Genomic DNA, 56,717 nt, shown 5'->3' with positions numbered 1-56,717 from the left:
CTGCGAGTACGCTTCGTCAGAGCAACGTGATGCCGTGCTGCCTGAATGGCTGCATTACTACAACTGGCACCGACCCCACATGGGGATCGGCAGCCAACCGCCTATTTCCAGAATCCCGCTGAACAACGTGGTGGGTTTACATAACTAACAGTCGACTCTACCCAGTCGATCCCATCGGGTCGATTCAATTCAGTTGATTCAATTCAGTTGATTCAATTCAGTTGATTCAATTCAGTTGATCGGGCGGCGTCGTTGGAATGTGGCATGGGTCGATTCTCCACACAATCCTCCACACCTTTTTTCGATCTTCCACAGGTTTATTAAGCGGCCTGTCATCGGCGCGGACCAGCATAGCCACGTCGCCGCAGAGTGGGCTGGGAGGCCCTCGGCGGCAGCAGGCGTGTAGTGACCGTTCCTCCCTTGGTGTTTCCCTTCGCAGTAAACCCTTCAGGAGAAGATCATGAACAAGTACAAGACCCTGGCCGCGCTGGTTGCTACCGCGCTGCTGGCCACCGCCGGTGCCGCTTCGGCGCAGACCGCCGTCACCGGTGGCGGTGCCTCGCTGCCGGCCGACCTCTACAAGGGTTCGGCTGACAGCATCCTGCCGGCCAACTTCAGCTACGCCGTAACCGGCTCGGGTACCGGCAAGAAGGCCTTCCTGGAAAACAACTCGGCGCTGTTCTCCACCACCGGCACCGTGCACTTCGCCGGTAGCGATTCGGTGCTGAGCAGCACCGAACTGAACACCTACAACAGCACTTACAACGTGTCCGGCGATGCCAACCGCTACGGCGCCCTGGTGCAGGTTCCGTCGGTGGCCACCTCGGTCACGATTCCGTTCAACAAGGCCGGTTCGGCCGTTGACCTGTCGGTGACCCAGATCTGCGGCATCTTCTCCGGCAAGATCACCAGCTGGAGCCAGCTGGCGGGCCTGGGCCGTACCGGTGACATCCAGGTCGTCTACCGTGGCGAAAGCAGCGGCACCAGCGAACTGCTGACCCGCTTCCTGACCAGCGCCTGCCAGCCGGCTGACGTGTCGGGCAGCAACCTGAAGTTGACCAACGGCGTGCCGGCGTTCTCGGTGCAGTCGACCTTCGCCAACCTGTTCACCACCGTGCCGTCGAACTTCATCGCCGCACCGGCCACCGGTGGCACCGCGCTGTACAACGCCGTCTATGCCGTTGACGGCCGCGTTGGCTATGTCGGCCCGGACGTCATCCCGAGCCTGACCGACGCCACCAAGGTCGCCAAGGTCAAGGGCTTCTCGCCGGATGAAGTGAGCGTGCAGGCCACGCTGGAAACCGCTGCGCCGCCGACCGGTGCCGCTGCCGAGAACCCGGCGAACTGGGTGCCGGTGTTCGGCAACCCGAGCGCGGGCTATCCGATCGCTGGCTACACCAACTTCGTGTTCGGCCAGTGCTACAAGAACGCCACCGTGGGCGCCAACGTGCGCGGCTTCCTGACCCGCCATTACGGCAGCACCGTGGTCAACGGTGTCGAGCAGGGCCCGAACGACGTCGCCATCCGCGCGCACAAGTTCATCCCGCTGACCAAGGCCTGGCGCGATGCGGTCCGTGCTCGCTTCGCCACCGCCACCAATGCCGGTGCGGTGAACAATCCGAGCACCTGCTCGGGCATCGGCCGTCCGCTGTAACTGCAATTGCTTTGGTAGTTGCAGGAAGTGCACAAGGGCGCCGGCAGCAATGCCGGCGCCTTCTGCGTATGTCCGCTGCATGACCGTGATGCGCCTGTCGTCTTCACGCCGCCGCCACCGTCTATGAGGTGCAGGGCGTGCCTCGCGCAGGCCCATCCGTACACACGCCGCCGCCGACGCGGCCCATCAGGTTGACGAGGTCCCCGATGTCGCACCCGCATTCGCCCACCGCCCGTTTCCCTGCTGCCCTGTGGCGCAGCCACCCGATGGCCTGGGCCGTCGCCGTGGCCCTGGGCAGCGTGGTGGCTCCGGCCACTCAGGCCCAACAGGCGTTCAGCCCCGGCTGGTTCGCCGAGCGCGGTGCGGCGCAGGGCGCGGCGGCACAGAGCGGGCGCATGCCCAATGGCGTGCCGATCCAGTTCCAGCTACCCGCGCAGCAGCAGGATGCGGCACGGCAGAAGCTGCAGCAGTCGATCGACAACCTTGGTACGGCCGCGCAGGCCATCGCCCTGCAGCAGCGCCTGCAGGAACAGGCACGGCAGGCGCGCCGCGAGGCGGGCTTCGTGATCGCCGATGGGCTGGGCAAGGATGGCCTGAAGGTCGACGAGAATCCGCTGACCCGCGGCTGGATCAACGCCCGCGAGGCGATCCAGTCGCAGGCCGCCGACGGGCGGGTGCTGGTCAACATCGAGCAGACCGCCGACCAGGCGATCCTGAACTGGGAAACCTTCAACATTGGTGGCAACACCACACTGAATTTCCTGCAGAACCCCGACTGGGCCGTGTTGAACCGGGTCAATGATCCCGCCGCAAGGCCCAGCCAGATCCTTGGCCAGCTGAAGGCCAATGGCACGGTGTTCGTGGCCAACCGCAACGGTGTGGTGTTCGGCAACAACAGCCAGGTCAATGTCCGCAACCTGGTGGCGGCGGCCGCGCGCATCAGCGACGCGCAGTTCCGTGAGCAGGGTCTGTACAGTGCCGAGGCGAACACCTCGGCGCTGACCGACGCCGTAGGCAAAGTCATGGTCGAACGCGGTGCACGCATCACCACGCACGAACCGACCACGGCAACGCGGGGCGGTGGCTATGTGCTGCTGGCTGGGCACAGCGTGGAGAACGCGGGCCAGATCGAGACGCGCAAAGGTCAGACCCAGCTTGCCGCCGGCGACAGTTTCGTGATCCGCCGTGGCGTGGGCACGGCGCAGAACACTGCATCGACCACCCGTGGCAACGAGATCGCACCGCGCTTCGTCGCTGACAGCACGGCCGGCAGCGTTCGCAACAGCGGTCTGATCCAGGCACGCGAGGGCGACATCACCCTGGCCGGCCGCACGGTCGAACAGGCCGGCGTTGCGGTTGCGACCACCACGCTGAATCAGCGCGGCACCGTACACCTGCTGAATTCGGCGTCCGATGCGGCGGGCAGTGTGACCCTGGCCTCCGGCTCGACCACTGCAGTACTGCTGGAAGACGATGGCAAGAGCACGGCGCTGGACAGCCAGCGCGATGCCCTCATCAGGGAATCGGCCGAGCAGGACAAGCTTCGCGGTGGCAGCAACAGTGGCACCTTCGACAATCTCTCGCGCCTGCAGGACCGCCGCGAGCAATCGCGCATCGAAGTCGTCTCCGGCGGCGATGTGAACTTCCAGGCCGGCGCGCTGGCGGTAGCCACCGGCGGCCAGGTAGTCGCCGACGCCAGCCGACGCAGCTATCTGGATGATGGCGCGCGCGTGGACGTCTCCGGTGCGGTGGGCGTGCAGGTGGCGATGGAAAGCAACAACGTCAAGGTGAAGGTGCAGGGCAACGAGCTGCGCGATTCACCGGACAACCGTGACAGCGGCAAGCTGATCAGTAGCGAGGTGTGGATCGACCGCCGCCAGTTGATCGAAGTCGCCGCCGGTACCGGTGGCTATGACGGCACGCGCTGGTATGCCGGCGGCGGCCTGCTGGAAGTGGGTGGCTACCTGGACAATCAGGGGCATTCGATCAGCGAATGGGCGGCGCAGGGCGGCACCGTCCAGCTGGCAGGCAAGGAAGTGGTGAGCCACGCCGGTTCGCGCATCAATCTGGCCGGCGGCAGCCTGGATGTGCAGTCCGGCGTGGTGCAGCAGAGCTGGCTGCGTGGCCGCGATGGCCAGTTGTACCGGCTTGACGATGCACCGGCCGAGATGCTGTACGACGGTCTGTACCAAGGCTATGAAGTGAAGCAGGAACGGTGGGGAGTGACCGAATCGTTCCGCAATCCGCTGGTGGCACCCACCCAGCGTTTCGACAATGGCTATACCGTGGGACGCGATGCTGGCCGTCTGCTGATCTCGGCGCCCACGGCTGTCCTGCAGGGCCAGGTGGATACGGTGGCCTTTCAGGGCCTGCAGCAGACGCGCCGCCCCGACCAGGGGCAGGACGGATACGCGCAGGCACAGACGGCGGCGGCCCGCAACGCCCAGCTCTGGCTGGGGCGTTTCGACAACAACGGCCGAAGTGCAGTGTTCGATTCGCAGATCCGCATCGGAGCGCTCCAGGCCGACACCCGGTCATGGACGTTGCAGGCACCGATCGGGGAAACACAGCGCAATACCGTGTGGTTGGACAGTGAGGTCCTGAGCGCTCAGCGTTGGGGGCAGGTGGACCTCGCTTCTGCGGGCCGTATCGACCTGGATGGCACGCTCAGGTTGCAGGAGGGCGGTCGGCTTGGGCTCACTGCAAGCCGCGTCGGCTTCGGCGGAACGGTGCAGATTGCCGGCGGGCAGGTGGAGGCCGGCAACCTGCTTCCGGCGCTCGGCGGGCCCTCGGCCCTGCTGAGGTCCGGACGCGGCGCGGTGGATGTTGCGGCGGGCGCGCGGATCGATCTTGGCGGTGGCTGGAGCAACGCGCTTGCAGCGCCGGAGGGCGGTCCGGCACAGGCGTGGATCGACGGCGGGCAGGTGCGCTTCAACAGCAGCCACGACATCGCTGTGGGCGAGGGAGCGACGATTCTGGTCGATGCCGGCGGCGCGATCGATGCCAGTGGCAAAGGGCGCGTAGGCAAGGGCGGCAGTGTCAGCCTGCTCGCGGCCAGCACCGAGGTTGCCACCGACGGCAGCGGGCGGATCCGTATCGGCGATGGCGCACGCTTCAGCGCGCTCGGCAATGGCAGCGGCAACTTCACGCTGGCAACAGGCGGTGCGGTGTCTATCGGCGCGCCTGGCACGGATGCATCGGCGGCGTCGTTGCAACTGCAGCCAGCACTGTTCAGGAGTGGCTTCGCCGGCTATGACATCGCCGGGCACAACGGTTTGACGGTTGAAGAAGGTACCCGGCTGCAGGTGGAACGACCGGCGCTGCGCCTGGCCGAGGGCGCACAGCAGGCACTGGCCCGCGAGCAGGGCGTGCAGACCTGGACGCCATCGTTGTATGAGGCGGATCCGGCCAGCGGGCGTGTATCGCAGCGCGGCGGCGCGAGCCTGGCACTGCGCGCAGGGCATCTGCTGTCCACGGCCGATCTGCGCGTTGGCAAGGGCGCAAGGATCGAGGCCGATGCCGGCCAGTCGATCGAACTGTTCAGCGCCGGCAACCTGGACGTGGCTGGCAGTCTGAAGGCGGCCGGCGGCCGCATCCGCCTGGACGAGGCATTCGACCCGACCGGTGTGCGTGGCGATCAACGCCGCGAACGTCGCTGGACGATTGCCGAGGGTGCCCTGCTGGACGTGAGCGGCGATAGCGTTTCCCTGCCCGACGCGCGCGGGACATTGCGCGGACAGGTGCGCAAGGGCGGAACGATCGAGATCGGGGGGGCGTTGGACTGGGAAGACCAGGACCACGCACGCCACTTGCCGCCCGATACCTTCGTGGTGGTGGAGCGCGGTGCGCGGCTGGACGCGTCCGGTGCTTCGGCGCTGCTGGACATTGATGGCAGCGGGCGCACCCGGGTGGACAGCGACGGCGGCAGTATCGTGCTGCGCGCCGGCAATGCGCTGTACCTGCAGGGCGACGTGGACGCAGCAGCGGGCGGCGACGGCGCGCGCGGCGGCACCCTGGGGGTTGCCTTCGGTGGTGGCACCTACGGCAGAACGGCAGACGGCAAGGAGGTGCTGGCACCGCGGGTGATCTCGTTGACCCAGCACGCCGCGCAGACGGCGGACCTGCCTGCACGCCTTGAGTACGGCCATGCGGCACTGTCGATGGGGCAGATCGAGGCCGGTGGTTTCGACCATCTGGCCCTGTTCGGCGACATCCGCGCCCTGGGAGATGTCAATCTGCGCATGGACCAGAGCCTGCGCATCCAGGGCTTGAATGAGCGTTACCTCGGCCTCGTCCCGGGCAACAGCGAGGGCGGCCGCCTGCAACTGGCCGCGCCATATGTCCGCCTTGCGCAGGGGCGCTGGTGGCAGCCGGCCGGGGAAGGCACGTTGCGCCCACTGGAGGCAGCGTTCGACAGCGGCCGGCAGCATCGCCTGGACGTGAGCGCCGATCTGATCGATCTGCGAGACGTCACCTGGCTGGCGGGATTTGACCAGGTCGCGCTGCGCAGCCGCGGTGACATCCGCATGCTGGCCCCGGTCGCCAGCAGTTCACTCGTCTCCACGCTGGCAAGCCCGGGTTCGATCGATATCAGCGCCGCACGTATGTATCCGGCGGCCCGGGCCAAGGGACGCATCGTGGCGGGCGTCCCCGACATCGGTCCTTCAGGCCTGTCCTGGCAGAACCCCGACGCCGTACTGCGCATCCATGGCATTGCAGGCGGCGCGCAACCGGCACCGGACTCTGCGTTCGGTAGCCTGGAGCTGGTGGCGGCGACGGTGGTGCAGGGCGGCAATGTGCAGGCGCCGTGGGGCCATGTACAGCTGGGTGGCAGGGAATTCAACGCCGATGCGGCCAGCCGCGTCGACCTGCTTGCAGGCAGCGTGACGTCGGTGAGCGGTGCCGGCCTGCAGTTGCCGTTTGGCGGCACCGTGGATGGTGTGGGCTGGCGCCGCAACGGTGCCGACTTCGATGTGCTGGGCCCCGGCTCGACCAACATCCCGATCGGTATCGACATCGTCGCCAACGCTTTCAATGGCGTGGCGGGCAGCGTGCTGGACGTCTCCGGTGGAGGCGAGCTGTCCGGTGCCGCATTCGTGGCGGGGCGCGGCGGCTCGGTGGACATCCTGAGGCACGCGCTGGCGGATGCGAACCCGCGCTACCGCTTCAGCGGCAGTGACAATGCGGTCTACGCGATCATGCCGGGACGCTCGGGCACGCAGGCGCCGCAGGCGGTCGCTGACGGCAGCGCCGATCCGCGCATCGGCCAGCAGATTGTCATTCCTGCCGGGGTTCCCGGCCTCCCGGCCGGAACCTACACGCTGCTGCCGGCAAGCTACGCACTGCAGAAGGGCGCATTCCGCGTCGAAGTCGGCGCCGAAAGCGCCGTCGGCAGCCGCCAGGCAGTGGCGACCGGCACGGGTTCCTGGCGCGTCAGTGGACACCAGGCGCAGAGCCTGGGCGGTGGAGTCTCATCGCTGCTCACCGATCTGGTGCTGACGCCGGCGGATGTGGTGCGCCGCCATGCCAGCTACAACGAGACCTCCTACAGCACTTTCGTACAGGGCGTGGCTGAGCGGCGTGGTGAAGCGCTGCGCTGGCGGCCAACCGACGCCGGCAACCTCAACCTGGTGTTGGGCGATGGCGCCGGACGTTCGAGCGTGCCAGCCGCGATCTTCCAGGGCGTGTCACGCTTCAACGCCGGCAGCAATGACGGACGCGGGGGCACGCTTTCAGTCAATCTGCTCGCCTCCAATGAGGCAACGCTGGAGATTGCCACCCAGGGCGGTAGTGCCGGCAGCGGCAGCGGCGCCACCCTCTTCGATTCGGCGCTCAATGCGTTCCGCCCGGAAACGATGCTGATCGGCGGCGTGCTGCGACGTGACGCGACGACTTATTCGTTGGAGGGCAGCGCGCAGCACATCGTGGTGCGCAACGGCGTCAACCTGACGGCGCAGGAAGTGCTGCTGTCGGCTGCGTTCGGGGGCAAGGGCATCCTGGTCGAGCAGGGCGCTTCGATCGATACCTTGGCCGGGGCCGATCCCTCGCGCGTGGCGCAGCCCACGGCGCCCTACCTGGTGTCGGGCGGCCTGCTTGCCGTGTCCAACCAGCGCTTGACGGCGCTCAGTGCGCAGGGCGGCAGTGCCGGCGGTCCGGTGGCGATCGACATCGGCGGATGCGTGGTGGACTGCAATGGCCAGACCCGGTTGCTGTCGGCAGGCAGCATCAACGTGGTCACCGACGGCGCGCTGAACATTGGCGACGCGGTGAGCTACGGCACGCGCCAGCTCGGCCTGGGCATGTCGGCGCTCAATCTCGGCAGCGCCGAAGCCATTGCGGTGGCAGCGGCAGCCGGCGGCCTGCCTGCGGGCATGACCATGAACCAGGAGGTCCTGCAGCGATTGCTGCGTGGAAACACCGCCACCGGCGCGCCGGCGCTGGAGGCGCTGAGCCTGACCGCGCGCGATGCCATCAATGTGTTCGGCAGCGTGGACCTGGATACGCGTGACAGTGCGACCGGCCGCAGCAGTCTACGCAGTCTGGTGCTGGGTGCCCCTGCCATTCATGGTTACGGCACTGCGACCGACCGCGCCCGCATCTTCGCCGATGCGCTGATCTGGGACGGTACGCTGGCCGGCACCACGTTGCCCGGCGGTGAGCAGACCCAGCCGGCCGGCGAGGCGATGGTGGGTCGGCTTGGCCAAGGGCAGCTGGAAATCAATACGCGGGTACTTGAACTGGGGCGTGCGCCCTTCACCCGGCCCAGTTCGTCGGTGGCCGCGGATCGCCAGGTGCTTGGCTTCGCCGGCGTTACCCTGGCAGCGTCGGATCGCATGTTGTTCTCCGGCAAGGGCAGCCTGGATGTCTTCCAGCGGCAGGGCGACTACGTGGCAGGCAGCGGCTGGCAGTTCAGTGGCGGCGCGCTGGATATCGTCACCCCGCTGCTTACGGGTAACGCAGGTGCGCAGCTGGCAATCCGCAATGGCGGAACGGTGCAGCTGCGTGGCGCCGCGGCGACCGCGGGCAGCGATGCGTTGGGTGCGGAGTTGTCCATCACGGCCGAACGCGTTGTGATCGACAGCCGGGTGGCGCTGGCGTCCGGCCGGTTCGAAGCCAATGCCCGCCAGGGCGTGGCGCTTGGCAGCAATGCAATGCTGGACATGGCGGGGCGGAAGGTAAGCCTGTTCGACGTGGACAAGTACAGTTGGGGCGGCGACGTGGCGCTGTCGAGCCGTGACGGTGACATCGTTGCCGACGCGGCGTCGCGCATCGATCTTTCCGCCCGCAACAACCGCGGCGGCCGCTTGACGGTCGCTGCGCTGGGCCCGCAGGGCGGCCGTGTAGATCTGGCAGGTACGTTGCTTGGCGGAGCCAGCGGCCGCTACGACGCCGGTGGCACTGAAGTGCCCTACGACGGCGGCGAGCTGGTAGTGCGTGCACGCCAGTTGCAGGACTTCTCCGGCCTGAACACCCGGCTTACCGCCGGTGGCATTACCGGTGGCCGGACGTTCCAGTTGAGCGAAGGCGACCTGGTGATCGGCGATGAAGTGAAGGCGCGCAACGTTGATATCAGCGTCGATGGTGGCAGCCTGCTCGTCAATGGCCGCATTGATGCCAGTGGCGAACAGGTCGGCAGCATCCGCCTGTCCGCCCGCGATGTGTTGCGTATCGACGGAGCATTGGACGCGCATGGCAGCGCCTTGCGCGTCGATAGTTACGGCAAGATCATCGACAGCCCGAACCGGGCGATGATCGAACTGACCTCGGCCAGTGGCAGCCTGCAGCTGGGCGCGATCTCATCGATGGACCTGCGCGCCGGCACCTCCGTGGCCACGGGTAGCAGCCCGGGCCAGAACGATGGCCGCGCACGCGGCAGCGTCAAGCTCAACGTGCCACGCGTGGGCAGCAACGACGCCGCGATCGACGTGGCCAGCGGCATCCGTATCGCCGGTGCCGCCGACGTCCAGGTCAACGCCTTCCGCAGCTATGATTCGGCGCCATTGGCCAGCGCTCCGGACGTGCATGGCCATCGTCCGCAGGTGATCAACCAACACTGGCTGGACACGGTTGTGGACCCGGACAACAGCCAGTGGATGAACGCCGCGCTGACCAATACGGTACTGCAGCGGCGTACTGCCGCACTGGGCAGCTATCGCCTGCGCCCCGGCGTGCAGATCGTGGCGCGGACCAGCAGTGACAACCCGCGTGGCGATCTGGTCGTGGCCGGCGATATCGATCTGTCCGGCTACCGCTACGGACCGCAGTCGAACCGGACCGATCCAGCGCGCCGTGGCTTTGGTGAATCGGCAGCGCTGGTGCTGCGCGCCGAAGGCGATATCAACGTCTACGGCAGCATCAACGATGGATTCGCGCCGCCGCCTGCCAATCCCGATGAGGACGGCTGGGTGCTGCTGGAAGGGCGCAGTGCCGGTACGCCCAACACGGCGTTCGGTGGCGACCTGATCGTGCCCGGCGAAGGTGTACAGCTGCAGCGCGGCACCGAATTCCGTGCTGGCGCGACGCTGAACTATGCACTGCCCTTCGAGGCCGTGACCCTGCCGGCCGGAACCGTGCTGCCCGCGGAAATGCGGTTGTCGGGACCGCTGCTGCTGCCGGCCGGCACCGTGCTGGGCGCAGCAGTGACGACGGCGGGTGGCGAGGTGGTAGCGGCTGGAACCGTGCTGGCCCAGGCATTGACGTTGCAGGCGGGTGCGCGCCTGGGCGCCGGCTTCCGGCTGCGCGCGCCGGCGCCGGTGGCCGCACAGGTGTGGCCGGCCGGCGTCGCGCTGCCGATGGCGATGAAGCTGTCAGGCGCGCTGGACCTGCATGCCGGCGCGATCATCCCGTCGATGACCAAGGTGGAGCTGGCCGGCGATGCGCCGGTGAAACTGCGGCCTGCTGACGCCAGCGGGCGCCAGGGACGCAACTGGGCGCTGGCGGCGATGCTGCCCGAAGGGACCACCTCGTGGGATCTGACTGCAGTGGCCGGTGCCGATACGACCGCTGCCGATCCGCGTACCCGCAGCTGGGGAAGTGACGGCAGCATCGTGCTGGCCGACAGCCACTACAGCACCATCGGGACGGTGACCACGACGACGGAATGGAAGGGTGATCGAATCGTCAATTTGGAAGGTTCTCTGTACTGGTGGGGCGATGTGAGTCTGGCCGGAAAGTCACCTGCCGAGGTGGCCGAGATCATCGGGACCACCGAGGCGGAGATCTGTGGTGCAGGCGCCTTCTGCGGCCCCGCCCCGCGCCTGGTGGACAAGGAAGGCTCGCTGGCATGGTGGGGCGATGAATCCTGGGTCGGCCGCCCGGCTACGGAACTGGGCGCCGAGATGGGCATGTCGGAGGAAGAGATCTGCGCGGCAATGGGCTACTGCTATGGCGGTGGCACGCTGACCGAGGTGACCACCTACGGCAAGCGCCTGGGCGCTCCCGCCTGGAGCGTGCTGCGAACCGGCAAGGGAGACCTGACGCTGCTGGCCGCGCAGGACGTGCGCATGAAGTCCGGCTTCGGTGTGTACACTGCAGGTGCGCCGACGGCGCTGGGTGATGGCCGCGATGCGCAGTTCAACACGGCGCGTGCGGCTGCGCCCTGGCACACCTCGCTGTTGGGCAGGAACCAGGTGTCGGGCAACTATGATGCGGCGCTGGCCAGTTACCGTGCGTGGTATCCCGACCATGGCGGCGATGTCAGGGTTGAAGCTGGGCGCGACATCATCGGCGACGCCTGGACCGCCCGGTCCGAATCGGGTACGGCGCAGCGCGACCAGGCCGGGCATTCAAGCGCAGCCGTGGGTGGTTGGTTGTGGCGGCAGGGTTCGGGCACCACCGAAGGCGTGCAGGCGACACCGACGAGCTGGTGGATCAATTTCGGCACGTACAGCACCGTGGGCGCCGAAGCGGACGCAGCTCCCCGCATGGTCGGCTTCACCGGCTTAGGCACGCTGGGAGGCGGCAATCTTTCGCTGGAAGCGGGCCGCCACGCGGGCGTGCTCGACCCGATGGGCAATGCCCTGGGTCTGTTGACCGCGCCGCATTCCAGCGCGATTGTTGCTGCGGTCGGGTCGACCGGGCGCGTCAGCAACGGTGAGCTGCATCTGACCGGTGGCGGCGACCTGACGCTGCGAAGCGGCGGAGCGCTCAACCCCGGCCTGCGCGCCAGCGCGCAGCAGCCCGAAGGGTTCCTGCAGGATCTGGATCTCAATGGCGCGGTGACCAACCTGCGCGGCAGCACCCTGCTGCAGGCGGCGCGCATCGGTGGCCTCAGCGCGATACAGAGCAGCTACGGAATGCTGGGCCTGAAGGATCCGTTCGTGGCCGACGCGCCGGTGGCGATGGCGGGGCCCCTGCTCATTCTGGGTGATTCCACTGCCCGGCTGCAGGCCCGTGGTGACATTGTTCTCGGTGGCGCCGCAGATGCAGGGCGTGTGCCGACGGCCAACTACAACGACGTGGTTCTGGGCGATGGCCAGCATGCAGCTGGCACGACGTGGTTCTCGCTCTGGACCCGAGGCACGGCACTGGACCTGTTCTCGGTAGGCGGAAATCTCGCACCCAGCCTGGCCGGAAGTCTGCATGCAACCGGTAGCAACATGTTCGCTGAAGGCGTCGCGCTGCGCGAGCAATCCGTTCCCGCCAGCATCAATTACTGGCTGTATCCGTCCAGGTTCAGTGCGGTGGCTGCGAGTGGTGACATCATCAGCGCCACGCTTCGAGGCCTCGGACCGGGGGCGACCACGGGTGATGTGATCCTGCTCGCGCCTTCGGCCAGCGGCCGGCTCGATGTTCTGGCCGGGGGCTCGATCCATGCCGCGACCAATGCCACCGGCATTGCACGTTCCGGTAGCGACGCCCGCCTGCCTGGCCCGCTTGATCCTGCATTCATGGCCCAGCAGGGCGTCAGCCGGACCCGGGTCAGCCACAATCTCTCGGAGGATGGGGTGCAGGGTGCGGACCCGGCGGCGATGCTGCCACTGTTCGCGTTCGGCCCCAGTACCCCGACTACCGGTGCGCTGACGTCCTGGCCCACATCACCCAGCCGCTTCTATGCCGTTGCCGGTGACATCATCGGCTTGGGCAGTGGCGACCGCCGGCAGTTGGAGAAGAACGCCGGTACCGCGAAGCGGACATTGTTCGACTGGTACGAAGCGGGCTCGGCAGTACAGCTGCGCGCCGGTCGCGATGTCATCAATGCACACGTCACCGCGCTCAACACCAGCGGTACCGATATCAGCGGGATCGAAGCCGGCCGGGACATCATCCGCAGCAACCTGACGGTGGCCGGCCCCGGCAACGTCGAAGTGAGTGCGGGCCGGCAGCTGCGCCAGGAAGAGGCAGGCAGCATCGTCAGTCTTGGCGGTATCGTGCAGGGTGACACCCGCCCGGGTGCAAGCATTGCGGTGACCGCAGGCAACCAGCACATTGATTTCGATGCACTGCGCACGCGCTACCTGGATCCGGCCAACCTCGCCGATTCCTCGCAGTCGCTGGCATCGCAGCCCGGCAAGGCGGTGAAGATCTATGACAAGGAGTTGAAACAGTGGCTGCAGCAGCGCTTCGGCCTGGCCGCCGACGGCGCCGAGGCACTGGCGGCGTTCGACCGGTTGCCGAAGGAGCAGCAGCGGATATTCCTGCGCCAGGTCTACTACGCCGAGCTGCGCGAAGGTGGCCGCGAGTACAACGATCGGAATGGGCCACGCGTTGGTTCTTACCTGCGCGGCCGCGAGGCGATCGCCACGCTGATGCCGGACAAGGATGCAGCGGGTGCGACGATCCAGCGCACCGGCGATATCCTGATGTATGGCGGCTCCGGCGTGCGTACCGAAGCCGGTGGCAACATCGAGCTGATGGCACCGGGCGGACAGATCGTGGTGGGTGTGCAGGGCGTGGTGCCACCGGCCACTGCCGGGCTGGTGACCCAGGGGCAGGGTGACATCCGGCTGTTCAGCCAAGACAGCGTGCTGCTGGGTCTGTCGCGGGTGATGACCACGTTCGGTGGTGACATCCTGGCGTGGTCGGAGCAGGGCGACATCAACGCCGGTCGTGGTTCGCGGACGACGTTGTTGTACACGCCACCGCGCCGCGTCTATGACGGCTGGGGCAATGTGATCCTGTCGCCGCAGGCCCCGGCCAGTGGTGCAGGCATCGCAACGTTGAACCCCATTGCCGAAGTACGACCGGGCGACGTCGACCTGATCGCGCCGCTGGGCACCATCGACGCGGGCGAAGCGGGTATCCGTGTCTCGGGCAACATCAACCTGGCGGCGTTGCAGGTACTCAATGCAGCCAACATCCAGGTGCAGGGTGAGAGCAAGGGCCTGCCGGTGCTGGCCACGGTGAACGTGAATGCGCTGGCTTCGGCCAGTGCGGCAGCGAACAGCGCCAGCCAGGCCGCACAGGATGTGATGCGCAAGAGCCAGGATGATGCACGGCGCAACCAGCCGTCGGTGATCAGCGTGCAGATCCTCGGCTTCGGCAATGGCACCAGCAGCATCAACCCGCCGGCGCGTGGCAACACTGCCAACAGCGGTTATGACGCCAACAGTGCCTTCCAGTTCCCGCAGGCAAGTCGCGACGAGGGCACGCAGCGCCGCTAGGCATCGCACGATCCCGGCGAGTGCCGACCTTGATCGGCAGTAAATCCACGCCGTGTGTGGATGCCGCTGGACTGCAGGAACAGACAGCATCGGGCCAGCTGCCACGGAACGGTGGCGGCCCCAGCCAGGACGGCACGGAGGGCAGGGAGCGGCCATCAGCGGTGAGGATCACCGACACGGCGCCGCCGGGTGCAGGAGAGCGCCCGGCGGCAGGAACGACGCGCGAATGTGTCACGGTGGATTCCGACCTTGGTCAGTAGATCCACGGCATGCGTCGATGGCTTGGGCAGCTTCAGTGCCGACCAACGGTCCGCACCCACCAGAGAAGGCGTGGCAGCAGGCGCCGCTCGGCAGTAGATCCACGCCATGCGTGGATGGCTGGGCCAGCTTCAGTGCCGACCAAGGTCGGGACCCACCAGAGCGGGCTTGGCAGTAGATCCACGCCATGCGTGGATGCTTTGCCTGGGAGCAATCCTAAAGCTCCAGCACCCGCCGGTAACTCAATGGCCCACGCCCATCGCGCAGGCCCAACCGCAGTTCCAGCCCGGTGGCTGGCAGCACCTCGCCTTCGCTCGGCAGCATTGCCCACCCAGCGCCTGGTTGCCACGCGCGTACCTCGAATCGCTGCACATCCTGCGCCACCGCGATTCCCTTTGACGGATCCGGTGCGGGCAAGGGGTAGCGATCCGTAGCCGCACCACTGGCCCGCCAAAGCGTACTTCCCTGCCGCCACCAGCGCACCCGCTGCCAGCGCAGCCCATCGCTGCCCACGCTGCGGGTGATCTCCAGCGCGAAGCTGCCATCCGGGTGCCGTTCGCTCACCAGCGACGGCGGCAGCAATCGCTGCGGACGGTCCGCCGGGCGCACCGCGCCATTCATCAGCGCATCGTCTGCGCGCATTTCGATATCACGCTGGAACTGCTGCAGCACGCGCAGCGCTGTCGTGGTCTCGGCATCGGCCTGGCGCAGACGCTGGTCGCTGCTGGCCACGCTGTCGAGCGTCCGCCAGCAGATCAGCGCCAGTACGCCCATGATGGTGATCGCAATCATCACCTCGATGAGAGTGAAACCGCGTACTGCGCGCTTCATTGCGCCGCCGTCCACGGCAACTGCATTCGCGCCAGCGACTGCCGGGGTGCATCTTCGGCAACCACGCTGAGTTCCAGCTGTGGCTGTCCGTCACTCCCGGTGCCGACATGCTGCAGCACCAGGAAACTGCTGCGCCCCTGCACGCAGCGCTGCCGTGCATCCTGCGGAGGCTGCCCGGCCAGGCGCAGCTCCTGCCAGCGGTCCTGCGCACACATCAGTGCCAGCCGGCGGTCGCGCAGGCGCGACTGATCATCGGTCGCCACCGCCACTGAACGCATCACCGCCGCCAACGCAATCGAAACGATCGCCAGTGCAATCAGTACCTCGACCAGGGTGAACCCGCGCATGTTCTGCTTCACTGCACGACCTGCAACTGTCCGCTGCCATCATCGCGAAGACGCAGTTTGCGGCCATCCAACGACAGTCCAAGCTCCCAGGCGATACCGATCCACTCCGGGCTCAGCTCAATGGGGTTGGCGGGCTGCACCGCGATGCCCGTCGCCTGCCACCTCTGCGGGCGCAGCAGATCATCGCGTTCAACGGTCACCCAGCGGCTGCCTTCGCGGCGGCTGAAACGATAGCCGTTGGCGTCGGCCTGCCAGCGCAGGGGGCGGCCATCGATGCGCGCCTCGTCGCGCGCCACCTGCAGGCGCTGCGCCAGCCGTTCAGCTTCCTGTCGCAGCTGCCGGCCCGGGTCGAGCAGGCTGCCCAGGCCCAGGCCGATGCCCGCCGTGCAGATGCCGATGATCACCAGCACCACCATCAGTTCCAGCAGGGTGAAACCACGCGGCACGTGCTGCATCGACGTTGCCTCCTGTCCGGGTCGATACCCGCCAGCGTAGGCCGGGATGATGAAACAAAAGCGTCAGCCACAGCTGCTAGCGTGGGCGGACACGAACGTGGCGATGGTGCGGAACATGGATGGCAGGCGCTGGGATCGCAATCGCATGTTGACCCTGCTGGCGGCGACCCTGCTGCTGGCGGTGGTGGCCTATTGGGGCGTGACCCTGTCTGCGGTGGCGCCGACGGCGGCGGCCAGCGAAACGCACGCAGAGGCCCCTGCACGCCCCCTGTTCGATGCAGTGGCCAGCCTGCCGCTGGTGCGGTTGCTGTCCCCCGGTGCGGTGCAGACCGAGGTGGTCGTGCTGGGCGTGATGGCCGGCGACCACGCGCCGCTGGCGCTGCTTTCGGTGGATGGACGCCCGGCGGAAGCGTATGCGCCCGGCCAACGACTCGGACCCTGCACGGTGCTGGCCAGCATCAGTGCCAGCGCGGTCGAATTGAACCAGGCCGGGCAATCGCGCAGCCTGCCGGTGCCTGAGCTGCCGCCGGTGCCGAGCGATGGCTTCGTGCCCGCGGCACCGTAGTGCCGAGCCTACGCTCGGCTGCGTCTGGAAGAACAGTCGAGCCTGGCTCGACTCTACAGAATCCTGCCGAGCGATAGCTGGACCCTTCAAATCCTGCCAGGCGTGGGCTCGGCCCTCCGGCCGCGCAGGCTCATCGCGCCGGACGCTGCGGTACCACCGAACGACCAAAGGCATCGCCCATGCGCTGTCGCGTGCCTTCGAGGTTGTACTGCATCAGCTGGTTGCCCGGCTGCCGCATCAGCCGTTCGGCCTCGGGCAATGCCGGTGACTTCGCCGCTTTCGATGCCGGCGCCAACTTGCGCTGCAGGCAGTCCCAGGCCGGAATGCGCTCGCCATTGACCTGTACTTCGATGCAGGGCGCGGGGTCTTCCTGCTTCTTCGCCTCGTCGGCGCGCACTGGGGCCAACACCAGCAGCAACGCAAGGGTGAGGGCAGCGCCCAGCTCCACCATCAGTGATTCACGCATCTCGAATCTTCCGCAGCAATCGACGTTCTGCAATGAAGACGTGTGGCGAAGGCAGGGTCCGCCTGCGTGCATTGCGGTGCCGTCAAAAGATGACAGTGCTGTCACAAAACTGTTGGCGGTTTTGACGCGACGTACACGTCCTGTTGGTAGACCCACGCGCCGCTCCCTGGCCACTCCCTTCGATACGACGCGATGCCTTCGATGACTCCTGTTCCGTGCCGAGCCGTCCACCTTCCCTTGCGCCTGCATCCGCTGGTGCTGGCTCTGGCCGCGATGCCGCTGCCGTTGTTCGCGCAGGAGGCAGCGCCAGCGCCCAGCGTGAACATCAATGAATACATCGTGCGCGGCAACACCGTGCTCGATCCGCGCCAGATCGAACGTGCGGTGGAGCCGTTCCTCGGCCCGGGCAAGACCCTGGCTGATGTCGAGAAGGCGCGCGATGCCGTCAATGCGCTGTACCAACAGGCAGGCTACCAGTCAGTCTACGTCGAGCTGCCCGAGCAGCAGGTCAGTGGCGGCGTGGTGCTGCTGAAGGTGCAGCAGACGCCGATTGGGCAGCTGCGGGTCGTGGGAACGAAGCACGAATCGCCCGAGCGCATCCGCGAACGCGTGCCGGCGCTCGCCGAGGGCAAGGTGCCTGATTTCGATCAGGCGCAGAAGGAGCTGACCGCGCTCAATGAAGGCGGACGTCGCCAGGTGATGCCGCTGGTGCGCGAGGGCCAGGTGCCGGGCACGATGGATGTGGACCTGCAGGTCGAAGAGAAGTCGCCGTGGCGTGCCAGCGCGTCACTCAACAACGACCACAGCGCCGACACCGAGAAGCTGCGCCTGAGTGCGTCGCTGGCCTACGACAACCTGTGGAAGCGGGGGCACAGCGCCAACATCGGCGTGTACCTGGCGCCGGAAGATACAAAGCAGGCCAAGGTGTTCTCTGCCTCGTACACGATGCCGTTCGAAGGCACGCCATGGAGCCTGGAAGCCTCCGGCTACAAGTCCGACAGCCGCGTGCTGAACGCGGGCGGGCAGGTCGGTACCGGCACTGGCACCAATGTGATCGGCAACGGTCATTCGATCGGTGTCAAGCTCAACTATCGACTGGCCGGCAGCAGCCAATGGTGGCGCCAGCTGAGCCTCGGCGTGGATTTCAAGGATACCGAGGAAGACACGCAGATGGGCAAGGAGAGCCTGAAGACGCCGCTGAAGTACGCGCCGATCACCCTGGGGTTTGTCGGTGTGCGCCAGGGCGAGCAGGATCAGTTGAGCATCAATACCCAGCTGGTGGCCGGTACCCGTCGGCTGTTCGGCTATGGCAGCGATGCCATCGGATTCGGGCAGAAGCGCTACTGGGCAGACCCCAGTTTCGTCGCGTTCAAGGCGGACGTCGCCAACACCCACACGTTCGGCAGCGACTGGCAATGGTATGCACGCGGCTCGTTGCAGGTGACCGATGCGCCGCTGGTGTCGGCCGAGCAGTTCGCCGCCGGTGGCATGTACACCGTGCGCGGCTATCTGTCGGCCGAGGCGATCGGCGATTACGGCGGCCTGGCCAGCCTGGAATGGCGCACCCCGGCATGGTCGCTGGGGAGCGGCAGCGACCTGCGGGTCTACAGCTTTGCGGACGCGGCGTACCTGCGCCTGCGCCAGCCGCTGCCCGAGCAGCGTGACAAGTACAACCTGGCCTCGGTCGGCCTGGGCGCGCAGCTGCGCCTGGGCGAACACCTGCAACTGCGCCTGGACTACGCCTGGCCCTATGCCGACGGCCCGGTCACGCGCAAGGACGATCCGCGCCTGCATTTCAACATCAGCACCAGTTACTGACCCTTCCCTTGAACATGCGTTCTCCGGAGACCCTTCGCATGGACCGTTTGCTTTCCCGAGTGTTGTTGCTGCTGGCCGCGCTGGTTGCGCTGCCGGCCGCTGCGGCCGATGCCAATTGGTGGCAGGCCGAATGGAAGTACCGCAAGCCGATCACTGTCGACGCCGGCCCGCAGGGCGCGGGCCTGGCCGGTGACCCGGGCCGCACGCCGCTGCTGCTGCGCCTGCATACCGGCAACTTTGGCTTCGACGGTACCCAGGATGCGGGCAACGACCTGCGCTTCGTCTCGGGTGATGGCCGCACCGTGCTGGCCCACCAGATCGAACAGTTCGATCCCAAGCTGGGTCTGGCCCTGGTCTGGGTGGACGTGCCGGCGGTCAGCGCTGCGGCACCGCAGACGATCTGGATGTACTACGGCAACGAGAAGGCCCCGGCCAGCGGCAATGGCCAGCAGGTGTTCGACCCGGACTACACGCTGGTCTACCACTTCGCCGAGGCCAATGCGCCGGCACGCGACACCACCGCTTATGGCAACAATGCCGGTGCCGTGGTGCCGCCATCGGAAGGCTCGGTGATCGGCCGCGGTGTGCAGTTGGGCGCAGGCCCGCTGCCGCTGCCGGCCAGCGCATCGCTTGCGCAGGAGGCGGGCGCGCCGCTCACTGTTTCGGCCTGGATCAAGCCGGGCAGCAACAACGCTGCACAGGCGATCTATGCCCGTCGTGACGGTGCGTCCGAACTGGTGCTGGGCATCGAGAACCGGGTGCCGTTCGTGCAGCTCAATGGCCAGCGCAGCACGCCGGCGCAGCCGATTCCGGAAGGGCAGTGGGCGCATGTGGCGCTGACTGCGGAGAAGGGCGCTCTGCAGCTGTACCTCAAGGGCCGCGTGGTCGCCCAGCTGAGCGGCGAGCTGCCGGCGCTGACCACCGCGCCGGTGGTGGGCGCCGATGCGCCGGGCGCGGTGCAGCCGCTGGCCAGCTTCGAAGGCGCGCTGGATGAGTTGCGTATTTCGCGCGTGGCACGACCGGCCGCGCTGCTGCTGGCCGATGCCACCGCGCAGGGCGCCGACTCGCGCCTGATCAGCTACGGCGCCGACGAGCAGTCCGCCGGGCAGAGCCACTTCGCCTTCATTCTCAAGGCGATGCCGTTCGACGCCTGGGTGGTGGTCGCCATCCTGGGCCTGATGATGCTGCTGTCGTGGGCGATCATGATCGCCAAGGGGCGGCACTTCGGCCGTACCAGCAAGGCCAATGCAGTGTTCACCGAGAGCTTCGGCAAGCTGTCCGGTGTGCCGCTGCGCACCCTGTCCGACATGGACCGCCAGGGCAAGGCACCCACCGCGATGCACGACGGTTCGCTGTGGCGCATCTACCAGGTGGCCATCGATGAAATGCAGCAGCGTCACCAGCGCGACGGCAACAGTGGTTATCTCAGTGGTGCCACCATTGCGGCGATCCGCGCCTCGATGGATGCGGTGATGGTGCGTGAGCAGGAAGCGATGGCGCGGCGGATGAACTGGCTGTCGACCACCATCGAAGGCGCGCCGTACGTGGGCCTGTTCGGTACCGTGATCGGCATCATGCTGGTGTTCGTGGTGGCGGCGATGGCTGGCGCGGTGGACATCAATTCGGTGGCGCCGGGCATGGCCGCGGCGCTGCTGTGTACCGCTGCCGGCCTCGGCGTCGCGATCCCGGCGCTTTTCGGCTACAACTACCTGGGCGCGCGTGCCGAAGCGATCGGCGCGGACATGGCGGTGTTCATCGACGAGTTCGCCGCACGCCTGGCCGAAGAGCAGGACGGGCGCGGCCCGGCCGCGGTCCAGGGCTGAGGGGCACGCCATGGGCCAGAAGGCGAAGTTCGGCATCAAGAAGCGCGAGAAGGGCATCAACGTGACGCCCTTCGTCGACGTGCTGCTGGTGGTGCTGGTGATCTTCATCCTGACCAGCAACGCCTCCATCCCCGGCATCGAGGTCAACCTGCCGAAGGCCAGCAACAGCGTCGCACTGGAGAAGCCGAAGACCAAGGCGATCACCATCGACCCCAGTGGACAGGTGTTCCTGGATGCCTACCCGGTGACGATGGCTGAACTGGAAGACCGGTTGCGTACCGAGCGCGCGACCACGCCGGATTTCCCGGTGATCGTGCGCGGTGATGCGCAGGTGCAGTACGCCCGCGTGGTCGAGGTGCTGGACCTGCTGCGGCGGCTGGAGCTGGCCCAGGTCGGCCTGGTCACCGGCAAGGCGCAGGGCTGAGGCATGACGGCCCATCAACCCCCTCGGCCGGAGCCCGGCATGCGCGGCCGCCAGTTGCTGGTGACCGTCGCGCTGGTGCTGGCCGCGTTGCTGGTGCTCGGCATCGCCGTGTGGTGGATGCTGTTCAGGGACACTGCCAGTACCCGTCGGCCGGTGGTGCAGCCGCCGATGCTGGCGCTGCCGCCGCCCCCTCCGCCGCCGCCGCCACCACCGGAAAAGCCGCCGGAACCCGAAACGCCGCCGGAAGAGGCCATTCCCGAGCCGGAGCCGCTGGATCAGCCGACGCCGGCCGAAGAGCCGACCCCGACCCCGGACAATGCCGACCCGGTAACGATGAATGCCGATGCGCAGGCCGGCGGTGACAACTTCGGTATCCAGTCCGGCAGTGGCGGCGGTTCCTCCGGCGTTGGCCGTGGTGGCGCCGGCAACGCTACCTACGGCCGCTACCTCGGCTACCTGATGCAGCAGGCGATCTCGCGCGATGACAAGGTCAAGCGCCTGGCGTTCCAGCTGCAGGTGAATGTGTGGCTGGCCAACGACGGCCGCCTGGAAAAGGTCGAGCTGGTGCGCGGCAGTGGCAACGAGGAGGCCGACGCGGCCGTGCTCGATGCGCTGCGACGCATCGGCAAGGTCGACCAGGCACCACCGCCGTCGCTCGATTTCCCCGCCCGCGTGCTGATCCAGGGCCGCCGGCCCGGGGCCTGATTCCCGACCTCCGTGATTTCCCTTCTTTCGATGAGAACCGTGATGAACGACCACGACCGCGCACGAACCGACTCCCGCCGCCCGCGGCCGGCCCGACGGGCGCTGCTGTGCTGCGCCGTGCTGCTCAGCCTGGCCGCCCCGGCCGGTGCGATGGCCGCCGAAACCACCATGGTCAAGCTGATCAAGGGCCTGATCGCCAGCGGTGCGCTGAAGCCCGAAGACGGCCAGGCATTGCTGGTGCAGGCCGAGGCCGAAGCAGCGGCCGCCCAGCGCGGTACAGCCGCCGCGCCCTCGGCCGCCAGTGGTGGCGTGGCCCTGGAGGCCGGTGACGTGCGCGTGCCCTACGTCCCGCAGAGCGTGCGCGACGGCATTCGTGACGAAGTGCGCCAGGATGTGATGGCGCAGGCCAGGTCGGAAGGCTGGGCGGCACCGAACGAAGTGGCCGAATGGACCAAGCGCATCAAGGTCACTGGTGACATGCGCGTGCGCAGCGAGTCGCGCTTCTTCTCCGAACGCAACAGCGACATCGTGAGCAACTGGTCGTCGATCAACTCCGGCAACGGCTTCGACACCAACACCAACACCAACCTGCAGTTGCCGCCGCTGCTGAACACCCGCCAGGACCGCCGTAACCTGTGGCGCATCCGTGCCCGCCTGGGCATCGAGGCAACCATTGGCCAGCACACCACGGCCGGCGTGCGCCTGGCCAGCGGCAGCAGCAATGGCCCGGTGTCGACTACCGAGCAGCTGGGTGGCGGCCTGAGCAAGAAGGACGTGTGGCTGGACCAGGCCTGGCTGGCCTACAGCCCGGCGGATTGGGTGACGGTGCGCGGCGGCCGCTTCGGCAATCCGTTCTGGACCAGCGACACGCTGTTCTCCAACGACCTCAACTTCGATGGCCTGGCCGCGAACCTGAAGTACGGCTTCGCCGGCGGTGACCTCGGCCTGTTCGCCAACCTCGCGGTGGTACCCCTGGAGTACACCTCCGACAGCTCGCCGAGCCAGAGCAAGGTCAAGACTCCGAACGAGAACAAGTGGCTGTCCGGTGCGCAAGTAGGTGTGAACTGGCGCTTCCATGACGAGAATACGTTGCGCGCTGCATTGGGCTACTACGACTTCAAGAACATCAGCGGCCGCCTGTCCTCACCGTGCGCCCTGTACGCGGGTGCGGTGGGCTGTGACACCGACTGGTCGCGCCCGGCGTTCATGCAGAAGGGCAACACCCTGATGCTGATCCGCGACATCGCGCGCAATCCGCTGGACCCGGCCAACACGCCGACCCCGCAGTATGTCGGCCTGGCCTCGGCCTTCCGCCTGGCTACCTTGAACCTGCGTTGGGACACGCAGCTGGCACAGGGCGTCGGTCTGCGCCTGGACGGCGATTACATCCGCAACCTGGCCTACGACAAGCAGGCCATGTTCAGTCGCGCCCAGAACGGCATCGTCAACAACTACGGCGCCGGCGGTACCGCCAGCATCCACACCTTCCGCAGCGGCGACACCGCCTGGATGGTGCAGGCCACCTTCGGAGCCACCGAGCTGAAGGAGAAGGGTCAGTGGCAGGCGCTGCTGGGCTACAAGCACATCGAGGCCGATGCGCTGCCGGACGCCTACAACGATCCGAACTTCCACCTGGGCGGTACCAACGCCCGCGGCTACTACGTGGGCGGTGCCTACGCGCTGGACGCGCGCAGCTGGATCAGCGGCAAGTGGATGGCGGCCAAGGAAGTGTCCGGTGCGCCGCTGTCGATCGACGTATTCCAGCTGGAGTTCAACACCGGCTTCTGAGTGGCGGCGTGATGCGGATCACGTAGTGCGTGGCGGGGGCGCAGCGATGCGCCCGTCTAAGGAAAGGAGACCACGCGTTGTTCAAAAGGAGGAGTGGATGAGCCGTCGCAAGCTGTTCGAGAGTCCCGAACCGTCCAGCCAGATGCTGGGTGTTGGGCCGGCCTATGTTTCCGTCGAGGGCCTGCGCCAGCACCTGGCCGAGTTCCTGCTGTATGCAGGCCGGCCGGTGGTGATCATGCGCGGGCGCAGCGAGGTGGGCTATTTCCTGCCGGCGCGCTGCTGGCGCCAGCGTGACGATGATCCGCTGGCCGCCGCTGCCGCCGACCAGCTGCTGGATGCGGCCGGTTTCCAGGCCGAAGACATCCAGCAGGTGGAGCAGGAATTCAACGCCATGCGCCAGCGCACCGTGCTGCATTCACGGCGCTGAGCTTTCGCCTCTACAGTAGATCCACGCCATGCGTGGATGGGGTTACGCTGCAGCCCCACGCTCACTGGTGATGCGCGCACCCTCGCGCATCACCAGGGTCACCGGGGTCTTTTCCACCACCTCCAGCAACCGCTGCCACTGCGCATCGCTCAGCTCGGCGCTGGCATGCAGCACGCGGTGCACATGGAAGCGACCACCCGCGTCACGTTCCGAGCGCAGCTCGGCATGGAACTCGCCCAGTTCCCAGCCCTTGTGCTGCGCGTACATGCGCAGGGTGATGGCGGTGCACGCCGCCAGCGAGGCCAGGTACAGGTCGAACGGTGCGAAGCCCTTGCCCTGACCGCCCAACGAGGCGGGCTCGTCCGCATCCACGGCGAATGTGCCATTGCTGATGTGGTGCAGGTAGTTGTCGGCGGTTGAAACAATGCGTGCGTAGGCCATCACGTTCTCCATCTGTCTGTGGCGTCGAGCCATGTTCGACTGCTCCAAAAGGCGGCGCCGGCCAGGACCGGCGCCGCCATCCAATCACTCGGTACGATCGTACGAGAACTGGATGCCTGCCGTACCACCGGTTTCAATGAAGAGGTTCATGAAGGCCGGCACCGTTTCCGAACGGGCCCAGTCGCGCTGCAGCTCGCAGAACAGCTGTGGCACGCTGATCAGCTGGCCACCGGCCTGTTCGATGCGGCGCAGCGCCGCATCGTGCGCGGCCAGCGAGGTGCCGCCGACGGCGTCGACCACCACATACACCTCATAGCCTTCCTTCAACGCATCCAGGGCCGGGAAAGTCAGGCACGCCTCGGTCCACAGCGCGGTCATGATCAGCTTGCGGCGGCCGGTGGCTTCCACCGCCTTGCGGAACTCGACGTCCTCCCAGGAGTTGATGGTGGTGCGGTCGTAGGTGGGGTAGTCACCCAGTACCTTGCGCAGCTGCGGAATCGGCGGCTTGTTCAGGCCGGTCTTGACGTTCACCGTCGAATGCACGATCGGCAAACCATAGGCGACGGCGGCTTTGGCGGTGCAGACGATGTTGTTGACCAGCAACTGGCGGTCCATCGAGGCGATGGAGTTCACCTGCACCGGCTGGTAGTCGATGATGATGAAGGCGGAATTCTGCGGGGTCAGCAGATGATCGCTGGCCGTGTCGCGGATCGGTTCACTGGACATGGTGGGTCTCCTGTTCAGGGGGGGAGCCGGCGACTGGCCGGCACGAAGGCCACTCAGCTGCGCTGCGAATCCAGCTGTTCGTGGTTCTTCTGCACGTCCTGCGCCTTCAGGTAGCTTTCGATCAGCAGCTGGTAGTTCGGGAAGATCTTCGTGTAGACCTCGGCCCACTGCTGGGCATCGTCGCGGTTCCAGGTGCGCTGGATCTCCGAGGCCACCGCGGCGGTGTCCATCGGCACCACGCCGGCCTGCACCACGCGGGCCAGGGTGATCTCCTCGGCCATCTTCGAGTAGGTGCCAGACGCGTCGATGACCGCGAACACCTGGTAGCCATCGGCAACGGCGGCGATCGACGGGAAGGCCATGCACACACTGGTGATGGTGCCGGCAATGATCAGCTGCTTGCGGCCGGTGGCCTTCACTGCGGCAACGAATTCCGGGTTGTCCCAGGCGTTGATCTCACCCTTGCGTGCCACGTACTGGGCATGCGGGGCGGCGTCGTGGATCTCCGGGATCAGCGGGCCGTTCGGGCCCTGCGGAACAGAGGCGGTGGTGATCACCGGCATCTTTGCCAGCGTGGCCATCTTCGCCAGCGCCGTGGCGTGGGCGCGCACGCTGGTGAACGGCATGTCACCGATGGTCTGGAACAGGCCGCTCTGATGGTCGATCAGCAGCATCGCAGCGTTGTCCGGATCGATCACCGGGCGGGCACCGTTGAAATTGGCGGGGGTACTCATGGTCAGTCTCCTGGAGAAGGTGGGCGATGGCCCGGAAGGTGCGGCGGGCCAATGCCCGCCGCATTGAAACGATCAGTGCGCGATCTGGCCGAAGCGGCCGCTGTTGAAGTCGTTGACCGCCTGCGCGATCTCGGCTTGGCTGTTCATCACGAACGGGCCATAGCCCACCACCGGCTCGTCGATCGGTTCACCGCTGAGCAGCAGCACGGTGGCGTCGCTGTCGGCGTCGACGAACACGTCCTCGCCGCTGCGGTCGAAGGTGACCAGCTGTGCCTCGCCGACCGGCTGGCCGCCGTTGATCCGCACCGTGCCCTTCAGCACCACCAGCGCCAGCGTGCGGCCATCGGCCACCGGCAGTTCGGCGTGGTGGCCCTGCCGCAGGCGGATGTCCCAGACATCCATCGGCGTGTGGGTGCGGGCCGGGCCGGCATGACCGTCGAGGCGGCCGGCGATGACACGCACGCGGCCGGCGCCTTCAGGCAGTTCAACCGAGGGGATCTGTGCGTCGAGCAGGGTCTGGTAGCCCGGTGCACCCATCTTGTCCTGCGCCGGCAGGTTCACCCACAGCTGGACCATGTCCAGCGTGCCGCCCCGCTTGCTGAACTCCGGTGTGTGGAACTCCTCGTGGAGGATGCCGGAGGCTGCGGTCATCCACTGCACGTCACCCGGGCCGATGGTGCCGCCGGCGCCGGTTGAATCGCGGTGGGCGACCTCGCCCTCATAGACGATGGTGACGGTCTCGAAACCGCGATGCGGATGCTGGCCGACCCCGCGCGGGGTATCGCTGGGGGCGAAGGTATAAGGGCCGGCGTAGTCCAGCAGCAGGAACGGGCTCAGGTGCTGGCCGTGGGTGTTGTAGGAAAACATCGAGCGGGCGGGGAATCCGTCGCCCACCCAGTGCGGGCGCGGGGCGCTGTAGGTACCGGTGACACGCTTCATGGCGATCTCCTGGCCGGGGCTGCCGGCCGCTGTTCTTCGTTGCAGGAGACAATATCGCCGCGACAATTGGGCCGGTAGACGCCAATATTTGCCGTCATAGTCCTATCTGGTGAACAATGGGTGCGCGCCTTGCGCCACAGGAGATCGCCCCGTGTTCATCGCTGATATCCGCCGTTGCGACCTCAACGACCTGTTCTACTTCGCCATGGTGGTCGAGCACGGCGGCTTCTCGCAGGCCGGCCGGGCGCTGGCCATGCCGAAGTCGAAACTGAGCCGGCGCATCGCGCTGCTGGAGGAACGGTTGGGCGTGCGCCTGATCCAGCGCTCGACCCGGCGTTTCTCGGTCACCGAGGTCGGCCAGGACTACTACCGCCACTGCAAGGCGATGCTGGTCGAAGCCGAAGCGGCCGAAGAAGCGATTGCGATGTCGCGCGCCGAGCCGCGCGGCACGATCCGCCTGGCGTGCCCGATCGCGATCCTGCATGCGCGCATCGGCCCGATGCTGGCCGACTTCCTGGCCCAGCACCCGCAGGTGACGGTGCAGCTGGACGCCACCAACCGGCGCGTCGACGTGGTGGGCGAGGGTGTGGACGTGGCGATCCGCGTGCGGCCGCCGCCACTGGAGGACAGCGACCTGGTGGTACGCGTGCTGGCGCGTCGGGTCTGGTGTACCAGTGCCAGTCCGGCGCTGCTGCAGCGGCTGGGCACGCCGCAGGTGCCGGCCGACCTGGCGATGATGCCGACCGTCGATCTGGCATCGCCCAGCCAGCAGCATGTATGGGAATACACCGGGCCGGGCGACGTGCTGGCCAGCGTGCATCATCGCCCGCGGCTGGTCAGCGATGACATGATCGCGTTGCGCACCGCTGCGGTGGCCGGGGTGGGGTTGCTGATGCTGCCGCGGATGATGATCAGTGACGAACTGGCCAGTGGCGCGCTGGTGCCGGTGCTGCCGGAGTGGGTGCCCAAGCACGGCATCGTGCACGCGGTGTTCCCGTCGCGACGCGGCCTGTTGCCGGCGGTGCGTGCACTGATCGATTACCTCGCCGAACGCTTCGAGGCACTGGAGGAACCCTAGCTCTTCCATCCACGCATGGCGTGGATCTACTGGACCTGCGCCTTGGTAGATCCACGCCATGCGTGGATGAAGCTCTCGGCCGCGGCTTGCCGCCTGCGACCGCGCAGCCCACAATCCACGTCCGGACCGTCGCCATCACGCCCATCATTCCCCGGTCCGGCCTTGGCACCTATGTCTCCCAATGCCCTGGCGCTGGTCGAGCTGCTGATCCGCGAGCGCCGTGCGTTGTCTCGCTTCATCGCGCGCTATCTCGACCCGGCCAGTACCGAGGACACCCTGCAGAACCTGTACCTGAAGGCCAGCAGCGTGCCCGGCGATCCGCCCATCCTGGAGCCGCGTGGCTATCTGTACCGGATGGCCTACCACCACGCGCTCAACCGCAGCCAGTCCGACGCCCGCGAGCGGCATGCGATGGCCGAGTACGCCCTCGACATGGCCGAGGCCAGCCGCGATGGCGAGGCGCAGGCGCTGGACCAGGCGCAGCTGCGCGAGATCACCCAGACCATCCTCGCGCTGCCAGCCCAGGTGCGCGAGTGCTTCGTGCTCAACCGCTACCTGGGCCTGAGTGAGCGCGAAATCGCCGCCCGGCTGGGTATTTCCAAGAGCCTGGTGGGCAAGCATGTGCTGCGCGCGGCGCTGTTGATCCAGCAGCACCAGCAGGGAATGCATCGATGAGCGGCGATTGCCGTGGGCAGATCGCGCCCGCCGTTGTCACAACAGGAAGGCGCACCCGTTCGTGGTGCGGCAGGCCACAACCATGACCACGTCCGAACCCTCGCCGCGTCAGGCCAGGCAGGCGTTGCGCTGGGTGATCCAGTGCAGTGCAGGCCCGCTGCCGGAACGCCAGCAACGAACCCTGCAGCGCTGGCTGCAGGCCGACCCTCGCCATGCGCTGGCCTGGCGCCAGCAGCAGGCCTTCTGGCAAGGGTTGGATGCCGCCGGGCCCGACGTGCTGGCCGCGCTGCCCGGGTTGACGGCTGATCGCCAAGGGTTGCGCCCGATCGCGCCTCAGCGCCGCCTGCCGTGGCTGCTGGCCAGCGCAGCTGCGGTGGTGCTGATGGTTGCCGCTGCGCCGCACGCGCTGCTGCTGGCACGCAGTGACCTGCGCAGCAGCGATGCACCGCGCGTGGTGCAGCTGGAGGACGGCAGCACCGCCGTACTCGATGCGGGCACCGCATTGGCGGTTGCGTTCGATGGCCAGCAGCGGCACCTGCGCCTGCTGCGCGGCCAGGCCTGGTTCCAGGTGGCCCATGAGGCGCGACCGTTCCAGGTCGAGGCGGCGGGCGGCCAGGTGCGTGACATCGGCACCGCCTTCAGCGTGTCGATGCAGGACACCACGGTCGTGACCCAGGTCAGTGAGGGCGTAGTGGATGTGCGCCCTGGCGATGGCAGCGTACAGCGCCTGCATGCCGGGCAGGCACGGGTGTTCCGTGACGGTCGCTGGCTGCAGCCGCTGCGGCAGGCCGATCCGGATGCCGTGGCGCCATGGCGTCGGGGCGAGGTGGTGATCGACGATCAGCCAGCCGCGCAGGCCATCGCCGATCTGGCGCGCTACCGCCGTGCTCCGGTGTGGGTGCTGCGCGGGCAGGGCACGGACGTACGGGTCAGTGCCCTGTTCCATCTGCAGCAGCCGGAGACCGCCATTGACGCGGTGGCCGCACAGGCGGGACTACGCGTGCAGCGCTTGCCCGGCGGCGCGCTGGTGGTGTGGTGAGGTGCCTGCGGCGCAGCGCACGGCCCGCCAGATGAAAAAAACATGAAAAAACCGTGGGCACCCGCAGTGCCCCGCTGTCTATAGAGGTATAGCCAGAGCGAAACACCGTTTCTCCTCAAGCCAGACATGCCACCGGCACCGGATGTGCCCGTGGTTCCGCCACGCTTGAGGAGTTCCCGTCCATGCCGTCCACGGCATCCGCCTGTCATCGTCGCGCCATCGCTCTGGCCCTGGCTGTTTCCACCGCATTGCTGTCGCTGGCCTGTGTGCCGGCCGTGCAGGCGCAACCGGCGATCGTCGCGCCGGTGCGGCAGTACACCATTCCGGAGCAGCCGCTGGCTGATGCCGTACGCGCCTTTGGCCGCCAGGCCGATGTGCAGGTGGTGTTCCGCAGCGACCTGGTGGAAGGCCGCCGCTCCAGCGCAGTGAAGGGTGAGTACAGCCAGATGCAGGCGCTGCAGCAGCTGTTGCGCGGCAGCGGCGTGCGTGCACAGCGCGGCATGGACGGTACCTGGAGCCTGCGGGCCGCAGCGGAGGCGGGTGAGGGCGAAGGGGTGCGGGTGACCGAAACACTGGACGTGGCCGGTCGCCTTCAGTCGGAAGGGGGTGAGGCCCGCGATCGGCGTGGCTACGACGATGTGTTCGCGCTGGACCTGACCACGGCGTATTCGGGGCGCGACCGGGTGGAGCGTTACCGAGGCTCCAATCCGGCCGACGTGGTCAAGGATCTGGTCGGCGTGTTCAGTGGCGATGCGCGCAACAGTGGCGCGCTGGACGTCAACATCCGTGGCATCCAGGGGCCCGGGCGGGTGCCGGTCAGCATCGACGGCGGCGAACAGGCGCTCACGGTATGGCGTGGCTACAACGGCGTCAGCAACCGCAACTACATCGATCCCAACCTGATTGGTGGCATCCAGGTCATCAAGGGGCCAGGGCTGGTGCGCGATGTGCACAGCGGGATCGGTGGCGCGCTGGTGATCAAGACCATCGACGTCGATGACGTCGTCGCTGCCGGCGAGCGCTTCGGCGGGGAGCTGAAGATCGAAGGCAGCAGCAATGCGGTGGCACCGCGCCTGCCGCGGCTGCACACCGGCGAGGACTACCGCACCGTGCCGGGTTTCCCGCAGGGCTCGCCGAACTCACCCTACGACGACCGCACCCTGGTGGTGCCGGTGAAGTCGCGCAGTGGCAACAACCCCTTCGATGGCGAGGACCAGGCCTGGCGCCTGGCGCTGGGCGTGCGTGGCGACAACGTCGACCTGATGGCCGCCTACGCCTGGCGCAAGCGCGGCAACTACTTCTCCGGGACCCAGGGCAGCGCCTATTACGAACAGGACCGGCGCGAGCAGTTCGAGTACCAGGGCATCGACTACATCACCACGCTGGCGCGCTACTTCAAGCCCGGCGATGAAGTGCCCAATACCTCCAGCGAACAGGAGTCCTGGCTGGTCAAGGGCAGCTGGCAGATCAACGATGACCAGCAGTTGAAGGCGACCTGGCGGCGCACGCTGTCGCACTACGGCGAGATCATGCCGTCGCGCATCCTGTCGGCCCCGGACTACGGCCGCATCCAGTGGCCGCTCAGTCGGGTCGATTCGGATGCGTGGAACCTGGAATACCGTTTCCAGCCCGCCGGCAGTCGTTGGCTGGACCTGTACGCCAACCTGTGGCGCACGGAGACGGACAGCGATACCTACAGCGCTGGCGGCTTCCCGAACTTCGCAGTGGGTAATCCGGCGTGGAATCCGGACGCCAGCCCGATCCTGCGCAACACCGCGCTGGCCAACGCGCGCAATGACCGCACCGGCCTGATCCTGAGCAACCGCTTCGCGCTGCATTCGACCCTGGATCTGACCGTGGGCGGCAACTGGCAGTACGAGAAGCTGGGGTCCCGCGATCCGTACTTCGGCACCACCGATGGCTGGCGCATGTTCCCGCGTGCCGGGCGCCGCCAGGAGGGTGAAGGCTACCTGACCCTGGAGTGGCGGCCGGTCGACTTCCTCACCCTCAATGCAGGCGTGCGCTACGGCCGCTACTGGGCCTTCGACGATTTCCTCGAGGCGCACCCCGAGCTGCTGAACAAGGGCGTAGGTGGCAAGGAAGCGCAGTACACCGTGAACGAACTGCCGCCTCGTCCCGCCAATCTGCAGGCCCGCATCGACGCGTTGGAAGCACGCCGCGCCCTATGGGAAAAGCGCGGCATGGGCTGGTTCATCGACGACAGCATCCGTGCGTTGCTGGCACCGTACGAAACGCCGCGTCCGGTCAGGTACACACGGCCCTGGCTGCCCGATGCCGATGGCAACTACACCCGCGCCGGCAATCCCTGCCTCAATGGCGAAGTGGCGGCCATTCCCGGCGTGCAGCCGGTGTTCGCCGGCAGCGACCAGGTCTGCAACATCGGCAACAGCGTACAGTCGCAGCCGGTCGATGGACGCAACGGCCGCCGCCGCGACCATGCCTGGCTGCCGACCTTCTCGGCCACTGCACACCTGTCCCCGGCCGCCCGTGCCTACGTGCGCTACAGCGAAGCGGTGCGCTTCCCGAGCATGTTCGAAAGCACCATCGCCTTCTCCGGCAGCCTCAATCCGCTGCATGCGCTCAAGCCCGAGCACGCCTACAACTACGAAGTGGGCTACGTGCACAACCTGTCGGCCCTGTTCGGCAACACCGCCGATGCCGACGTCAAGCTGGCGTACTACGTGCACAAGACCCGTGACGTGATCGAACGCGATGGCAACTTCCTGTTCGACAACATCGACAAGCAGACCATCCGTGGTATCGAACTGCAGGCCCGCTTCGACAACCGGCGCTTCTTCACCGATCTGGGCATCACCCGCACGCTGGAAAACGAGGTGTGTGACGAGAGCACGGCGGTGCTCCTGGACGCGAACCGCGGCCTGGTTCCGAACTGCGTGCAGGATGGTTTCGTCGGTGGCTACCTGCTGACCCAGGCCATTCCAAAGCTGTCGATCAACTGGTCGCTGGGCACGCGCCTGTTCGATGGGCGCCTGGAACTGGGCAGCCGCATCGTGCACTACCAGCGGCACGAGAACCCTGACCTGCAGGCCTACCGTGAGCGCCTGTTGAGCGGTGGCAGCGGCCTGCTCTGGCAGAACGTGCCGTTCACCTGGGGAAACATCACCACCGTCGATGCCTATGCGCGCTGGCGCTTCAACGAGCATGCCAGCGTCGAGCTGGTCGGCAGCAACCTCGGCAACCGCTACTACGTCGATCCAGCCACGCGCTCCACGCTGCCGGCCCCGGGTCGCACCCTGAAGCTCGGCGTCACCGCGCGCTTCTGATCTCCCACCTTCAAGCGTTGTACCCGTAGTTCCCTCAACCAAGGAGCAATACCATGAAAATGATCTCCCGTTCGGTGCTCGCCGTTGCCGCCTCGCTGGCTCTGGTCGGTGCCGCGCATGCTGCCGACATCGTCGGTGCCGCCAGTGCCAGGACCGATGCCGAGCTGTACGTGGCGGTTGGCGAATCGCAGGTCAATGGCGGCCCGCACCGCGCTGGCAAGGCCGGCATCGGTGTCGGTACCGTGTCCCAGGCCAAGCCGGTGGACTTCCAGGGCCTGAGCGCCTACTCGGCACCCACCACCGTCAATGGCGTGACGGTACGTACCCTGGCCATGCCGATCACCGGCGCACCGGGAAGCCACGCCGGCATGGGCCACTTCAACTTCGTCAAGGTCGGCAGTGGCGATGTCTGGTTCGGCGAATGGTCCAAGGATGGCGCTGCCGGTGGCTTCAACAACCGCCAGGTCTACTTCGTTGGCGACCGCGCCGGCACCACGCTGCCCGCCGGCGTGGCGTCCTACACCGTGGCCGGCCTGAACAAGTTCAACGGCAGCAACCTGCTAAGCGGCACCTTCGACGCCGACTTCGGCGCCGGCACCCTGGATGGTGCGCTGTCCGGCAATGGCCTGACCCTGGCCATCGTTGCCAACATCAACAGTGCCGATGCATCGTTCGCCGGTTCGGCCAACGTCAATGGCAGCGTCAACGGCACCACCCAGGGCCAGTTCTTCGGCGCCAACGCGGCCACCCTGGCCGGCATCGCCACCTTCGCCGGCAACAGCCAGTACGACACCGCCTTCGGCGGCAGCAAGAACTGATTGCCACGCCCCTGACGGGGCAGGGCAGGGACAAGCCGCGATCCGCCAGTCCCTGCTTCGGCCCGCTGCATGCACCGCCACGGATCGACCATGCGCCATCCCATCTTCCTTGTGATCCTGTTGCTGGCGGCTGCCGATGTGCGCGCCCAGCAGGATGATCTTCGTCGTGTGCTGGAGCAGGGCAGCGAGCTGCGCCACCAGCAGCAGGACCAGCAGCGCCTGCAGCAGGCCGAGTCGGCGCGACCGACCATCACCATCGACGGCCAGACCCTGCGCGTGGAGCGCACGGTCGACGATCTGGGCCAGGCGCTGTACCTGTCGCTGCAGCATCAGCAATGGGGCGCAGCGCAGCGCTTCCTGGACGAATACATCGAACTGCCCGGCCACGACCCGTTGCTGCGCCACTACGCGCAGGGCGGCCTGGCGCGGGTGGCCGGCAATCACCACCGCGCGGCCAACGAGTACGAAGCACTGCTGGCGGCGCAGCCGGATTTCCTGCCGGCCCGCCTTGAGCTTGCACGTGTCCATGCCGAGGACCAGCGCGACCGCGATGCGGAGGCGTTGTTCACGGCCATCGCCGGTGGCATCAATGCCGACGACCCCACTACCGCGGGTGTACGCGGACGGGTGGACGCCTACCTGGCCGCACTGCAGGCGCGCAGGCGTTGGAAAGGAGCGCTGGCAGCCGGCCCGGCATGGAGCGACAACATCAACCGCAGCTCGGCCAGCCGCACCTGCCTGTTCGGAGTGGGCGACACCTGCATCATCCAGCGCAATCTTCCCGATGCCCAGCGCGCCATCGGCCTGGACTACGACGGCAACCTGGAGCGTCGCTGGGCACTGGCCGGTCATCACGGCGTCTATGTGCGCGCGCTTGCGTTCGGCCAGGCATGGCGCGGGCACAGCGCCTACAACGAGCTCAATGCGAGCGTGCAGGCGGGCTATAGCTGGCGCAGCGCTCGGCATACCCTGCAGATCGCGCCGAGCTATGACTACCAGGGCCTGGGCAACCGGGCCCTGCAGGGCGGCAGCGGGCTGCATGGCGAATGGCAATATGCATTGGACGGGCGCAGCCTGCTCAGGCTGGAGGCCGACTGGAAGCGCCAGCGCTATCGCCAGCGCGGCCTGGCCAGCAATTACGACGGTGAGCTGGCCGCGGTGTACGCCACCTGGTTCCGTGCGCTCAACCCGCGCTGGACCCTCTTTGCCGGGCTGGACCTGAGTGACAGCCGCGCCGCCAATCCGGCCAACGGCTACCGCCAGCGTGGACTGCGCCTGGGGGCGGCGCGCCAGTGGACGGGCACCACCGCCACCGTGTTCGTGTCGTTGCGCGAGCGCGACTACGAGGCGTGGAGCCCGCTGCTGGAGGCGCGGCGTGAGGACAGCGAACAGAACCTGATTGCTGTCGTGCGCAGCGAGCGCCTGGCGGTGGCCGGGCTGGTGCCCAGCCTGAGCCTGCGCTACGCGCGCATCGACAGCAACGTCGGCTGGCTGTACAGCCACGACCGCAGCCTGCTCAGCCTGAAATGGGAACGGGCCTTCTGAACGCGCCGCTGCGCTGCACGGTGAACGCGCCGTCGCCGCGATCTTCATTCATCATCACGCGCTCTTGTAGCCCGTTTCGCGCATCCTTCGGGTGTTGCGGCAGAGCTGGGCCGCGTGTATCGAGGAGCGCCGGTCGTGCTGGAAGCGGGCAACAAACCAGAGGGCCTGAAAGGGCTGCGTGTACTGGTGGCGGAGGATGAATTCGCCATCGCGATGTTTCTGGTCGACTATCTGGAGCTGAAAGGCGCACAGGTGGTGGGGCCTGCCGGTGACCTGCAGGCGCTGGGGCGGCTGGTCGATACCCATCCCATCGATGTGGCATTGCTGGACATCAACCTGGGCGGTGAGCAGGTCTATCCGCTGGCCGATCGGCTGGCCGAGACGGGTATCCCCTTCCTGCTGACCTCCGGTTACGACGACAACCTGCCCAGCCGCTTTGCCAGCGCGCCGCGCTGTACCAAGCCTTATCACATCGAAGCGCTGGTGCAGCAGCTGGCCGCGCTGGTGGCGGCGCCGCAGGTCTCTGCGGGCATTGCCTGATTGCGCGGCATGTCGCGCCGTCCTGAAGACATCCACGCCGCCAGGCTGCGTGGCCAGATGCCACCTGCACCGCAGCTGCATGTGCGCCACGATGGCATGGCCGCGCGCATCGCCCGCCACGACTGGTCATCCACGCCGTTGGGTGCCTGCGAGCAGTGGCCGCCCCACCTGCGCGCCACCGTCGACCTGATGCTGGCCCATGGTTTCCCGATGATCGTGCTGTGGGGTGAGCAGCTGGTGCAGCTCTACAACGATGGCTATGCCGAGATTCTGGCCGACAAGCATCCCGGAGGGCTCGGCCAGCCGACCCGCGAGTGCTGGCCCGAGGTCTGGCATATCAATGGACCGATCTACCAGCGCGTCTGGCAGGGCGAAACCATCACCTACGAGGACAAACTCTATCCCCTGGCGCGTCGCGGGCGGTTGGAGGATGTCTGGTTCACCATCACCTACAGCCCGATCCGTGGCGAGGAAGGGCGCATCAACGGCGTGCTCGTGACCATGTTCGAGACCACAGCGGCGCATGTGGCCCAATCGGCACGCGAGCGCGAAGAGCAGAAGCGGCGGGAGGCGGACCGGCGCCTGGCATTGGCCTTCAAGGTGCTGCCGGTGGGCGTCTGCATTGTCGACACCGAAGGGCGCCTGCAGCTGTCCAACGACCAGATGCGTGCCTACCTGCCCAGCGGCAAGGTGCCCTCCACGGATGAGGTGAACCTGCATCGCTGGCGTGGCTGGCATGCGGACGGCAGCGCCATCGGGCCGGAGGATTTCGCCATCGCCCGTGCGATGCGCGGCGAGACCGTGGTGCCGGGGCTGGAGTTCCAGTATCTGCATGACGATGGGCGCGCGCGCTGGACCCGGGTCGCGGCCGCGCCCCTGCGCGATGGCGACGGTGAGGTCAGCGGCGTATTTGCCATCGCCGTGGACATCGACGATCTCAAGCGTGCCACCGAGCGCCAGTCTGTATTGCTGGCCGAACTGCAGCACAGGGTGCGCAACATCATGTCGACCATCCATGCCATTGCCTGGCGGACCCGCGAGTCGGTCAGCAGCGTGGATGAATACGCTGAACGGTTGTGCGGGCGACTGATGTCGCTGGCGCGCACGCAGAGCCTGCTGACCCGCGGCGCCAATGCCGGGGTCTGCCTGCGTGGCATGCTCCATGAGGAGATCGCGGCGCAGACGCCGGCAGCGGCGGCCTACCGCCTGCAGGGCGAGGATGTGCTGCTGCCGCCGAAGGCGGCCGAAGTACTGTCCCTGGCGATCCACGAGTTGGCGAACAATGCCCTGCGGCATGGCGCACTGACCCATGAGGATGGCCGGATCGAGGTGACCTGGGATCTGCAGGTTCAGGCCGGCCAGCCATGGCTGGGCCTGCACTGGTGCGAGCGCCATGCCGAAGTGGAGGACTGGGAGCAGCCCCGGCAGCGTGGCCTTGGCCGGGCGCTGATCGAGCAGCGCGTGCCCTACGAACTCGCCGGCAGCGGCGAGCTGCGCTTTGGCCCGCAGGGCCTGGATGCCTGGATCCGCTTTCCGCTGCGCGAGCGAGACAGCCTGCTGCAGACCGATGCTCCCGGCGCGGCGGCGGGCGGTTCCGGCAGGTAGAGGTCCATTTATCCCCAATTTGGCCAAATTGGGCATAATGGCCTCAACTGTCCCCGTCTGGAGCCGTGCCATGACCCTGCCGCTGGATCTGCCTGGCCTCGAAAAGGCCCCCGCGTCGTCGGTGAAGACCCGTGGCTGGCCGAGCCTGATGCGCACCGTGCGCGAGAAGCAGGCGCTGGTCATCACCAACCACAACCACCCCGAAGCGGTGATCGTGGACATCCGCACCTACCAGGAACTGCTGGCCAAGGCCGCTGGCGGCGATGCCGGTGAGCGCAGCGAAGAACTGCTGCGCCTGCGCGGTGAGTTTGACCAGACCCTGGCCAGCCTGCAGCGCGGGGAGGGGCTGGGCAAGGTGCTGGGCCAGCCGATCCGCCGCGGTCGCAAGGTCACCCTCGGCCGTCCGCTCTGACCGATGGGGCGGATCCTGGTGCTTGCCGGCGTCAATGGCGCCGGCAAGAGTTCGCTGCTGGGTACCTGGCTGGAAGCCGAAGGGCTGGGCTGGTTCAACCCCGATTCGTTCACCCGGCGCCTGGTGGAGGCCGGCTGGCCGCTGCCCGATGCCAATGCGGAGGCCTGGCAGGAAGGCACCCGCCGCCTGCGCCAGGCCATGGCTGATGGCACGGACTTCGCCTTCGAGACCACGCTGGGCGGCAACACCATTCCAGGCCTGCTGCGCGAGGCCTGTGAGCAGCATCATGTGGCGGTATGGTTCTGCGGCCTGTCCAGCGTCGAGCTGCACATCGCCCGCGTCGCTGCGCGGGTAGCGGCCGGTGGCCACGATATTCCGGTGGAGAAGATCCACGCCCGCTTCGATTCGGCGCGCGAGAACCTGCTGGACCTGCTGCCACACCTGGCCGAGCTGCATGTCTACGACAACAGCGCTCCCGCCGACGCCGACGGCTGCGTCGAGCCGCTGCCGGTGCTGGCGATGGCGCATGGCCAACTGCAGTACCCGGTCTCGGTGGCCGAGCTGCTGCATACGCCGGATTGGGCCAAGCCCATCGTGATGCGTGCGATGGAATTGAACACCTCGGATTAGATCCACGCCATACGTGGATACCTTTCACACATCGCGCGAGACCGCGCCGTGTCCGACTGGGCGCCACCGGAGCTGCGGTTAGACTGACCGCACACTCAAGGAGGATGACATGCACGGACCTGCGACATTCCGCTCCAGTTCTATCTGCCTGGTGCTTGCCGCGCTGGCGCTGTCCTGCATGCCGACGATGGCAGCGTCGCCTGCCGCCAAGCGACCATCGCCGCCCAGCCTGGTGCAGGCCTTCCACGCCGCCGAAGCCAACCTGCGGCTGATTCCCGGCGGCGACATTGAATCCGGCTTCCGCCCGGTTTGGACCGCTGTTGCCGATCTCGATGGCGATGGCCGTGCCGAGGTCGTGTATTTCTACACGTCCGACTATTCCGGCGGCAGCTTCGCCCAAAGCAACGTCGTTGCGGTGATGACGGCGCTGACGGCAAACGATCCGCGCGGCCAGGAGAACCCGAACAGCCTGTCGCCGGTGGAAGCAGAGGACTATGCCGCCATCCGCAGGTATGGCTATGCTGACGACGCGGCTGAACAGATTCCAGGCGCCATCCGTGCCATCCGCATCCAGGGTGATCGCATCGTTGTCGATTTCACCGTCAGTGCCGGGGCGACGGTCTGCGAATGGAAGAGCCCGAACCGCCACGTCTGTCCGCCGGACGGAAACTACACATGGACGCTGCGTTGGACGCCGGGGAAGCTGACTCACATCAAGAAGTAGCGCCAGGGAGCGCCGGGCGTATTCGCCCGGCGCCACTGGCCCCGTAGGTCCACGCCAAGCGGGGACCGCGTTCTGCGGCCAGCCTCAGGCCGGCTTCACCTGCTCAGGCTCCGCAGCCTCCGGCAGTGGTGGCAAGGTCGGGTCCACCGTTACCGGTACATCGCTCTTCAACAACGCAGCGGCCTCCTTGTCGCTGCCCACTGCCGGCGGTGAGCCACGCAGCGGCAGGCCGGCGGTCTCCTTCACGAACAGCATGGTCACCAGGCCGATCACCGCCGCGCCCATCAGGTAATAGGCCGGCACCAACGGGTCGCCGGTACGCTCCACCAGCCACGCGGTCACCAGCGGCGTAGTGCCACCGAACAGCGACACCGACACGTTGAATGCGATCGACAGCGCGCTGTAGCGCACCGGCGTATAGAACAGCGCCGGCAGCGTGGACGGCATCGAACTGGTGAAGCACACCAGTGCCAGGCCCAGCAGCATCAGGCCAAGGAAGATCAGCCCGTCGTTGCCGCTGCCGACCAGCAGCAGGCACGGAATGGCCAGCACCAGCAGCGCGATGCAGGCACCAATGATCATCGGTCGGCGGCCCAGCCTGTCACTGAACAACCCGCCGACGATGTTCAACGGCATCATCACCAGCATCACGATGATGATCAGCAGCAGGCCCTTGCTCTCGGCATAGCCCATGGTGACGCTGAGGTAGCTGGGCATGTAGGTCAGCAGCATGTAGTCGGTGACGTTGAACACCAGCACCAGGCCCATGCACACCAGCAGTTGGCGACCATGCACCTGGAACAGTGCGCCCAGCCCCGGCCGGTCGTGCTCGCGCTTCTCGGCTTCTTCAGCGAACGCGCGGAACGCCGGGGTTTCCTCCAGCTTCATGCGCATGTACAGGCCGAGCAGGCCCAACGGGCCGGCCACCAGGAATGGAATGCGCCAGCCCCAGTCCAGCATCTGCTCGCTGCTCAGCAGCATGTGCAGCGCAGTGACGGTACCGGCGCCTGCGATGTAGCCGCCCAGCGTGCCGAACTCCAGCCAGCTGCCCATCAACCCACGGTTGCGGTCGGTGGAATACTCGGCGATGAACGTGGCCGCACCGCCGTACTCGCCACCGGTGGAGAATCCCTGCACCACGCGCGCCAGCAGCAACAGCACCGGCGCCCAGATGCCGATGCGCTCGTAGGACGGAATCAGGCCGATCGCAAACGTGCCCAGCGCCATCAGGATCATGGTGAACGCCAGCACTTTCTGGCGCCCATAACGGTCGCCGAGCGGGCCGAACACAAGGCCGCCGAGCGGACGCACCAGGAACGCCACGGTAAAGGTGGCGAAGGCGGCGATCACCTGTGCGGTGGGGTTGCTGGACGGGAAGAACACCTGGCCGATGGTGACGGCCAGATAGCCGTAGACACCGAAGTCGAACCACTCCATGGCATTGCCCAGTGCGGCGGCACCGACGGCGCGCTTGAGCATGGGCGTGTCGACGACGGTGATCTCATCGACCTTCAGGTGACGGCGGCGCTTGAACCAGCCGAAATGGGCATGTGCCTCGGGTGTGTCCTGCATGGGGGCTCCCTGGGAGGTTTGAAATGGAAAAAACGGCGGCATGCGTGGATGCACGCGCACGGCGTGGCACCGCCGTTTCGGCGGAAGCACGGCAACGGGATCACGACGGCCGCGCTGTCAGCGGCCGGGAATCACAGCGATGCGGGGGGGGATGCAGGCGAAGTGCCTGCGGGCGTCATCCGCCAGGATCCAGCGCGAGGCGATGGACGGGCGGAGCAGGAACATGCGTGGCAAGCGGAGCGCCGGTCGGCAGTGCTTTCCACGTAACAGGTGCGCCCGTCACGTAGTGGGTCGTGTCGATCATCCGTTCATCATAACGGCACGCGCGTGAGCGTGCAGCGAAGCGCAGTTGTCTGCACGCTGTGTTCCATCATGCCTGTTCATCTGCAAAGCAATGATGACGTGCGTTGAACGGAATCTGGTCGTGCTGCTCACATGCCGCCCTCTACGTTGTGGGCGAACGCAACAGAGAAGGAGCATCGCATGACCCGTCGCATTCCCGAAGGTACGCTTGTGGTTGTCGCCGATGGCGGTTCGGCCCGTGTATTCACCAATGTCGGCAGCGATCACCAGCTGGCCTTGAAGCAGGAAGGTGAACTGCGCCTGCAGGACATCAGCGAGCAGGGTGTATCCGGGCAGGGGCCTGCGGGTGCAGTGCCGAAGGACATGTCGGTATCCCAGCTCAACGAGGCGACGTTCGCCAAGCAGGTGGCGGAACAGCTCAATGAGGATGCGTTGAAGAACCGCTATGCACACCTGGTGTTGATCGCTGATCCGACCACGCTGGGACGCATCCGTCCGCTGCTGCACAAGGAAACCCAGGCCCGCCTGCTGGGCGACATCGCCAAGGACCTGACCAACGCGCCGTTGGCGGATATCCAGAAGGCGCTGGCGGCGTAGCACGGATGCCATTCATGCGCGATCACCTGTCGGCGGAGCCCGACCGATTGGATGTGGAGGCGCAGGTCGGCTGGCTGCTTCTCGAGTTTGGCGCGCCCTGGTGTGGCCACTGCCAGGCCGCGCAGCCCGCGTTGCAGGCCTTTGTCGAAGCGAACGATCTGCCGCACTGGAAGATCGAGGATGGCAAGGGCAGGCCTCTGGGCCGAGCGTTCAAAGTGAAGCTGTGGCCGACCGTGGTGCTGCTGCACGATGGAGAAGAGGTCGCGCGGGTAGTGAGGCCGCTGGACAGCGCGGACCTCATGTCATTGCAGGGCGCGCTTCCCGATTGAGGAGTGAACCGGGCGTGGCACGCGGGGCAGTCGCACTGCAGCATGCGGCGTGACAGGTCCGGTGCTAGCATCCGGCTATCACCTGAATCGATCCAAATGCCGATGCCCACGCTGGACCGTCGTCTCCTGATCGCTGTCGCCGCCACGGCGATGCTCGCTTCCGGCCTGGCTTCGGCCGCGCCTGCCAGAACCGCCGCCGACAAGGCCTATGCATCGGTGGACCCGTTCATCGGCACCGGTGGCGAAGGTCACACCTATCCGGGTGCGACGGTACCGTTCGGCATGGTCCAGCTCAGCCCGGATACGCGTATCCAGCGGCGCGAGAAGGCCTACGGTTGGGCGGCCGGCTACCGCTACGACGACAGCAGCATCGTCGGCTTCTCGCACACCCATTTTTCCGGCACTGGCCATTCCGATCTGGGCGACATCCTGCTGATGCCGTTCACCGGCAGTCCCGGCCTGGAGCGTGGCGATCCCGAGAAGCCGCGCAGCGGCTATGCCTCCCGCTTCCGCCATGATGACGAGAAAGCGGAGCCGGGCTACTACGCGGTCACGTTGGACGATTACAAGGTGCGTGCCGAGCTGACCACCAGTACCCGCGTGGGCGTGCATCGCTATGCGTTCCCCAAGGGCACCGACGCCAAGGTGCTGCTGGACATGCGCACCAGCATGTACGACTACCCGGGCAAGGTGTTGTGGTCGCGGGTGCGGGTGCGTGCCGACGGCACGGTGACCGGCTTCCGCGAGACGCGCGGCTGGGCGCCGGGCCGCCAGCTGTATTTCGCGATGCGCTTCTCGCGCCCGCTGGCCGGGCATGAGCTGCACAACACCGAGCAGGACATCGTCTACAAGGGCTTCCCGCCGCCGGGCGAGAAGGATCCGTCCCAGCGCGCACAGATCGAGGGCCGTCAGCTGGTCGGTACCTTCGCATTCGGCAAGCTGGACGCACCGCTGGTGGTCAAGGTTGCCATCTCGCCGGTCAGCGAGGCCGGCGCCATTGCCAACCTCGACGCGGAAGTGGCCGACTTCGATTTCGACCGCGTGCGTGCGCAGGCGAAACAGGAATGGACGCAGGCGCTGTCGGTGCTCGACATCGATGCACCCGAGCACGCTCGCCGCAGCGCCTATACCGCGCTGTACCACACACTGTTGGGGCCGACGCTGTTCATGGATGCCGATGGCCAGTATCGCGGTTCGGACAATGCCGTGCACAAGGCCGATGGTTTCACGAACTATTCGACGTTCTCGCTGTGGGATACCTACCGTGCGTTGCACCCGTTGCTGACCCTGGTGCAACCGGAGAAGCGCAACAGCGACTTCGTCAATTCGATGCTGGCCCACCATGAGCACAGCCCCTACGGCATGCTGCCGGTGTGGTCGTTCCATGGCCTGGAAGACTGGTGCATGATCGGCTACCACGCCGTGCCGGTGATCGCCGACGCCTACGTGAAGGGCATTCGTGGCTTCGACGCCGACAAGGCGCTGAAGGCGATGGTCGAGACCGCCAATTACGGCCCCTATGACGGTATCGCACAGTACCGCGAGCTAGGCTACGTACCGATCGACGAGGAAGGTGAAGCGGCCAGCAAGACGCTGGAATACGCCTTCGATGACTGGACCATCGCACGCATGGCGCAGGCGATGGGCAAGGGCGATATCGCGGCGACCTTCGACAAGCGCGCGGCCAACTGGCGCAACGCGTTCGACAAGGACACCGGCTTCATGCGCGCACGCAAGCGCGACGGCAGTTTCCGCACCCCGTTCGACCCCAGCGCCAGTGGCTACGGTACCGACTACACCGAGGGCAACGCCTGGCAGTATTCCTGGTATGTGCCGCAGGACGTGGCCGGCCTGGCGGCAGCGCACGGTGGCAGCGACAAGCTGCTCGCGCGTCTGGACGAGGTGTTCAGCGCCAAGGTGGATCCGTCCATCTTCGAGCACATGGAAGACATCACCGGGCTGATCGGCTGGTATGCACATGGCAACGAACCCAGCCACCATGTGGCCTACCTGTACTCGTACGCTGGCCAGCCGTGGCGCACCCAGGCGCGCCTGAAGCAGATCATGGACACCCAGTACGCCGACCGTCCGGATGGCCTGGCCGGCAACGATGACGTCGGCCAGATGTCGGCGTGGCATGTGTTCACCGCGCTGGGCTTCTATCCGGTGGCACCGGGCTCGGGCGAGTACATCCTGGGCCGCCCGTTCCTGCCGAAGACCGCGATGCGCCTGCCCAACGGCAAGACGTTCACCATCGTGGCCGATGGCCTGGATGACAGGCACACCTATGTGGGCAGCGTGAGCCTCAACGGCAAGCCGCTGCAGCGCACCTTCCTGCGCCACGACGAGATCCTGGCCGGTGGCGAGCTGCGCTTCAGCATGCAGGCCGAGCCGAACAAGGACTGGCCGGGGCAGGGCGCGCAGGCGCCGTACTCGATGAGCCGGTGATGCGGGGCGGCGCCGTCCTGCCGCCGCCATTGCCCCCCGCACCTGGTAGGTGCCAACCTTGGTTGGCACGCGGGAGGTCAACGGTGCCCAGCAAGGTAGGCCGTCTACCGGAATCCGTGGGTCGCGGCGCTTTTGGTAGGTGCCAACCTTGGTTGGCACGCAGGACGTCAACGCGAACGGAACCGAACCCCCACCCGCGCGCCACCGAGCGGCGCCGTTTCGATCTTCAGCATCGCACCATGCCGCTGCGCGATCTCGGCCACGATCGCCAACCCCAGCCCGCAGCCATCGCCTTCGCTGCTGGCCCGGTAGAAGCGTTCCGTGACGCGCGTGCGTTCGGCTTCGGCAATGCCGGCGCCGTCATCGTCAACCCATGCCTGCACGCCTTCGGTCTCCTGCCGAACGCCGAGGGTGATTACACCGGGCACGGCACCGTAGCGCAGCGCGTTGTCCAGCAGGTTGCCCAACGCTTCGCGCAGCAGCTGCGGATCGCCCTGTACCTGCACGCCGTCGTCTGGCCCCTCGTAGCCCAGGTCAACGCCCGCCGCCAACGCACGGTCGGCGTAGCGCTCCACCACCCCGCGTGCCAACGCAGCCAGGTCCACCGGTTGCAGCGGCAGTGCACTGCCATGCGGATCTTCCGAGCGGCTGAGCATCAGCAGCTGGTTGACCAGATGCTGCAAGCGGGCCAGCCCGGCCAGCGTGCCGGACAGCGCCAACTGCTGGGCCTGCGGGTCGTGCTGGCGCAATGAACTCTCCAGTTCCACCTGCATCGCCGCCAAGGGCGTGCGCAGCTGGTGCGCGGCATTGCTGACAAAGCGCCGCTGCGCATCCTGCATCGCGTCCAGACGCTGCAGCAGCGCGTTGTAGGCCTCCACCGCCGGCCACAGTTCGCGCGGCGCCTCCTGCGCGGGGTCCAACGGTGCCAACGGATCCGGCCGCGGGCTGGCCAGCTTCCGCGCAACCAGGTTGGCATGGCGAGCGGCAGCGCCTGTACCGGACCAGGCCAGCCACGCCGCCAGTGTCAGGATCGCGGCCTGGAAGGGAACGCTGGTCAGCAGCAGCTTGCGCTCCAGCCGGTGGCGTTTGCGAAGCGTCTCAGCCACGCGCAGCCGGATGTCATGGCCCGGTCCGGCGCTGACCACCACCTCGACCATGCGCACCGGTTGACCGCGCACCCGTGCATCGTAGTAGACGGCTTCGTCATCATTTCCCGATGCGATTGCGGGGCGTGGCAGTGCTTCGGGCAGGTCGCCATACAAACGCGCACCCGCCGAGTCGACCACCTCGCCATGCACTTCGTCGGCGGTGTCCCAGCTGAACATGCGCGAGACGGCTGGGGTGATCTCGATCGAAGCGCGACCATCCTGCACCGTTACCAGCTCGGACAACGACATCGCCGAATCCAGCAGCCAGCGGTCGTAGACCTGGCCGGCATAGAACCGGGCCAGCGCAAATGAACCCACTGCGCTGCACAGCAGCAGCACCAGCAGCGGCAGCCACAGGCGCCTGAGCAGCAGGCCACGCAGGCTGTGCACGCGCTCAGTCACCCACGGCCTCCAGCCGGTATCCAAGCCCACGCAGCATGCGGATGCCGACGCCGGCGCGCGCCTGTTCCAGCTTGCGGCGCAGGCGGCTGACATGCACCTCGATCACCGACAGGTTGGCCTCGTGGTCCCAGCTGTACAGCGCATCGAACAAGCGCTGCTTGGTGACGGTGCGACCGGGATGCTGCATCAGTGCCTCGACCAGCGACAGCTCGCGCGCGGTCAGCTCGATGCGCTGGCCTTCAACCTGCACTTCATTGCGGATGCTGTCGAAGCACAACCGGCCCAATCGCTTCTGAGCCGGTGCATCGCTGCGGCGGCGCGACAGTGCACGCAGGCGGGCTTCCAGCTCACCGAGTGCGAACGGCTTGGCCAGGTAATCGTCGCCACCGCGGTCGAGGCCGAGGATGCGGTCCTCCACACCATCGCGTGCGGTCAGGATCAGCACCGGCAGGGTGGCGCCGTCGTTGCGCAGGCGCGAGAGCAGGTCCAGGCCATCGACGTCGGGCAATGAAAGGTCGAGCACCATCACGTCATACGGTGCGCTGGCCAATGCCGCCGGCGCGTGCAGTCCACGCGAGAGGTGGTCGCACAGATGACCGGCACCCTGCAGGGCGCGGATCAGTCCATCGGCCAGAGCGGCGTCGTCTTCGATCAGCAGGATTCGCATTGCAAGCTTCGTGCAAGGCTGGGGCAAGTTTGGCGCAAGTGCATCACCTTACCGTGACGTGCATGAATTTCCCCTCTCGTCTAGCGGCCGTGCTGGCCACGCTTCTGTGCGCGCCTGCGGCTTCGGCGCTGTCCCTGCAGGAAGCGCAGCGCGCAATGGAAGCACACAACCCTGACCTGCGCGCAGCGGCACTGGAGCTGCGCGGTGTGCAAGGCGATGCGCAGACGGCGGCATTGCGCCCGGCCACCGAGCTGTCGATCGGCACCAGCAAGATCAGCCCCAAGCACGGCATCGGTCCCGGACGCTGGCAGGACAAGCGGGTGGACAGTACCGTGGGCCTGGGCTGGACCTGGGAACGTGGTGGCAAGCGCGCACTGCGCATCCGCCAGGCCGACGCGCTGCTGGAAGTGGCCGGTCTGGAGATGCTCGATGCGCGGCGCCGCCAGCAAGTGGCGCTGCATGAAACCTATTTCGGCCTGAAGGGCGCCCAGGAGCGGGCGCGGATTGCCGAGGCCAACCGACAGAGTTCGGCCGAACAGATGGCAGCGGCGGACAAGCAGGTCGCGACAGGGGCGATGGCGCCGGTGGATCGCGCGCGGCTGGCGGTGGACGATCTCGCCGTAGCCGACGCGGCGCGCGAGGCGGCCCTGGATCTGCGCGACGCGCGGCATGCGCTGGGGCTGCTGCTCGGCCGCGATGACAGCCGCGACCTCAGTGCAGATGACCCCTGGCCGGATGCCAACAGCGTGGCCGATGTACGCGCGTTCGACCCGCAGCAGCGCGCCGACCTGCGTGCCGCGCGTTCGCGCCTGGCTGCGGCCGACGCGGGCGTGGCTCTGGCGCGCAGCGAGCGCCATCGCAATATCCAGCTGGGTGTGGAGGCCGAGCGCGAGCCGACCGACATCAGCGGTGTTACCTGGGGCGTGTCATTGACCATTCCGCTCGGCGGCCCGTCACGTGCACGCGGCGCGATCCGGCGTGCCGAGGCCGACCGTGACAGCGCCGCGCTGGAGCTGCAGGTACTGCAGCGCGAAGCACGCGCCGAGCTGGACCAGCTGCAGGCCAGCGCGCAGTCCGCCGCACAGCGCCGCAGCGACTATGAGGGACTGCAGTCCGACGCCGCACGCAAGGCGGTGCAGGGCATCGAACTGGCGTACCGGCGCGGCGCCGCCAGCCTGACCGATCTGCTGGATGCGCGCCGTAGCTGGCGCGACTTCGAGGCCGCGCTGATCGAGGCGCGCGCCGACCATGCCATTGCCCTGGCGCGCTGGGAAGCGGCCACATCCGTTGCTGAAGGAGAGTCCCGATGAAGTCCACCGTCGCCCATCGCCCGCGGGCGCGACACGCCGTGCTGCCGGCCCTGCTGGCGCTGGCCCTGCTGGGCGGCTGCGGCCGTGAGCCGGCGTCCTACACCGAGGATGCGCCGCAGATCAGTGCCGGCCAGATCCAGTTTCCTGCCGGCAGCCGCCAGCTGGACGTGCTGCGCAGCGAGGCGGTGACCGCCGGCGCCAGCGCCAGCCTGCAGCTGCCGGGCCGGGTGGTCTGGGACGAGACCCGTTCCAGTGCACTGCGCACGCCGTTGCCGGGGCAGGTGGCGCGCATCGAGGCGCAGCCGGGCCAGAAAGTGAAGGCCGGCCAAGTGATTGCCTGGATCACCTCGCCCGAGTTCGGCCAGGCCCAGGCGGAGGGCGTGCGTGGCCGCGCCGAGCTGCAGCAGGCGCGCAAGGAGCTGGAGCGCACCCGCGAGCTGCATGCGGCGGGTGTGGCGTCGGGCCGCGAACTGGACGAGGCGGAGGCCAACTTCGCCGGCAGCCAGGCCGATCATGCGCGTGCAACCGCCTTTGCCAAGGCATATGGCAATGGCCAGCGCGTCGACCAGCGCCTGCCGCTGCGCGCGCCGATCGATGGCGTGCTGGTGGAGCGACGGATGAGCCCGGGCATGGCGGTCAGCCCGGACAGCGAACAGCCGTTGGCGGTGATTGGTGATCCGGACCGCCTGTGGTTGCTGCTGGATGTTCCCGAGAGCCTGGCCGGACGCATGAAGGCGGGCATGCAGGTGAGCGTACCTGGTGCCGATGGCCAACTGCTGCAGGCGACCCTGCAGCACGTGGATGACTTCGTCGACCGCGAACGGCGCGTGGTGCAGGCGCGCGCCGAGCTGGACAACCGCGCACGCGGCTTCAAGGCAGGGCAGTACGTGCGCGCCCAGGTGGCGTTGCCGGCCGAGGGCGGTGTCTCGCTGCCCGATGCGGCCGTGCTGCTGATCGACGGCAAGCAGGTGGTGTTCGTGGAGAGGGACAAGGGACGCTACGTGCGCCATGCCGTGCACGCCGAGGAGCTGGGTGACGGCCGGCTGTGGGTGCGTGACGGCCTGGCGGTTGGCAGCAGGGTGGTGGTCGAGGGCGGCCTGCTGTTGCAGCAGCTGGTCGACAGCGCGCCAGCCGCCGCCAGCGCCGGCACGGGGCACGCGGCCCCATGATCGATCGCCTGATTGCCTACTGCCTGCGCCAGCCGCTGATGGTGATGCTGGCACTGCTGTTGTTCATCGGCGGCGGTATCGCCGCATTCCGCGTGCTGCCGGTGGAGGCCTTCCCGGATGTGTCCGATACCCAGGTGACGGTGGTGTCGCTGCACCCGGGCCGCGCCGCCGAAGAGGTGGAACGCGAAGTGACGATGCCGCTGGAAGTGGCCTTGTCCGGCATTCCGCATTCGGTGCGGGTGTTCTCGCATACCCAGTTCGGCCTGTCGATGATCATCCTGACCTTCGACGACAAGGCCGATGACTACTTCGCGCGCCAGCAGGTGCTGGAGCGCCTGCAGGGGGTGGAGCTGCCGGAAGGGGTGACACCGGAACTGGAGGCGATGAGTTCGGCGGTGGGTGAGATCTACCGGTACGTGCTCAAAGGCCCGCACATGACGCCGACCCAGCTGCGCACCGTGCAGGAATGGACGATGGAACGCAGCCTGCGCACCGTGCCGGGCGTGGCCGATGTGATCAGCTTCGGCGGCTTCGCGCGCACGTTCCAGGTCAAGCCGGACCTGGACAAGCTGCGTGACCGCGGCATCAGCCTGGGTGAGTTCGCCGAGGCGCTGGAAAAGGGCAGCTCCAATGCCGGCGGCGGCTACGTGGAACGCGGGCAGCAGCAGTTCCTGATCCGCGGCGTCGGTCTGATGCGCTCGCCCGCCGACATCGGCAATGTGGTGGTTGCGCAGCGCGGGGGCACGCCGATCCTGGTGCGTGACCTGGCCGGCATCGCCGATACCGGCCTGCCACGGCAGGGCCTGGTCGGCCAGGACGACAATGACGATGCGGTGTTCGGCATGGTGCTGATGCGCAAGGGTGAGAATCCGTCCGACGTGCTCGACGCCCTGCATGCGCGCATCGCCGAGATCGAGGCCAACCAGCTGCCGCACGGGGTCAGCATCGAGCCGTTCTACGACCGCTCGTGGCTGGTCTCGACCACGCTGAAAACCGTCTTCAGCAACCTGCTGGAAGGCGCGGTGCTGGTGTTCCTGGTGCTGTGGCTGTTCCTGTACAACGCCCGCGCCGCACTGATCGTGGCGGCGATGATGCCGCTTGCGCTGCTGTCGACCTTCCTCGGCCTGCATCTGTGGGGCGTACCGGCCAACCTGCTGTCGTTGGGTGCGATGGACTTCGGCATCATCATCGATGGCGCGGTGATCGTGACCGAGCACATCGTCTCGCGATTGTCCAAGCTGCCCCCTGCGGCCGACCGGAAGACACGGTTTTCAACCATTCTTTCGGCAGCGTCGGAAGTGGGGCGGCCGACGTTTTTCTCGATGTTGATCATCATCGCCGCACACATCCCGATCTTCACCCTGCAGCGCCAGGAGGGCCGCATGTTCGCGCCGATGGCTTATTCGGTGACCTCGGCGTTGATCGGTGCATTGATCCTGGCGCTGACCGTGGTGCCCCTGTTCTGCTACTGGTGGTTGCGGCGCGACCGCATGCGCGACGGCAATCCGCTGATGGACCGCCTGACCGGCTGGTACCGGCCGATCCTGGAGCGCGCTCTGGCTCGCCCGCGTGCGGTGGTACTGACCGCGGTTGCGCTGCTGGTCGGCACGCTCGCGCTGGGCACGCGGCTGGGTTCGGAGTTCCTGCCCGAGCTGGACGAGGGCTCGATCTGGCTGACCGCCACGCTTGACCCCAGCACCAGCCTGGCCGAGGGGCAGCAGCAGTCGCGGCGCATCCGTGAGCTGGTCGGCACCTTCCCGCAGGTATCGACGGTGGTGGCCAAACTGGGGCGCCCGGAAGACGGCTCAGATGCCAAGGGCGCGAACCAGATCGAGGCGCTGGTGGCGTTGAAGCCGGAGAAGAAATGGCCGAAGGGGGTGGACAAGCGGCAGTTGGTCAGCGACCTGCAGCGCACGCTGGAGCAGCGCATTCCGGGGCCGGAGTTCTCGATCTCGCAGCCGGTGCGCGACAACATCCTGGAGAGCATCTCGCAGATCAAGGGCCAGGTGGTGATCAAGGTCAGCGGCTCGGATCTGGATGTACTCAACCAGCAGGCGCAGGCGATCCTGGGCCAGGTGCGTAGCGTGGAGGGCGTGGAGAGTGCCTTCATCGACCGCGACGGCTCACTGCCGCAGCTGCAGATCGAAATCGACCGCGACCGTGCTGCGCGCTATGGCTTGAACGTGCGCGACATCGACGAGGTGATCGAGACCGCACTGGGCGGGCGCCAGGTCGGCGAGTTGTGGGAGGGTGACCGCAGGTTTCCGATCACGCTGCGCCTGGACGATGCCGACCGTGACCTGCAACGGCTGCGCACGGTGCCGGTCGGCATCGGCGATGGCCACACGGTGACGTTGTCCGAGGTGGCCGACTTCCGCATGGCCAGCGGCGCGATCAACATCTCGCGCGAGAACGCACAGCGGGTCAAGGCGGTGAGCATCTTCATCGCCGGGCGTGACATGGGCAGCGTGGTGGCCGACATGCGCAAGCGCGTGGACGCCAGCGTGCAGTTGCCGGAAGGCTACCGGCTGGAATGGTCCGGGGAGTTCGAGAACCAGCAGCGTGCGATGAAGCGGCTGGGCTGGGTGATCCCGCTGTCGGTGCTGATCATCTTCGTGCTGCTGTTCGATGCCTTCAAGGACATCAGCAGTGCGGCGCTGATCCTGGCCAACGTGCCACTGGCGATGATTGGCGGCATCCTCGCCCTGTGGTTGACCGGCATCCCGCTGTCGGTGTCTGCGGCGATCGGTTTCATTGCATTGTTCGGGCAGGCGGTCTTGAACGGGGTGGTGATGCTCAGTCGCTTTGCCCAGCTGCGCGAGCAGGGCATGGACCTGCTGCAGTCGGTGGTGCAGGGCTCGCTGCAGCGCCTGCGCACGGTGCTGATGACCGCACTGCTGGCGATGTTCGGCCTGCTGCCGATGGCGACCTCGCATGCCATTGGCGCCGAGACCCAGAAGCCGCTGGCGGTGGTGGTGATCGGTGGCCTGCTGTCGGCGATGCTGCTGACCCTGCTGGTACTGCCGACGCTTTACTACTGGGTGCATCGCCGCCGCGAGGCACGCACGGACTGACGGTGATGTCCGGTTCTGCGCCCGGTAGAGGCCAACCTTGGTTGGCACGCGGCGAGGCGCCCACCAATGTGGGCGAATACCGGTGCGCAATGGCCGCGAACTACACCATCCCGCCATTGGCGCGCAGGACCTGACCGTTGATCCACCCGCCATCGGCACCGGCCAAGAACGCCACCGCACCGGCGATGTCCTCCGGCGTACCCAGCCGCTCCAGCGGGTTCATCTTCGCCAGCCGCTCGATCAGTTCCGGCGACTTTCCGTCCAGGAACAGGTCGGTAGCGGTCGGACCAGGAGCCACCGCGTTTACGGTGATGTTGCGCCCGCGCAGCTCCTTGCTGAGGATCGCGCCCATCGTCTCCACCGCCGCCTTGCTGGCGGCATACACGCTGTAGTTCTCCAGTCTGATGCCGACCACGCTGGTGGACAGGGTGATCAGGCGGCCACCGTCGCGCACCCGTCGCGAGCTCTCGCGCAGCACGTTGAAGGCGCCTTTCAGGTTGATCCCGATCACCCGCTCGAACAGGGCATCGTCGCTGTTGGCCAGCGGCACCAACTGCAGCACGCCGGCACTGTTCACCACTACGTCGATACCGCCGAAGCGCGCCTCGATGGCATCGAACAGCTGCCGCACCGCCTGAGGATCGGCGACATCGGCCTGCAGGGCGATGGCCTGCGCGCCGGCTGCGCTGAGCTCGGCCGCCAAAGCTTCGGCGTCGTCGCGGCGCCCCGCATAGTTGATCGCGAGCGCGTGGCCATCGGCGGCCAGGCGGCGGGAGATGGCGGCGCCGATGCCACGGGAGCCGCCGGTGACCAGGGCGACAGAGCGGGCGGGGGAGAGGGTCATGGTCGGTTCCAGCGGGCGCGCCGGAGTGGCGCAGGGCCATCTTCGCGATATTGCCTTTTCGGATAATCCTGCATAATCCGTCAACATCATCCGGACAGCCGAACAATGGATCGTTTCACGGCCATGCGCGCCTTCGTCCGCATCGTCGAGCGCCGCAGCTTCACCCGGGCCTCCGAGGACCTGGGCCTGCCGCGGGCCACGGTGACCGACGCGATCAAGGCGCTGGAACAGCGGCTGGGCGTGCGCCTGCTGCACCGGACCACCCGACTGGTGGTGCCGACGTTGGAAGGCGAGGCCTTCTATGGCCGTTGCCTGCGCCTGATCGCCGACATGGACGATGCCGAGGCAGCGTTCCGTGATGCCCCGCCACGTGGCCCGTTGCGCATTGAAGTGCATGGCACGCTGGGCCGGCACCTGCTGTTTCCGCACCTGCCGGAATTCCTGCAGCGCTACCCGGAGATCGAGCTGGACGTCAGTGAAGGCGACCGCTATGTCGACCTGCTGCGCGAAGGCGTGGATGCGGCGTTGCGGGTGGGGACGCTGGCCGACAGCGATCTGGCGGCGCGCCGGTTGACGATGCTGCGCGAGGCCACGGTGGCCGCTCCGGGTTATGTGCAGGCGCACGGCCTGCCCGATACCATTGAATCGCTGGAGCAAGGCCATCAGATGGTCGGCTACCGATCCAGCGCCACTGGCCAGCTGATCCCTCTGGAGTTCCAACAGGCGGGACAGGTGCGCTACGTGCCGCTGCAGGCGCGGGTGCGTGTTTCCGGCGCGGATGCATTCCTTGGGGCCGCGTTGGCGGGCCTGGGCATCATCCAGGCACCGCGCTACCGGATGGACCCGTATATCGCGCGCGGGCAGCTGGTCGAGCTGTTGCCTGAGGTGCCCCCGACGCCGAGCCCGTTGAGCCTGGTCTACCCGCGCAACCGCACGCCGTCGCCACGGTTGCGGGTGTTCATCGACTGGGTGGCCGGGGTGTTCGAGCAGACCGGGGTTGCCGGCTAGCGGCCGGCACTACCGGGCCCGGTCGAACAAGGTGGGGTAGCGCTTGGGTAGTGCCGACCGCTGGCTGGCATCACAGCGCTGCCAACGGCCCCTGCATGCGATGGAAACTGCCGTCGGTGGCGGTGAACCAGGCCAGCGAACGCCCGCCGACGAAGTCATCGACATGCACGACCGTAGCGCCATCGGCTTCCTGCCACGAAATGGCATAGACCCCGTCGCTGATCCGCTGCCACTCGCAGGCGGCTTCGCCCTGCGCACCGGCATAGGCGCCGGAGACGATGGCGTACTGCACGTGGCGGCCATCGGCGCTGTAGACATTGTCGGCGGCCAGGCCGTCATAGCTGACGCGGAAGCGGCGGCCGGCGAACAACGGCAAGGCAGGGGCAGTGTTCATCGGATCGCCACCGGGTTGATGTTGACCTGGGTCGAGCCGACGTAGAGCGGCTGGCCGAGCACGAACAGGAATTCCCAGGCCTTGTCGCGCACCAGGGCACGGCTGTCGATCAGCTCCAGGTTGTAGATGCCGCGCTTGGCCAGCATGTACTGGTTGATCGGGAACTCCTCGGCACCGTTCGGGTTCGGGTAGACCTCCGAGGCCCAGGTGTCGCCACCGAAGGCGACGATGCCCTGGTCAGCCAGCCACTTCGCGGCCTCCATGCCGATACCCGGCTCCACTTCCAGGAACTGCGTGTCGTCCTTGCCTATCAGTTCCAGCCAACCGGTGTTGAACAGCACCACGTCGCCCTTGCGCAGGCTCAGGCCCTGCTTCTTCAGCACGGCCTGGATGTCTGCCACGGTGAACTCGGTGCCGCCGGGCACGATCGCCTTGCCGTAGTACGCGGTCATGTCCAGCACGACGCCGCGGGTGACCATCGGCGGTACCTTCTCGACGCCGAGCTTGCGCACGCCGTCCACGGTGACGAAGTCGGCGGCCTTGTTGCCGTTGTAGTAAACATTGTCGATGCCGATATGGCCGATGCCGTTGAGCTGGGTGCCAACGCCGGTCCAGGCGTTCACCAGTTCATCGTTGAAGGTGAACTTGTTGGGGCCCAGCGACTTGCCGGCCTGCTGGCCGACCTGCACGTTGTACAGGCGGAAGCTGCGGTGACGGAACGCGGGCAGGTTCTTGTCCACCGGTACCGCCAGCGGATAGGTCTTGCCGGTCCTGACCAGCGAGACCGCGTGCTTGACCACGTCAGCGGTGAGCAGGTTGGCCGCGCCGATCTCGTCGTTGGCGCCGTAGGCAGAGGGATACCACTCCTCGGCGGTGGCCTGGAAGGACAGCGGCAGGGTGGCCAGCGCAAGCGCGGCCAGGGTCTTCATCTTCATGGCAAAGCTCCGGTAACTGTCAGGCCGTCGCGGCGGCGCCGGCATGGGCCGGGAAGTGCGGCAGCACGTACTCGGCTATTTCGTGGAAGGTTTCGGCCAACGGCCGTTCGTTGCGGCGGAACTGCAGGCCGATGTGGTCGACACCGGCCAACTGCATGGCGTGCAGCTCGGCCAGCAGTGCGTTGCGGCCGCCGCGCAGGCCGAAGCGCCAGCGCTGCAGGGGGGCATCGGCATCGTCCACCAGGTCCAGGTGGATGAAGCTGGCATACGGCTTGTTGCCGGCCACGGCGCGCCACGCCGCCACGCGTTGCGCATGGTCCTGCGGCGTGCCCGGGTAGGCCAGGCAACCGTCCATGTGCTGGCCGATCCATGCTGGTTGCTGTTGGGCCAGGCCGGCCACGAAGAACGGCAGGGCCTGGCCATCGGCGGGCAGCACGTCCAGGCCCTGCGGCAGGTGCGCGGCGGCGCCTTCGCGCAGCAATGCGATCTGCTCGCGGAAACGGCTGCCACGGCTGTCGAAGTCGCGACCGAACAGCGGGTACTCCACCGGGCGGTCGCCACTGGCCACGCCCAGCAACAGGCGGTCGCCGCTCAGCCGCTGCACGCTGCGCGCCGACTTCAGGGTCAGCAACGGCTCACGGATCGGCAGCACCACCGCACCGGTGCCCAGCAGGATGTCATTGGTGATGCCGGCCAGGTAGCCGAGGTAACTGAATACCTCGAACACCTGCGCCGCATCGCCGAAGGCCGGGTCGTACACCGGCACGTCGCGTACCCACAGCGCACGGAAGCCGAGGCGGTCGGCCAACCGTGCCAGTTCCGCATGGCGCTGCAGGTCCGGTTCACCGGGCAGGCGTCGCGCGGCGCGTCGTGCCTGTTCGCCCAGCGGCGTCCAGTCATTGTCCAGCGGTGCTTCGATGCCGATGCTGAAACCACCGGCCTGCAGCCGCGCCAACGCACTGCCCATGGCCAGGCTCCTCAGTCCCAGGCCGGGGCCAGGCCCGGCGGATCGACTTCGCGGCCGTTGCGGTCAAGTGCAGCGATCGCGGCCATGTCATCGGCATCCAGGTGCAGGTCCTGGGCGAGCAGGTTGCTGGCCAGATTCTCGCGCTTGGTCGAGGACGGAATGACCGAGTAACCCCG

Annotated in this window: 44 protein-coding genes (1 of these 44 cut by a window edge); 28 read left to right on the top strand and 16 right to left on the bottom strand. The window is 67.2% G+C overall.

What is annotated here, in order from left to right; translation table 11 throughout:
- The 3 genes from AC5P9P_RS13165 to AC5P9P_RS13155 all read left to right on the top strand — a co-directional run.
- A partial coding sequence (locus AC5P9P_RS13165; RefSeq protein WP_495232850.1) for an integrase core domain-containing protein occupies window positions 1-148 on the top strand: 148 nt, incomplete at its 5' end.
- Window positions 149-460: 312 nt separating this feature from the next.
- Window positions 461-1,654, top strand: coding sequence for a substrate-binding domain-containing protein (locus AC5P9P_RS13160; protein WP_495232843.1), 1,194 nt, complete (start codon window positions 461-463; stop codon window positions 1,652-1,654).
- Window positions 1,655-1,860: 206 nt separating this feature from the next.
- The gene (locus AC5P9P_RS13155) at window positions 1,861-14,256 is read left to right on the top strand and encodes a filamentous hemagglutinin family protein (RefSeq protein WP_495232842.1); all 12,396 of its coding nucleotides are present in this window, start codon (window positions 1,861-1,863) and stop codon (window positions 14,254-14,256) included.
- Between the two features lie 474 nt (window positions 14,257-14,730).
- Here the strand turns inward: AC5P9P_RS13155 and AC5P9P_RS13150 are convergent, their stop codons facing one another.
- Genes AC5P9P_RS13150 through gspH form a run of 3 tightly spaced genes read right to left on the bottom strand, consistent with a single transcriptional unit; the run spans window position 14,731 to window position 16,147 of the window.
- A complete protein-coding gene (locus AC5P9P_RS13150) occupies window positions 14,731-15,345 on the bottom strand; it encodes a prepilin-type N-terminal cleavage/methylation domain-containing protein (protein ID WP_049403430.1) in 615 nt (204 codons plus the stop codon).
- On the bottom strand, window positions 15,342-15,692 hold the full coding sequence (gene gspI, locus AC5P9P_RS13145) for a type II secretion system minor pseudopilin GspI (protein WP_181453268.1): 351 nt from the start codon (window positions 15,690-15,692) through the stop codon (window positions 15,342-15,344). The genes AC5P9P_RS13150 and gspI overlap by 4 nt, the downstream gene beginning before the upstream one ends.
- An 8-nt stretch (window positions 15,693-15,700) precedes the next feature.
- The gene (gspH, locus tag AC5P9P_RS13140; RefSeq protein WP_049403381.1) at window positions 15,701-16,147 is read right to left on the bottom strand and encodes a type II secretion system minor pseudopilin GspH; all 447 of its coding nucleotides are present in this window, start codon (window positions 16,145-16,147) and stop codon (window positions 15,701-15,703) included.
- A gap of 103 nt (window positions 16,148-16,250) precedes the next feature.
- On the opposite strand from gspH, the gene AC5P9P_RS13135 reads away from it, so the two are divergent.
- Window positions 16,251-16,712 carry a general secretion pathway protein gene (locus AC5P9P_RS13135; RefSeq protein WP_174842214.1) on the top strand — a complete coding sequence of 154 codons (462 nt, stop codon included), beginning with the start codon at window positions 16,251-16,253 and terminating at the stop codon, window positions 16,710-16,712.
- Between the two features lie 130 nt (window positions 16,713-16,842).
- Here the strand turns inward: AC5P9P_RS13135 and AC5P9P_RS13130 are convergent, their stop codons facing one another.
- Complete coding sequence (locus AC5P9P_RS13130; protein WP_049403380.1) at window positions 16,843-17,178, bottom strand: hypothetical protein; 336 nt, start codon at window positions 17,176-17,178, stop codon at window positions 16,843-16,845.
- 201 nt (window positions 17,179-17,379) lie between these two features.
- Between AC5P9P_RS13130 and AC5P9P_RS13125 the strand changes: the two genes are divergently transcribed.
- The 6 genes from AC5P9P_RS13125 to AC5P9P_RS13100 all read left to right on the top strand — a co-directional run bounded on the left by AC5P9P_RS13125 (window position 17,380) and on the right by AC5P9P_RS13100 (window position 24,163).
- Complete coding sequence (locus tag AC5P9P_RS13125) at window positions 17,380-18,996, top strand: ShlB/FhaC/HecB family hemolysin secretion/activation protein (protein WP_049403379.1); 1,617 nt, start codon at window positions 17,380-17,382, stop codon at window positions 18,994-18,996.
- 38 nt (window positions 18,997-19,034) lie between these two features.
- Complete coding sequence (locus tag AC5P9P_RS13120; RefSeq protein ID WP_111108879.1) at window positions 19,035-20,819, top strand: DUF2341 domain-containing protein; 1,785 nt, start codon at window positions 19,035-19,037, stop codon at window positions 20,817-20,819.
- A 10-nt stretch (window positions 20,820-20,829) separates the two neighbouring features.
- Window positions 20,830-21,243: an ExbD/TolR family protein gene (locus tag AC5P9P_RS13115; protein WP_005409874.1), complete on the top strand. Its 414-nt coding sequence runs from the start codon at window positions 20,830-20,832 to the stop codon at window positions 21,241-21,243.
- A 39-nt stretch (window positions 21,244-21,282) separates the two neighbouring features.
- Complete coding sequence (tolA, locus tag AC5P9P_RS13110) at window positions 21,283-21,948, top strand: cell envelope integrity protein TolA (protein ID WP_033835059.1); 666 nt, start codon at window positions 21,283-21,285, stop codon at window positions 21,946-21,948.
- A 42-nt stretch (window positions 21,949-21,990) separates the two neighbouring features.
- On the top strand, window positions 21,991-23,736 hold the full coding sequence (locus tag AC5P9P_RS13105) for a putative porin (protein WP_174842213.1): 1,746 nt from the start codon (window positions 21,991-21,993) through the stop codon (window positions 23,734-23,736).
- A gap of 97 nt (window positions 23,737-23,833) precedes the next feature.
- Window positions 23,834-24,163: a hypothetical protein gene (locus tag AC5P9P_RS13100; protein WP_005409871.1), complete on the top strand. Its 330-nt coding sequence runs from the start codon at window positions 23,834-23,836 to the stop codon at window positions 24,161-24,163.
- 42 nt (window positions 24,164-24,205) lie between these two features.
- Here the strand turns inward: AC5P9P_RS13100 and AC5P9P_RS13095 are convergent, their stop codons facing one another.
- The 4 genes from AC5P9P_RS13095 to AC5P9P_RS13080 all read right to left on the bottom strand — a co-directional run bounded on the left by AC5P9P_RS13095 (window position 24,206) and on the right by AC5P9P_RS13080 (window position 27,003).
- Window positions 24,206-24,604 (bottom strand): OsmC family protein, encoded by a 399-nt coding sequence (locus AC5P9P_RS13095; protein ID WP_044570312.1) that lies wholly within the window; start codon window positions 24,602-24,604, stop codon window positions 24,206-24,208.
- An 84-nt stretch (window positions 24,605-24,688) separates the two neighbouring features.
- Entirely contained in the window at window positions 24,689-25,330 is a 642-nt protein-coding gene (locus tag AC5P9P_RS13090) for a hydrolase (protein WP_495232841.1), read from the bottom strand.
- A 53-nt stretch (window positions 25,331-25,383) separates the two neighbouring features.
- Window positions 25,384-26,064 (bottom strand): hydrolase, encoded by a 681-nt coding sequence (locus AC5P9P_RS13085; protein ID WP_005409868.1) that lies wholly within the window; start codon window positions 26,062-26,064, stop codon window positions 25,384-25,386.
- A 72-nt stretch (window positions 26,065-26,136) separates the two neighbouring features.
- Window positions 26,137-27,003, bottom strand: a complete 867-nt coding sequence (locus AC5P9P_RS13080; protein ID WP_049403375.1) for a pirin family protein — start codon at window positions 27,001-27,003, stop codon at window positions 26,137-26,139.
- 151 nt (window positions 27,004-27,154) lie between these two features.
- On the opposite strand from AC5P9P_RS13080, the gene AC5P9P_RS13075 reads away from it, so the two are divergent.
- From AC5P9P_RS13075 to AC5P9P_RS13025, 11 genes are all read left to right on the top strand, one after another.
- Window positions 27,155-28,081: a LysR family transcriptional regulator gene (locus AC5P9P_RS13075; RefSeq protein WP_024956507.1), complete on the top strand. Its 927-nt coding sequence runs from the start codon at window positions 27,155-27,157 to the stop codon at window positions 28,079-28,081.
- A 171-nt stretch (window positions 28,082-28,252) separates the two neighbouring features.
- Window positions 28,253-28,756 (top strand): RNA polymerase sigma factor, encoded by a 504-nt coding sequence (locus AC5P9P_RS13070; protein WP_005409865.1) that lies wholly within the window; start codon window positions 28,253-28,255, stop codon window positions 28,754-28,756.
- A gap of 82 nt (window positions 28,757-28,838) precedes the next feature.
- The gene (locus AC5P9P_RS13065; protein ID WP_495232840.1) at window positions 28,839-29,795 is read left to right on the top strand and encodes a FecR family protein; all 957 of its coding nucleotides are present in this window, start codon (window positions 28,839-28,841) and stop codon (window positions 29,793-29,795) included.
- 182 nt (window positions 29,796-29,977) lie between these two features.
- A complete protein-coding gene (locus AC5P9P_RS13060; RefSeq protein WP_329771945.1) occupies window positions 29,978-33,100 on the top strand; it encodes a TonB-dependent receptor in 3,123 nt (1,040 codons plus the stop codon).
- Between the two features lie 53 nt (window positions 33,101-33,153).
- The gene (locus AC5P9P_RS13055) at window positions 33,154-33,918 is read left to right on the top strand and encodes a Slam-dependent surface lipoprotein (protein WP_024956511.1); all 765 of its coding nucleotides are present in this window, start codon (window positions 33,154-33,156) and stop codon (window positions 33,916-33,918) included.
- Between the two features lie 90 nt (window positions 33,919-34,008).
- Window positions 34,009-35,463, top strand: a complete 1,455-nt coding sequence (locus AC5P9P_RS13050; protein ID WP_111172355.1) for a surface lipoprotein assembly modifier — start codon at window positions 34,009-34,011, stop codon at window positions 35,461-35,463.
- 135 nt (window positions 35,464-35,598) lie between these two features.
- Window positions 35,599-36,003 (top strand): response regulator, encoded by a 405-nt coding sequence (locus AC5P9P_RS13045; protein ID WP_024956513.1) that lies wholly within the window; start codon window positions 35,599-35,601, stop codon window positions 36,001-36,003.
- A gap of 9 nt (window positions 36,004-36,012) precedes the next feature.
- The gene (locus tag AC5P9P_RS13040; protein WP_049432894.1) at window positions 36,013-37,608 is read left to right on the top strand and encodes a sensor histidine kinase; all 1,596 of its coding nucleotides are present in this window, start codon (window positions 36,013-36,015) and stop codon (window positions 37,606-37,608) included.
- A gap of 70 nt (window positions 37,609-37,678) precedes the next feature.
- Complete coding sequence (locus AC5P9P_RS13035) at window positions 37,679-38,020, top strand: type II toxin-antitoxin system prevent-host-death family antitoxin (protein ID WP_005413623.1); 342 nt, start codon at window positions 37,679-37,681, stop codon at window positions 38,018-38,020.
- Window positions 38,021-38,023: 3 nt separating this feature from the next.
- On the top strand, window positions 38,024-38,650 hold the full coding sequence (locus AC5P9P_RS13030) for an ATPase (protein ID WP_033835046.1): 627 nt from the start codon (window positions 38,024-38,026) through the stop codon (window positions 38,648-38,650).
- A 109-nt stretch (window positions 38,651-38,759) separates the two neighbouring features.
- Window positions 38,760-39,374 carry a hypothetical protein gene (locus AC5P9P_RS13025; protein WP_033835045.1) on the top strand — a complete coding sequence of 205 codons (615 nt, stop codon included), beginning with the start codon at window positions 38,760-38,762 and terminating at the stop codon, window positions 39,372-39,374.
- A gap of 84 nt (window positions 39,375-39,458) precedes the next feature.
- Here AC5P9P_RS13025 and proP read toward each other — a convergent pair whose 3' ends face one another.
- Window positions 39,459-40,946, bottom strand: a complete 1,488-nt coding sequence (gene proP / locus AC5P9P_RS13020; protein WP_049403365.1) for a glycine betaine/L-proline transporter ProP — start codon at window positions 40,944-40,946, stop codon at window positions 39,459-39,461.
- A gap of 483 nt (window positions 40,947-41,429) precedes the next feature.
- Between proP and AC5P9P_RS13015 the strand changes: the two genes are divergently transcribed.
- The 3 genes from AC5P9P_RS13015 (at window position 41,430) to AC5P9P_RS13005 (ending at window position 44,623) form a co-directional block, all read left to right on the top strand.
- Window positions 41,430-41,846: a host attachment family protein gene (locus AC5P9P_RS13015; RefSeq protein WP_005409854.1), complete on the top strand. Its 417-nt coding sequence runs from the start codon at window positions 41,430-41,432 to the stop codon at window positions 41,844-41,846.
- A 5-nt stretch (window positions 41,847-41,851) separates the two neighbouring features.
- Entirely contained in the window at window positions 41,852-42,175 is a 324-nt protein-coding gene (locus AC5P9P_RS13010; RefSeq protein ID WP_049469714.1) for a thioredoxin family protein, read from the top strand.
- A 96-nt stretch (window positions 42,176-42,271) separates the two neighbouring features.
- Window positions 42,272-44,623, top strand: a complete 2,352-nt coding sequence (locus AC5P9P_RS13005) for a GH92 family glycosyl hydrolase (RefSeq protein WP_111187952.1) — start codon at window positions 42,272-42,274, stop codon at window positions 44,621-44,623.
- Window positions 44,624-44,790: 167 nt separating this feature from the next.
- Here the strand turns inward: AC5P9P_RS13005 and AC5P9P_RS13000 are convergent, their stop codons facing one another.
- Both AC5P9P_RS13000 and AC5P9P_RS12995 read right to left on the bottom strand, forming a co-directional pair.
- Entirely contained in the window at window positions 44,791-46,173 is a 1,383-nt protein-coding gene (locus tag AC5P9P_RS13000; protein WP_049432910.1) for a sensor histidine kinase, read from the bottom strand.
- Window positions 46,166-46,840: a response regulator gene (locus tag AC5P9P_RS12995; protein WP_005413615.1), complete on the bottom strand. Its 675-nt coding sequence runs from the start codon at window positions 46,838-46,840 to the stop codon at window positions 46,166-46,168. Before AC5P9P_RS12995 ends, AC5P9P_RS13000 begins: the two co-directional genes overlap by 8 nt.
- Window positions 46,841-46,902: 62 nt before the next feature.
- Between AC5P9P_RS12995 and AC5P9P_RS12990 the strand changes: the two genes are divergently transcribed.
- From AC5P9P_RS12990 to AC5P9P_RS12980, 3 genes are read left to right on the top strand one after another with little or no spacing between them, the layout of a single operon-like run.
- Window positions 46,903-48,150, top strand: coding sequence for a TolC family protein (locus tag AC5P9P_RS12990; RefSeq protein ID WP_111108888.1), 1,248 nt, complete (start codon window positions 46,903-46,905; stop codon window positions 48,148-48,150).
- Window positions 48,147-49,319, top strand: a complete 1,173-nt coding sequence (locus AC5P9P_RS12985; protein WP_111108889.1) for an efflux RND transporter periplasmic adaptor subunit — start codon at window positions 48,147-48,149, stop codon at window positions 49,317-49,319. The genes AC5P9P_RS12990 and AC5P9P_RS12985 overlap by 4 nt, the downstream gene beginning before the upstream one ends.
- The gene (locus AC5P9P_RS12980) at window positions 49,316-52,393 is read left to right on the top strand and encodes an efflux RND transporter permease subunit (RefSeq protein WP_049403359.1); all 3,078 of its coding nucleotides are present in this window, start codon (window positions 49,316-49,318) and stop codon (window positions 52,391-52,393) included. The genes AC5P9P_RS12985 and AC5P9P_RS12980 overlap by 4 nt, the downstream gene beginning before the upstream one ends.
- A 100-nt stretch (window positions 52,394-52,493) precedes the next feature.
- On the opposite strand, the gene AC5P9P_RS12975 is transcribed toward AC5P9P_RS12980, so the two are convergent.
- Complete coding sequence (locus tag AC5P9P_RS12975; protein ID WP_111187955.1) at window positions 52,494-53,237, bottom strand: SDR family oxidoreductase; 744 nt, start codon at window positions 53,235-53,237, stop codon at window positions 52,494-52,496.
- Between the two features lie 105 nt (window positions 53,238-53,342).
- Here AC5P9P_RS12975 and AC5P9P_RS12970 point away from each other — a divergent pair, with 105 nt between their 5' ends.
- Window positions 53,343-54,245 carry a LysR family transcriptional regulator gene (locus tag AC5P9P_RS12970; RefSeq protein WP_033835035.1) on the top strand — a complete coding sequence of 301 codons (903 nt, stop codon included), beginning with the start codon at window positions 53,343-53,345 and terminating at the stop codon, window positions 54,243-54,245.
- Between the two features lie 70 nt (window positions 54,246-54,315).
- Here the strand turns inward: AC5P9P_RS12970 and AC5P9P_RS12965 are convergent, their stop codons facing one another.
- The 4 genes in view from AC5P9P_RS12965 to dkgB are tightly spaced (at most 19 nt apart) and all read right to left on the bottom strand, a layout consistent with a single transcriptional unit that may run on beyond the window.
- Entirely contained in the window at window positions 54,316-54,639 is a 324-nt protein-coding gene (locus AC5P9P_RS12965) for a MoaF-related domain-containing protein (RefSeq protein WP_049452322.1), read from the bottom strand.
- The gene (locus tag AC5P9P_RS12960; protein ID WP_080354166.1) at window positions 54,636-55,574 is read right to left on the bottom strand and encodes a cyclase family protein; all 939 of its coding nucleotides are present in this window, start codon (window positions 55,572-55,574) and stop codon (window positions 54,636-54,638) included. Before AC5P9P_RS12960 ends, AC5P9P_RS12965 begins: the two co-directional genes overlap by 4 nt.
- A gap of 19 nt (window positions 55,575-55,593) precedes the next feature.
- Entirely contained in the window at window positions 55,594-56,541 is a 948-nt protein-coding gene (locus tag AC5P9P_RS12955) for a TIGR03571 family LLM class oxidoreductase (protein WP_184013640.1), read from the bottom strand.
- 11 nt (window positions 56,542-56,552) lie between these two features.
- On the bottom strand, window positions 56,553-56,717 hold the end of the coding sequence (gene dkgB / locus AC5P9P_RS12950; RefSeq protein ID WP_495232839.1) for a 2,5-didehydrogluconate reductase DkgB. The gene runs 639 nt beyond the window's last position; 165 of the gene's 804 nt are visible here — the last part of the coding sequence; its start codon lies off the right edge, out of view — the gene reads right to left on this strand; it ends in the stop codon at window positions 56,553-56,555.

Source organism: Stenotrophomonas sp. YJH_SMC_14-1 (genome assembly GCF_059372275.1).
This window is presented reverse-complemented; position numbering and strand designations above follow the sequence as displayed.

Excerpts from the sequence above, each read along its gene's own strand:
- AC5P9P_RS12975 (WP_111187955.1), bottom strand. The coding sequence starts at position 53,237 with ATGACCCTCTCCCCCGCCCGCTCTGTCGCCCTGGTCACCGGCGGCTCC.
- AC5P9P_RS13095 (WP_044570312.1), bottom strand. The coding sequence starts at position 24,604 with ATGGCCTACGCACGCATTGTTTCAACCGCCGACAACTACCTGCACCAC.
- AC5P9P_RS13050 (WP_111172355.1), top strand. The coding sequence starts at position 34,009 with ATGCGCCATCCCATCTTCCTTGTGATCCTGTTGCTGGCGGCTGCCGAT.
- AC5P9P_RS12990 (WP_111108888.1), top strand. The coding sequence starts at position 46,903 with ATGAATTTCCCCTCTCGTCTAGCGGCCGTGCTGGCCACGCTTCTGTGC.
- AC5P9P_RS13125 (WP_049403379.1), top strand. The coding sequence starts at position 17,380 with ATGACTCCTGTTCCGTGCCGAGCCGTCCACCTTCCCTTGCGCCTGCAT.
- AC5P9P_RS13105 (WP_174842213.1), top strand. The coding sequence starts at position 21,991 with ATGAACGACCACGACCGCGCACGAACCGACTCCCGCCGCCCGCGGCCG.
- AC5P9P_RS12985 (WP_111108889.1), top strand. The coding sequence starts at position 48,147 with ATGAAGTCCACCGTCGCCCATCGCCCGCGGGCGCGACACGCCGTGCTG.
- AC5P9P_RS12995 (WP_005413615.1), bottom strand. The coding sequence starts at position 46,840 with ATGCGAATCCTGCTGATCGAAGACGACGCCGCTCTGGCCGATGGACTG.
- AC5P9P_RS13100 (WP_005409871.1), top strand. The coding sequence starts at position 23,834 with ATGAGCCGTCGCAAGCTGTTCGAGAGTCCCGAACCGTCCAGCCAGATG.
- AC5P9P_RS13115 (WP_005409874.1), top strand. The coding sequence starts at position 20,830 with ATGGGCCAGAAGGCGAAGTTCGGCATCAAGAAGCGCGAGAAGGGCATC.
- AC5P9P_RS13130 (WP_049403380.1), bottom strand. The coding sequence starts at position 17,178 with ATGCGTGAATCACTGATGGTGGAGCTGGGCGCTGCCCTCACCCTTGCG.
- AC5P9P_RS13090 (WP_495232841.1), bottom strand. The coding sequence starts at position 25,330 with ATGTCCAGTGAACCGATCCGCGACACGGCCAGCGATCATCTGCTGACC.
- AC5P9P_RS12980 (WP_049403359.1), top strand. The coding sequence starts at position 49,316 with ATGATCGATCGCCTGATTGCCTACTGCCTGCGCCAGCCGCTGATGGTG.
- AC5P9P_RS13070 (WP_005409865.1), top strand. The coding sequence starts at position 28,253 with ATGTCTCCCAATGCCCTGGCGCTGGTCGAGCTGCTGATCCGCGAGCGC.
- AC5P9P_RS13160 (WP_495232843.1), top strand. The coding sequence starts at position 461 with ATGAACAAGTACAAGACCCTGGCCGCGCTGGTTGCTACCGCGCTGCTG.
- AC5P9P_RS12970 (WP_033835035.1), top strand. The coding sequence starts at position 53,343 with ATGGATCGTTTCACGGCCATGCGCGCCTTCGTCCGCATCGTCGAGCGC.
- AC5P9P_RS13060 (WP_329771945.1), top strand. The coding sequence starts at position 29,978 with ATGCCGTCCACGGCATCCGCCTGTCATCGTCGCGCCATCGCTCTGGCC.
- AC5P9P_RS12965 (WP_049452322.1), bottom strand. The coding sequence starts at position 54,639 with ATGAACACTGCCCCTGCCTTGCCGTTGTTCGCCGGCCGCCGCTTCCGC.
- AC5P9P_RS13120 (WP_111108879.1), top strand. The coding sequence starts at position 19,035 with ATGGACCGTTTGCTTTCCCGAGTGTTGTTGCTGCTGGCCGCGCTGGTT.
- gspH (WP_049403381.1), bottom strand. The coding sequence starts at position 16,147 with ATGCAGCACGTGCCGCGTGGTTTCACCCTGCTGGAACTGATGGTGGTG.
- AC5P9P_RS12955 (WP_184013640.1), bottom strand. The coding sequence starts at position 56,541 with ATGGGCAGTGCGTTGGCGCGGCTGCAGGCCGGTGGTTTCAGCATCGGC.
- AC5P9P_RS13035 (WP_005413623.1), top strand. The coding sequence starts at position 37,679 with ATGACCCTGCCGCTGGATCTGCCTGGCCTCGAAAAGGCCCCCGCGTCG.
- AC5P9P_RS13025 (WP_033835045.1), top strand. The coding sequence starts at position 38,760 with ATGCACGGACCTGCGACATTCCGCTCCAGTTCTATCTGCCTGGTGCTT.
- AC5P9P_RS13055 (WP_024956511.1), top strand. The coding sequence starts at position 33,154 with ATGAAAATGATCTCCCGTTCGGTGCTCGCCGTTGCCGCCTCGCTGGCT.
- AC5P9P_RS13085 (WP_005409868.1), bottom strand. The coding sequence starts at position 26,064 with ATGAGTACCCCCGCCAATTTCAACGGTGCCCGCCCGGTGATCGATCCG.
- AC5P9P_RS13150 (WP_049403430.1), bottom strand. The coding sequence starts at position 15,345 with ATGAAGCGCGCAGTACGCGGTTTCACTCTCATCGAGGTGATGATTGCG.
- proP (WP_049403365.1), bottom strand. The coding sequence starts at position 40,946 with ATGCAGGACACACCCGAGGCACATGCCCATTTCGGCTGGTTCAAGCGC.
- AC5P9P_RS13040 (WP_049432894.1), top strand. The coding sequence starts at position 36,013 with ATGTCGCGCCGTCCTGAAGACATCCACGCCGCCAGGCTGCGTGGCCAG.
- AC5P9P_RS13010 (WP_049469714.1), top strand. The coding sequence starts at position 41,852 with ATGCCATTCATGCGCGATCACCTGTCGGCGGAGCCCGACCGATTGGAT.
- gspI (WP_181453268.1), bottom strand. The coding sequence starts at position 15,692 with ATGCGCGGGTTCACCCTGGTCGAGGTACTGATTGCACTGGCGATCGTT.
- AC5P9P_RS13015 (WP_005409854.1), top strand. The coding sequence starts at position 41,430 with ATGACCCGTCGCATTCCCGAAGGTACGCTTGTGGTTGTCGCCGATGGC.
- AC5P9P_RS13135 (WP_174842214.1), top strand. The coding sequence starts at position 16,251 with ATGGTGCGGAACATGGATGGCAGGCGCTGGGATCGCAATCGCATGTTG.
- tolA (WP_033835059.1), top strand. The coding sequence starts at position 21,283 with ATGCGCGGCCGCCAGTTGCTGGTGACCGTCGCGCTGGTGCTGGCCGCG.
- AC5P9P_RS13155 (WP_495232842.1), top strand. The coding sequence starts at position 1,861 with ATGTCGCACCCGCATTCGCCCACCGCCCGTTTCCCTGCTGCCCTGTGG.
- AC5P9P_RS12960 (WP_080354166.1), bottom strand. The coding sequence starts at position 55,574 with ATGAAGATGAAGACCCTGGCCGCGCTTGCGCTGGCCACCCTGCCGCTG.
- AC5P9P_RS13005 (WP_111187952.1), top strand. The coding sequence starts at position 42,272 with ATGCCGATGCCCACGCTGGACCGTCGTCTCCTGATCGCTGTCGCCGCC.
- AC5P9P_RS13065 (WP_495232840.1), top strand. The coding sequence starts at position 28,839 with ATGACCACGTCCGAACCCTCGCCGCGTCAGGCCAGGCAGGCGTTGCGC.
- AC5P9P_RS13030 (WP_033835046.1), top strand. The coding sequence starts at position 38,024 with ATGGGGCGGATCCTGGTGCTTGCCGGCGTCAATGGCGCCGGCAAGAGT.
- AC5P9P_RS13080 (WP_049403375.1), bottom strand. The coding sequence starts at position 27,003 with ATGAAGCGTGTCACCGGTACCTACAGCGCCCCGCGCCCGCACTGGGTG.